The sequence below is a fragment of the Bacillus sp. AR2-1 genome (assembly GCF_008368755.1).
Taxonomy (GTDB): Bacteria; Bacillota; Bacilli; order Bacillales; family Bacillaceae_G; genus Bacillus_A; species Bacillus_A wiedmannii.
The window spans coordinates 634,388-686,735 of record NZ_QORY01000008.1 but is presented as its reverse complement, the minus strand read 5'-3'; the positions used below and the strand labels follow the sequence as shown (position 1 = coordinate 686,735).

General features: G+C 34.0%; 53 protein-coding genes and 2 pseudogenes (1 of these 55 only partly in view). 12 read left to right on the top strand and 43 right to left on the bottom strand.

The window, feature by feature from the left end; genetic code table 11:
* Positions 1-568: pseudogene (locus tag DT250_RS13275) on the top strand (Gly-Xaa-Xaa repeat protein); the annotation flags it as partial.
* Positions 569-649: 81 nt separating this feature from the next.
* Here DT250_RS13275 and hfq read toward each other — a convergent pair.
* On the bottom strand, positions 650-874 hold the full coding sequence (hfq, locus tag DT250_RS13270; RefSeq protein WP_000813896.1) for an RNA chaperone Hfq: 225 nt from the start codon (positions 872-874) through the stop codon (positions 650-652).
* Between the two features lie 21 nt (positions 875-895).
* The gene (gene miaA / locus DT250_RS13265; RefSeq protein WP_088064239.1) at positions 896-1,849 is read right to left on the bottom strand and encodes a tRNA (adenosine(37)-N6)-dimethylallyltransferase MiaA; all 954 of its coding nucleotides are present in this window, start codon (positions 1,847-1,849) and stop codon (positions 896-898) included.
* 181 nt (positions 1,850-2,030) lie between these two features.
* Between miaA and DT250_RS13260 the strand changes: the two genes are divergently transcribed.
* Positions 2,031-2,276, top strand: a complete 246-nt coding sequence (locus tag DT250_RS13260) for a hypothetical protein (protein ID WP_000814419.1) — start codon at positions 2,031-2,033, stop codon at positions 2,274-2,276.
* Between the two features lie 62 nt (positions 2,277-2,338).
* On the opposite strand, the gene entD is transcribed toward DT250_RS13260, so the two are convergent.
* From entD to gabP, 8 genes are all read right to left on the bottom strand, one after another.
* The gene (gene entD / locus DT250_RS13255) at positions 2,339-3,271 is read right to left on the bottom strand and encodes a cell wall-binding protein EntD (RefSeq protein ID WP_149213107.1); all 933 of its coding nucleotides are present in this window, start codon (positions 3,269-3,271) and stop codon (positions 2,339-2,341) included.
* Positions 3,272-3,618: 347 nt separating this feature from the next.
* Positions 3,619-5,478, bottom strand: coding sequence for a PTS fructose transporter subunit IIABC (locus DT250_RS13250; protein ID WP_097889699.1), 1,860 nt, complete (start codon positions 5,476-5,478; stop codon positions 3,619-3,621).
* 13 nt (positions 5,479-5,491) lie between these two features.
* Positions 5,492-6,403: a 1-phosphofructokinase gene (gene pfkB / locus DT250_RS13245; protein ID WP_060487493.1), complete on the bottom strand. Its 912-nt coding sequence runs from the start codon at positions 6,401-6,403 to the stop codon at positions 5,492-5,494.
* Positions 6,400-7,152, bottom strand: a complete 753-nt coding sequence (locus tag DT250_RS13240; RefSeq protein WP_000957278.1) for a DeoR/GlpR family DNA-binding transcription regulator — start codon at positions 7,150-7,152, stop codon at positions 6,400-6,402. Before DT250_RS13240 ends, pfkB begins: the two co-directional genes overlap by 4 nt.
* A gap of 158 nt (positions 7,153-7,310) precedes the next feature.
* Entirely contained in the window at positions 7,311-8,474 is a 1,164-nt protein-coding gene (locus DT250_RS13235) for an iron-containing alcohol dehydrogenase (protein WP_046956536.1), read from the bottom strand.
* Positions 8,475-8,591: 117 nt separating this feature from the next.
* Positions 8,592-9,134, bottom strand: a complete 543-nt coding sequence (locus tag DT250_RS13230; RefSeq protein WP_000228316.1) for a DUF420 domain-containing protein — start codon at positions 9,132-9,134, stop codon at positions 8,592-8,594.
* 317 nt (positions 9,135-9,451) lie between these two features.
* The gene (locus DT250_RS13225) at positions 9,452-9,790 is read right to left on the bottom strand and encodes a hypothetical protein (protein ID WP_113732328.1); all 339 of its coding nucleotides are present in this window, start codon (positions 9,788-9,790) and stop codon (positions 9,452-9,454) included.
* Positions 9,791-9,923: 133 nt separating this feature from the next.
* Entirely contained in the window at positions 9,924-11,318 is a 1,395-nt protein-coding gene (gabP, locus tag DT250_RS13220; RefSeq protein WP_106382635.1) for a GABA permease, read from the bottom strand.
* Between the two features lie 421 nt (positions 11,319-11,739).
* Here gabP and DT250_RS13210 point away from each other — a divergent pair, with 421 nt between their 5' ends.
* Entirely contained in the window at positions 11,740-12,822 is a 1,083-nt protein-coding gene (locus DT250_RS13210; RefSeq protein WP_149213105.1) for a chitinase, read from the top strand.
* Between the two features lie 208 nt (positions 12,823-13,030).
* On the opposite strand, the pseudogene DT250_RS32680 reads toward DT250_RS13210, so the two are convergent.
* Both DT250_RS32680 and DT250_RS13205 read right to left on the bottom strand, forming a co-directional pair.
* A pseudogene (locus DT250_RS32680) lies at positions 13,031-13,110 on the bottom strand (N-acyl-L-amino acid amidohydrolase); the annotation flags it as partial.
* A gap of 168 nt (positions 13,111-13,278) precedes the next feature.
* Positions 13,279-14,172, bottom strand: coding sequence for a metallophosphoesterase (locus tag DT250_RS13205; RefSeq protein ID WP_088064245.1), 894 nt, complete (start codon positions 14,170-14,172; stop codon positions 13,279-13,281).
* Positions 14,173-14,368: 196 nt separating this feature from the next.
* Between DT250_RS13205 and DT250_RS13200 the strand changes: the two genes are divergently transcribed.
* On the top strand, positions 14,369-15,184 hold the full coding sequence (locus DT250_RS13200; RefSeq protein ID WP_088122935.1) for a formate/nitrite transporter family protein: 816 nt from the start codon (positions 14,369-14,371) through the stop codon (positions 15,182-15,184).
* 141 nt (positions 15,185-15,325) lie between these two features.
* Positions 15,326-15,598, top strand: coding sequence for an HU family DNA-binding protein (locus DT250_RS13195; protein ID WP_001043902.1), 273 nt, complete (start codon positions 15,326-15,328; stop codon positions 15,596-15,598).
* Between the two features lie 20 nt (positions 15,599-15,618).
* On the opposite strand, the gene DT250_RS13190 is transcribed toward DT250_RS13195, so the two are convergent.
* From DT250_RS13190 to DT250_RS13140, 11 genes are all read right to left on the bottom strand, one after another.
* On the bottom strand, positions 15,619-16,098 hold the full coding sequence (locus DT250_RS13190; protein WP_088609493.1) for a GNAT family N-acetyltransferase: 480 nt from the start codon (positions 16,096-16,098) through the stop codon (positions 15,619-15,621).
* 161 nt (positions 16,099-16,259) lie between these two features.
* Complete coding sequence (locus tag DT250_RS13185) at positions 16,260-18,680, bottom strand: heavy metal translocating P-type ATPase (protein WP_149213104.1); 2,421 nt, start codon at positions 18,678-18,680, stop codon at positions 16,260-16,262.
* Between the two features lie 95 nt (positions 18,681-18,775).
* Positions 18,776-18,982 (bottom strand): copper chaperone CopZ, encoded by a 207-nt coding sequence (gene copZ / locus DT250_RS13180; protein WP_002014669.1) that lies wholly within the window; start codon positions 18,980-18,982, stop codon positions 18,776-18,778.
* 202 nt (positions 18,983-19,184) lie between these two features.
* Positions 19,185-19,487, bottom strand: coding sequence for a metal-sensing transcriptional repressor (locus DT250_RS13175; RefSeq protein ID WP_000349636.1), 303 nt, complete (start codon positions 19,485-19,487; stop codon positions 19,185-19,187).
* A gap of 293 nt (positions 19,488-19,780) precedes the next feature.
* The gene (locus DT250_RS13170) at positions 19,781-20,008 is read right to left on the bottom strand and encodes a hypothetical protein (protein WP_000849106.1); all 228 of its coding nucleotides are present in this window, start codon (positions 20,006-20,008) and stop codon (positions 19,781-19,783) included.
* 276 nt (positions 20,009-20,284) lie between these two features.
* The gene (locus DT250_RS13165; RefSeq protein ID WP_097908465.1) at positions 20,285-21,103 is read right to left on the bottom strand and encodes an alpha/beta hydrolase; all 819 of its coding nucleotides are present in this window, start codon (positions 21,101-21,103) and stop codon (positions 20,285-20,287) included.
* 17 nt (positions 21,104-21,120) lie between these two features.
* Positions 21,121-21,942: an ABC transporter ATP-binding protein gene (locus DT250_RS13160; protein ID WP_046956533.1), complete on the bottom strand. Its 822-nt coding sequence runs from the start codon at positions 21,940-21,942 to the stop codon at positions 21,121-21,123.
* 14 nt (positions 21,943-21,956) lie between these two features.
* On the bottom strand, positions 21,957-22,979 hold the full coding sequence (locus DT250_RS13155) for a FecCD family ABC transporter permease (RefSeq protein WP_087984997.1): 1,023 nt from the start codon (positions 22,977-22,979) through the stop codon (positions 21,957-21,959).
* The gene (locus DT250_RS13150) at positions 22,972-23,979 is read right to left on the bottom strand and encodes a FecCD family ABC transporter permease (protein ID WP_088122939.1); all 1,008 of its coding nucleotides are present in this window, start codon (positions 23,977-23,979) and stop codon (positions 22,972-22,974) included. The genes DT250_RS13155 and DT250_RS13150 overlap by 8 nt, the downstream gene beginning before the upstream one ends.
* Positions 23,980-24,006: 27 nt before the next feature.
* Positions 24,007-24,972 carry an iron-hydroxamate ABC transporter substrate-binding protein gene (locus DT250_RS13145; protein WP_060487502.1) on the bottom strand — a complete coding sequence of 322 codons (966 nt, stop codon included), beginning with the start codon at positions 24,970-24,972 and terminating at the stop codon, positions 24,007-24,009.
* 298 nt (positions 24,973-25,270) lie between these two features.
* On the bottom strand, positions 25,271-26,029 hold the full coding sequence (locus tag DT250_RS13140) for an exodeoxyribonuclease III (RefSeq protein ID WP_097908467.1): 759 nt from the start codon (positions 26,027-26,029) through the stop codon (positions 25,271-25,273).
* A 154-nt stretch (positions 26,030-26,183) separates the two neighbouring features.
* Between DT250_RS13140 and DT250_RS13135 the strand changes: the two genes are divergently transcribed.
* Genes DT250_RS13135 through DT250_RS13125 form a run of 3 tightly spaced genes read left to right on the top strand, consistent with a single transcriptional unit; the run spans position 26,184 to position 28,199 of the window.
* Positions 26,184-26,756: a bifunctional transcriptional activator/DNA repair enzyme AdaA gene (locus DT250_RS13135; RefSeq protein ID WP_149213103.1), complete on the top strand. Its 573-nt coding sequence runs from the start codon at positions 26,184-26,186 to the stop codon at positions 26,754-26,756.
* Between the two features lie 4 nt (positions 26,757-26,760).
* A complete protein-coding gene (locus DT250_RS13130) occupies positions 26,761-27,291 on the top strand; it encodes a methylated-DNA--[protein]-cysteine S-methyltransferase (RefSeq protein ID WP_149213102.1) in 531 nt (176 codons plus the stop codon).
* Positions 27,288-28,199, top strand: coding sequence for a DNA-3-methyladenine glycosylase family protein (locus tag DT250_RS13125; RefSeq protein ID WP_087985002.1), 912 nt, complete (start codon positions 27,288-27,290; stop codon positions 28,197-28,199). The genes DT250_RS13130 and DT250_RS13125 overlap by 4 nt, the downstream gene beginning before the upstream one ends.
* A gap of 36 nt (positions 28,200-28,235) precedes the next feature.
* Here DT250_RS13125 and pepT read toward each other — a convergent pair whose 3' ends face one another.
* Positions 28,236-29,468: a peptidase T gene (pepT, locus tag DT250_RS13120; RefSeq protein WP_097889694.1), complete on the bottom strand. Its 1,233-nt coding sequence runs from the start codon at positions 29,466-29,468 to the stop codon at positions 28,236-28,238.
* A gap of 193 nt (positions 29,469-29,661) precedes the next feature.
* Here pepT and DT250_RS13115 point away from each other — a divergent pair, with 193 nt between their 5' ends.
* Positions 29,662-30,300, top strand: coding sequence for a YczE/YyaS/YitT family protein (locus DT250_RS13115; RefSeq protein WP_097889693.1), 639 nt, complete (start codon positions 29,662-29,664; stop codon positions 30,298-30,300).
* Positions 30,301-30,391: 91 nt separating this feature from the next.
* Here the strand turns inward: DT250_RS13115 and DT250_RS13110 are convergent, their stop codons facing one another.
* From DT250_RS13110 to DT250_RS13100, 3 genes are all read right to left on the bottom strand, one after another.
* Positions 30,392-30,709, bottom strand: a complete 318-nt coding sequence (locus DT250_RS13110; protein WP_060487508.1) for a hypothetical protein — start codon at positions 30,707-30,709, stop codon at positions 30,392-30,394.
* 317 nt (positions 30,710-31,026) lie between these two features.
* A complete protein-coding gene (locus DT250_RS13105; protein WP_088064256.1) occupies positions 31,027-31,602 on the bottom strand; it encodes a histidine phosphatase family protein in 576 nt (191 codons plus the stop codon).
* A 30-nt stretch (positions 31,603-31,632) separates the two neighbouring features.
* On the bottom strand, positions 31,633-32,448 hold the full coding sequence (locus tag DT250_RS13100) for an alpha/beta fold hydrolase (RefSeq protein ID WP_106101741.1): 816 nt from the start codon (positions 32,446-32,448) through the stop codon (positions 31,633-31,635).
* A gap of 439 nt (positions 32,449-32,887) precedes the next feature.
* On the opposite strand from DT250_RS13100, the gene DT250_RS13095 reads away from it, so the two are divergent.
* Entirely contained in the window at positions 32,888-35,608 is a 2,721-nt protein-coding gene (locus tag DT250_RS13095) for a sensor domain-containing phosphodiesterase (protein WP_137014260.1), read from the top strand.
* A gap of 96 nt (positions 35,609-35,704) precedes the next feature.
* Here DT250_RS13095 and DT250_RS13090 read toward each other — a convergent pair whose 3' ends face one another.
* The 4 genes from DT250_RS13090 to DT250_RS13075 are packed head-to-tail and all read right to left on the bottom strand — an operon-like array spanning position 35,705 to position 39,061.
* Positions 35,705-36,772 (bottom strand): undecaprenyldiphospho-muramoylpentapeptide beta-N-acetylglucosaminyltransferase, encoded by a 1,068-nt coding sequence (locus DT250_RS13090; RefSeq protein WP_087985008.1) that lies wholly within the window; start codon positions 36,770-36,772, stop codon positions 35,705-35,707.
* A 48-nt stretch (positions 36,773-36,820) separates the two neighbouring features.
* Entirely contained in the window at positions 36,821-37,141 is a 321-nt protein-coding gene (locus tag DT250_RS13085; RefSeq protein WP_060487512.1) for a DUF6572 domain-containing protein, read from the bottom strand.
* Between the two features lie 25 nt (positions 37,142-37,166).
* Positions 37,167-38,078: an SDR family oxidoreductase gene (locus tag DT250_RS13080; RefSeq protein WP_149213101.1), complete on the bottom strand. Its 912-nt coding sequence runs from the start codon at positions 38,076-38,078 to the stop codon at positions 37,167-37,169.
* Entirely contained in the window at positions 38,075-39,061 is a 987-nt protein-coding gene (locus DT250_RS13075; protein WP_149213100.1) for a UDP-N-acetylglucosamine 4,6-dehydratase family protein, read from the bottom strand. The genes DT250_RS13080 and DT250_RS13075 overlap by 4 nt, the downstream gene beginning before the upstream one ends.
* Positions 39,062-39,370: 309 nt before the next feature.
* On the opposite strand from DT250_RS13075, the gene DT250_RS13070 reads away from it, so the two are divergent.
* Together DT250_RS13070 and DT250_RS13065 are read left to right on the top strand one after the other, a co-directional pair.
* Positions 39,371-40,549 (top strand): DUF2515 domain-containing protein, encoded by a 1,179-nt coding sequence (locus DT250_RS13070; protein WP_087985011.1) that lies wholly within the window; start codon positions 39,371-39,373, stop codon positions 40,547-40,549.
* A complete protein-coding gene (locus DT250_RS13065; protein WP_141542695.1) occupies positions 40,512-40,925 on the top strand; it encodes a CBO0543 family protein in 414 nt (137 codons plus the stop codon). Before DT250_RS13070 ends, DT250_RS13065 begins: the two co-directional genes overlap by 38 nt.
* 22 nt (positions 40,926-40,947) lie before the next feature.
* On the opposite strand, the gene DT250_RS13060 is transcribed toward DT250_RS13065, so the two are convergent.
* The 12 genes from DT250_RS13060 to DT250_RS13005 form a co-directional block, all read right to left on the bottom strand.
* The gene (locus DT250_RS13060; RefSeq protein WP_088064260.1) at positions 40,948-41,373 is read right to left on the bottom strand and encodes a YfmQ family protein; all 426 of its coding nucleotides are present in this window, start codon (positions 41,371-41,373) and stop codon (positions 40,948-40,950) included.
* Positions 41,374-41,393: 20 nt separating this feature from the next.
* The gene (locus DT250_RS13055; protein ID WP_060487517.1) at positions 41,394-42,065 is read right to left on the bottom strand and encodes an LrgB family protein; all 672 of its coding nucleotides are present in this window, start codon (positions 42,063-42,065) and stop codon (positions 41,394-41,396) included.
* A 23-nt stretch (positions 42,066-42,088) separates the two neighbouring features.
* Entirely contained in the window at positions 42,089-42,445 is a 357-nt protein-coding gene (locus DT250_RS13050) for a CidA/LrgA family holin-like protein (protein WP_060487518.1), read from the bottom strand.
* A 33-nt stretch (positions 42,446-42,478) separates the two neighbouring features.
* On the bottom strand, positions 42,479-43,912 hold the full coding sequence (gene pdxR, locus DT250_RS13045) for a MocR-like pyridoxine biosynthesis transcription factor PdxR (RefSeq protein WP_048545917.1): 1,434 nt from the start codon (positions 43,910-43,912) through the stop codon (positions 42,479-42,481).
* Positions 43,913-43,980: 68 nt separating this feature from the next.
* Positions 43,981-44,754: an alpha/beta fold hydrolase gene (locus tag DT250_RS13040; protein ID WP_088609500.1), complete on the bottom strand. Its 774-nt coding sequence runs from the start codon at positions 44,752-44,754 to the stop codon at positions 43,981-43,983.
* Between the two features lie 23 nt (positions 44,755-44,777).
* The gene (gene bshB2, locus DT250_RS13035; protein ID WP_088609511.1) at positions 44,778-45,458 is read right to left on the bottom strand and encodes a bacillithiol biosynthesis deacetylase BshB2; all 681 of its coding nucleotides are present in this window, start codon (positions 45,456-45,458) and stop codon (positions 44,778-44,780) included.
* A 53-nt stretch (positions 45,459-45,511) separates the two neighbouring features.
* The gene (locus DT250_RS13030) at positions 45,512-45,703 is read right to left on the bottom strand and encodes a hypothetical protein (RefSeq protein WP_000575326.1); all 192 of its coding nucleotides are present in this window, start codon (positions 45,701-45,703) and stop codon (positions 45,512-45,514) included.
* A 215-nt stretch (positions 45,704-45,918) separates the two neighbouring features.
* Positions 45,919-46,626: a GntR family transcriptional regulator gene (locus DT250_RS13025; protein WP_149213099.1), complete on the bottom strand. Its 708-nt coding sequence runs from the start codon at positions 46,624-46,626 to the stop codon at positions 45,919-45,921.
* A 30-nt stretch (positions 46,627-46,656) separates the two neighbouring features.
* A complete protein-coding gene (locus DT250_RS13020; protein ID WP_088064263.1) occupies positions 46,657-48,066 on the bottom strand; it encodes a GH1 family beta-glucosidase in 1,410 nt (469 codons plus the stop codon).
* A 231-nt stretch (positions 48,067-48,297) separates the two neighbouring features.
* On the bottom strand, positions 48,298-50,013 hold the full coding sequence (locus DT250_RS13015; protein ID WP_149213098.1) for a methyl-accepting chemotaxis protein: 1,716 nt from the start codon (positions 50,011-50,013) through the stop codon (positions 48,298-48,300).
* A gap of 231 nt (positions 50,014-50,244) precedes the next feature.
* Positions 50,245-51,225 carry a phosphatidylinositol-specific phospholipase C gene (locus tag DT250_RS13010; RefSeq protein ID WP_088064265.1) on the bottom strand — a complete coding sequence of 327 codons (981 nt, stop codon included), beginning with the start codon at positions 51,223-51,225 and terminating at the stop codon, positions 50,245-50,247.
* 177 nt (positions 51,226-51,402) lie between these two features.
* On the bottom strand, positions 51,403-52,348 hold the 3' portion of the coding sequence (locus DT250_RS13005; RefSeq protein ID WP_149213097.1) for a S8 family peptidase. Its footprint extends 896 nt past the window's final position; the window shows 946 of its 1,842 coding nt (coding positions 897-1,842); its start codon lies off the right edge, out of view; it ends in the stop codon at positions 51,403-51,405.

The window sequence follows — 52,348 nt, the reverse complement described above, 5'->3', positions numbered from 1 at the left end:
CAAGGTAACACTGGTGCCACTGGACCTCAAGGCGTTCAAGGTAACACGGGTGCTACTGGACCTCAAGGCGTTCAAGGTAACACGGGTGCTACTGGTGCCACTGGTATAAGGAGCTACTGGACCTACTGGACCTTCTGGTGGACCTACTGGACCAACCGGGCCTACTGGACCTAGCTTCCCTGTAGCAACAATTGTTGTTACAAACAACATTCAACAAACAGTACTCCAATTTAACAACTTCATTTTTAATACTGCAATCAACGTAAACAACATTATCTTCAATGGCACAGATACAGTTACTGTTATCAACGCTGGTATTTATGTCATTAGCGTATCCATCTCTACAACTGCACCAGGATGCGCCCCACTTGGAGTAGGAATTTCAATAAATGGAGCAGTCGCAACTGACAACTTCTCTTCAAATCTAATAGGCGACTCACTTTCATTCACTACGATCGAAACATTAGCTGCCGGCGCAAACATTTCCGTCAAACCTACCCTTAGCGAAATTACAATTCCTGAAACAGGAAACACTAACATTCGCCTTACTGTATTTAGAATCGCTTAAATTTCACTATGTATCGTTTATGGCAAATAAAAAAAGAGCGAGAAATTCGCTCTTTTTTTTGTTATGTACAATAATTCATTACTACTCTAATTCAATTGAAACATTTTTTTGTGGTACAAATGTAGAAATTGCATGTTTATAAATAAGCTGTTGCTTACCTTCTGTTTCCAGTAGGACTGTAAAATTATCAAATCCTTTAATTAATCCACGAAGCTGGAAACCATTTAATAAGTACAGCGTAACAAACGTATTTTCTTTACGGAGTTGATTTAAAAACTGATCTTGAATATTGATTGATTGCTTCATGTCGAATCCTCCTCTTTTTCTCTACTTACTATTATTCGACTTTAGTTGTAACTTTCCTTCTATGTATCGTAAAATTTCTGACGTTTTTTCACCGCCTGTAACATCAAACCACGTGACATCCATCTTATTACGGAACCACGTTAATTGACGCTTTGCATAACGACGTGAATTCGTCTTTAATTGTGATACCGCTTCTTCTAAAGAGACACGATCCTCAAAATAATCATATATCTCTTTATACCCAATCGCTTGAATAGATTGACAATCTCGTATCCCTCTATTATACAATCCTTCTACTTCTTCTAATAACCCTTGGTCCATCATTATATCAACTCGTAAGTTAATGCGATCGTATAGCATTTCTCGATCCATTGTCAAGCCAATCAAGGAAACATCGTATAATAACTCGTTTTCTTGTTTTTCAAGTTGATCACTCATTTTTTCACCCGTCGTGTGGAAAATTTCTAACGCTCTAATAACACGACGTACATTATTTGCATGAATACGCTCAGCACTTTCTGGGTCTACTTCTTGTAATTTCTTATGTACATATTCCACACCACGTTCTAATGCTAACTTTTCCATTTGTTCTCGGTATATAGTATCGCCAGCATCATCCGTAAACTGATAATCGAATAAAACAGATTGTATATACAGACCAGTTCCACCAACGATAATTGGCAATTTACCACGCTCTGTAATCTCTCGAATATGCTTACGAACACGTTCTTGAAATTCGGCAACAGAAAATGAGTCTTCCGGATTTTTTATATCGACCATATAATGCGGAATTCCATCCATCTCTTCTTTTGTCACCTTTGCAGTTCCAATATCCATCGTACGATAAATCTGCATGGAATCTCCACTTATAATTTCACCATTCAACGCTTTGGCAAGATCAATACTTAACTTCGTCTTTCCAACAGCAGTTGGTCCAATGATGACAGCAACTTTTTCACGTTGCACTTCTCCCATATCATTCAACTCTCTTTATGTAATGTACTCCATCTATTGATTATATCCAATCTTACCAATTTTAACGGCATGATTGCAAGTTCTTTCATTCCGGTACATGAAATTACAAATAAAAAAGAACATAGTTTGTCCAATTCCGCATATACATGATTAAAAATACCTTCGAGAGGATGAGTTGACTATGAAACAATCCACCATCAATTTTTCATCTTTAACAAAAGACCTTATTTTAGCTACTGCTACAAAAGAACAAAATTGTTCACAAGAAGAATTATATTTCGCCTTAAATTGTTTGCTACGTTCTTTTCATTCTACTCTCCAAGAAACAACATTACATCCAGAAAATAAAAATACAGAGTATATACAAAATCAATTTTGCAGTGCATATAAAATTATTACAGGTAAAACTATTTATCCTTTTCAATAATCCATAAAAAGCGGTTGCCTACATACTTTCAAGCAACCGCCTTTTATATTAATACATATACACTATTTGATTACTTTCACTTTTACAGATTTGCGCCCCCAGCTATCGGCACTACCATCTGAACCGACTAATACATCAATACGATTTCCTTTAATCGCACCACCAGTATCTCCAGCAATCGCTTCTCCATATCCTTCTACCCATACTTTTGATCCAAGCGGAATTACTTGAGGATCAACAGCAATTACTTTCATATTCGGATTTGCTGTTAAATCATGCCCCATTGCAGTTAATACACGACCACCATACGTACCATTCTCACTTGGATGCGCTGTATACGCTGTCGCTTCTACTGTTATTTCACGTCCACCAGCAGGTGCACTTGTTTCAGTAGATTTCGTAACTTGTTTCGTAGTTGACTGCTGTTTTGCCACAGGTTTACTTGATTCTACATTTTTAACAGACTCTTTGCTTTTAACTACTTTATTATTTTTAACCGGCGTATTTACTCTTACTGGCGCCTCTTCTTGCGTTACAACTTCTTTCTTTTCAATTACAGGTGCCGTCCCTGTTAAAAATGGCATGTGAACATATCCTGTTTTTCCATTATAGTCAAATTGTAACCATTCATTTTGAACTTGATTTGTCGTTTCAATTACATCATCTTTATTCAGTTTACCAAGAATTTCAGAGTCAGTATTCGCTCCAGCACGAACATTTAACACGCCCGGCGTTACATAATATGTACTTTTTGTAAATTCAGCACTTACAAACGCTTCTTTACCATTTAATTTAATTTTTGCCCATCCGTTTTCTGTATTTATAACATCTAATTTATTTCCACTTAACATTTTACCTACAAGCTTTGACTCTACAGTTGGGTTTTCTCTAACATTTAATACGTCTGTTGTTACAATCGTTTCTGCTTTCGCAGAACCTGCAAAAATCCCAAGACCAAAAACTGCCGCCGTTGCTATACCTAATAATTTTTTCATGAATAGCCTCCATTTGCTTTGTTTTCGTATTTTCATTATAGCAACAGATTTTTAGGATTTTTAGAAATCACACAATTACAAACCATTCGTAATACACGATTAATGAGTTGTAACATAAATTTCCATATTAATGAATTCCATTTCTAATAGAATCCCCAATAGTTTTCATATATTTTCCACATACTAGCCCAGAATTTTTTTCCAAAAAAAATTACAGTATTACTTTTTTGTTACAAAAAAACCATATTTCATTACATCTTTTACCAAAATTCATCATTCTCCAATTATTAATCTCCTTTTTTGTAATAAAAAAGAGCAGCTAATAAAAGCTACTCCTTTTTCATGTGTTATTTAACTTTCTTTTTCCAAATCCCCATCATAAGAGCTGAAATAACTGTCCCTATGAATATCGAGAAAATATATAGCACCGGTTTATTTACTAATGCGATAACAAACAATCCACCATGCGGTGCTGGTAATGTAATTTGGAATAACATAGATAATGCACCCGCAATACTTGAACCAACAACACAACTTACTATTACTCGAATCGGATCTGCAGCTGCAAATGGAATCGCACCTTCTGTAATAAACGATGCTCCCATAATATAATTTGTTAAACCAGATTTACGCTCTGCTTCAGTAAATTTTGATTTAAAGAAAGTAGTTGCGAATGCAATCGCTAATGGTGGCACCATACCACCGGCCATAACAGCAGAGTGTACGCCAAAGTTCTGCGCTTCTATTGCAGCAATACCAAATGTAAATGCAGCTTTATTAATTGGACCACCCATATCAATTGCCATCATACCACCTAATATAAGACCTAGTAATATAGCATTTGTACCGTTCAAACCATTTAACCATCCTGTTAACATTTCATTCAATGCTACTACAGGCGGAATTACTACTTTTTGCATAACAACTCCTGTAATCAACAATCCAAAGACCGGATATAACAATACAGGTTTAATTCCTTCTAACTGTGCTGGTAATCCTGAAAATAATCTTTTCAATCCTAAAACAACATACCCAGCTAAGAAACCAGCAATTAATCCCCCTAAAAATCCAGCATTCGCATGTGCTGCTAAAAATCCACCGACAACACCAGGCATAAATCCTGGACGATCAGCAATAGAACTCGCAATAAATCCAGCTAAAATTGGTACGAGGAATAAAAACGCACCTGTTTTGCCTCCACCAATAGACATTAACAATTCAGCCAATGGTCCTTCTGCTTTTATACCACCAATCCAAAATGCTAGTGCAATTAAAATTCCTCCACCCACAACGAATGGAAGCATATTACTTACACCGTTCATTAAGTGCTTATAAATTCCTAACCCTTTTTCTTTCTCTGTACTTTCTGTCTTCCCATCTTCCTTTATTCCATTAAAGATTGGCGCGTCTTGTTTTACAGCTCGATTAAGAAGTGTTTCCGTTTTTCTAATCCCATCAGCGACTGGCACTTGAATAACATGCTTCCCAGCAAAACGGTTCATTTCTACTTGTTTATCTGCGGCAACAATAATAGCTGTTGCTCGTTCAATGTCCTCTTTCGTTAAAGCGTTTTTTATACCTGTTGATCCATTCGTTTCAACTTTAATCGCTATTCCTAGCTCTGCTGCTTTTGCTTTCAAGCTATCCGCTGCCATATAGGTGTGAGCGATTCCAGTTGGGCAAGCCGTAACTGCTAGTACGTATGGTTCATTTCCTTCTGGTTTTGCAACTTCAATGTCTTCTTCTTCTTTTTCATTCTCTTTTTCATCAAATAAACGAAGAAGTTCCTCTTCATCCTTCGCTTCTAACAATTGCTTACGAAATCCTTCATCCATTAATAATGTAGATAGGCGCGATAACGTTTCTAAATGAGTATTATTCGCCCCTTCGCTCGCAGCAATCATAAAGAATAAATGTGCAGACTGCCCATCAAGCGATTCATAGTTGATACCGCTTACACTTCTACCAAAACAAATCGCTGGTTGCTTAACAGCTTTTGTTTTCGCATGAGGTATTGCAATCCCTTCCCCTATTCCAGTTGTACTTTGTGACTCTCGCTTTAAAATAGCTTCTTTAAATTCAGCTTTACTATTTAAACGATTTGCTCCGTCTAATTTCTCAACTAATTCATCTATGACAGCTTCTTTATTTGAAGCTGTCAAGTTCATAATAACTGTATCCCTTTTTAATAGTTCTGTAATTTTCATATGTTACTTCCCCCTATCGCTTAGTTACAATTACTTGCGACAATAATTCTTCTACTTTTTCTTTTTCACATAAATCAGCTGAAAATGCTGTTGCACTCCCTGTTGCAACGCCATATTGAAATGCCTTTTCAATATCTTTTGTCTGTTCATATTTACCTACAAATCCTGCAACGAGAGAATCTCCGGCCCCGACCGAATTAATTACAACACCTTTTGGAACAGTTGCTTCATATATACCTTCTGCCGTAAATAATAAAGCCCCATCTCCAGCCATTGATACGATAACGTGCTCTACACCTTGTTCAACTAATTTTCTTCCAAACGGTAAAACATCTTCTACTGTTGAAATCTCTACTCCGAATAACTCACCAAGTTCATGATGATTAGGCTTTAGTAAAAATGGTTTATTTTTAATTACATGCTGCAGCGCACTTCCACTTGCATCGACTACTACGCGAATACCTTTCTCAGCTCCGAGCGCTGCGATTGATTCATAAAAAGTAGTTGAGATAGACGCCGGTACACTTCCAGCTAGTACAACACAATCTCCCTGCCTCATACTTTCAATTTGTTTCATTAATTGTTCAAATTGTTCATTTGTCACATTAGGACCTTGCCCATTTAATTCTGTCTCTTCTTGCCCTTTTATTTTCACATTAATTCGGGAATCACCGTCTACTTGGACGAAGTTTGTTGTTACACCTTCCGCCTGTAATACATCTTTAATAAATCGACCGGTAAATCCACCAGTAAATCCAAGCGCTACATTTTCAACACCTAAACGATGAAGAACACGAGAAACGTTAATGCCTTTCCCTCCAGGAAATTTCATATCTTTCTCTGCTCGATTTACTGCTCCTAAATCGAAGGAATTAACTTGTACTACATAATCAATAGATGGGTTTAAAGTAACTGTATAGATCATTGTTTATCAGCCTCAATTACATTGGTTTGTCTTTTATATTTTTCTAAATCAATTTCTAAATAGTTTGTAATAATATTTGCTTCTTCAACATTGGCAATTTTCGCAAACGCAACTTCTGAAAACTTACTTTCATCAATTAAGAAATATCCTTCGTTTGCTAATGTTAATGCCATTTGTTTTAAAAGTGCCTCTTCTGGATCTGGAGTTGTAAAACCAAGCTGTTCATGCACACCATTCGCTCCTAAGAAACATTTATCAAAACGGTACTTCTGCATGCTTTCCTGTGCCATAGCACCAATTAAAGCTTTCGTCCTGCTTTTCATCATTCCGCCTAGTAAATACGCACGAATATTATTTTCAACTAAAGCTTCAATATGCATAAGTCCATTCGTAACGACAGTAACATCTTTATTTATTAAAAATGGAATCATTTCAAATGTTGTACTTCCTGCATCTAAATAAATGCAATCACCTTGTTCAACAATGCTAGCCGCATACTTCGCAATTTGTTGTTTTATTTGAATGTTTTTGGATGATTTTTCAACCATCGTTGGCTCTTGTCCTTTTCCTGTTAAAACAGCAGCACCACCATGAACTCTTTTTAATAACCTTTGCTTTTCCAATTGCGCTAAATCACGACGAATTGTTGATTCAGAGCTTTCTGTTCTTTCCACTAATTGCTGTAATTTAACAACCTTCTGCTCTTTTACAAGTTGCAATATCATTTGATGACGTTCAGGAGTTAACATTTTATTCACCTCTTCTTTGATTACAGTATAATGAAAACGATCACAAAAATCAACCATAAACATTCACAAATAACCAGAAACAGTCACAAACAGTTATAAACAACAAAAAAGAAACCCATTTGATTGTTATATCAAATGGGTTTCTTTTTTCGATTCACTTATAAAGAAGCTTTATATATACTTAAAACATCGTCTTTATTTAATTTTTTAAAGTTACCAAATTCACCATAAGCCATCGCTTTATCAGCCATTAAATCAATTTCATTTTCCCCAATACCGTAATCCGCTAACGTTACTGGTGCCTCAATTGAAGTCCAAAATTGACGTAACGCCTCAATTCCTTCTAACGCAATTTCTCGATCAGTCTTTTCATCTGTTTCTACATCGAATACGCGAATAGCGAACTGTTTAAAACGACTTACATTTTCATCTACAACACGCTTCATCCAGTTCGGGAATAAAATCGCAAGGCCACCCCCGTGTGGTATATCATGAACCGCAGAAACTGCATGTTCAATATTATGAGTCGCCCAATCTCCTTTTACTCCCATCGCTAAAATACCGTTTAACGCCATAGTACCGCAATATAAAATAGTTTCTCTATGCTCATAATTTTCTAAATCACTTAAAAGCTTAGGAGCAGTTTCAATTACTGTTTTTAAAACAGATTCACAATAACGATCTTGTAATTCTGTATTTGTTCCATGATGGAAATATTGCTCTAATACATGTGACATAATATCTACCATACCGTAAATTGTTTGATCCCTCGGCACAGACGCAGTATGAACTGGATCTAAAATCGAAAACTGCGGGAAAGTAACTGGGCTACCCCAGCCATATTTTTCATTCGTTTCCCAGTTTGTAATTACAGAACCAGCATTCATTTCAGATCCTGTTGCCGCAAGCGTAAGTACCGTACCAAATGGTAACGCCTCACTAGCAAATGCTTTTTTCGTTACAATATCCCATACATCTCCATCATATTTGCTACCAGCAGCAATTGCTTTCGTACAGTCGATTACACTTCCTCCGCCAACCGCTAATATGAATTCGACACCATTATCTTTACAAATTTGAATCCCTTTCTTTACAGTTGATACACGAGGATTCGGTTCAACACCTGTCAATTCAAATATTTCCGCATTTATATCTTTTAAAATAGAAATTACATTATCATAAATACCGTTTCTTTTAATGCTGCCTCCCCCGTATACGAGAAGAACTTTTTTACCGAACTGTGGAATTTCAGTTTTTAACTGTTCCAATTGACCTTTACCGAAAATAAGTTTCGTTGGATTACGAAATACAAAATTTTGCATATCCCTTTACCATCCCTTCTATATGAAAAGCAACTATACTTTTGTATACCATATTTTTTTCATTTCACAAAAATATTTGCCTAACAAAAAAAATCCCAGCCTAAAGGCTGAGATTTTTTATTGATAATAAGGTGAGATCATTAAGTAAACAATAACACCAGATAAACTTACATATAACCAAATTGGCATCGTCCAACGTACAATTTTACGATGACGTGTTAATTGATTTGTAAAACCAAATACAAGTGCAAACAATGCAAGTGGTACAATAATTGCTGCCAGGATAATATGTGTAATTAAAATGATGAAATACACATATTTAATGAATCCTTCTCCGCCAAAATGTGTTGCTGGCGCCAAGTAATGATACGATAAATAAGAAACACAAAATAGCAACGTCGTTGTAAATGCTGCTAAGATGAAACCACGGTGCATTTTCACATTCTTCTTAATAATAGAGTATAAAGCTGCTAATAAGAATACGAACGTAAAGCTATTAAAAATTGCATTTAACATTGGTAAAATTGTTACATCAAAATGTACTTCTCCTTCATAGCCAACAGGTCCAAAGAACAAAAATAAAATAATCGCATTTACAATTACAGAAAGCGTTATCACAATAGGAGCATAGCTTTTCTGATTAGTTGATTGATCCACCAAAATGGTCACTCCTCTTCCTTCAAATATGTATACGTAACCTCACTATTTTAACATATTATTCACAGTGTAAATGTGACAATAGTTTGACACAGTAAGACAGCGCAAAGAAAAAAATCCTTCTTAATAAAACTTCTTAAGAAGGATTTTATCGCTTTATTATTTAAATAGCAATGTAATTAGTTTTTGTTAAAAAACGTATTGCTATATGCTTGATAAATTTCAGACACTTGATATCCCATTAAAGAAATTGCTGTTAATGAAAAGAAACCAATCATAAGAAATCGAAACCACATATAAATCTCCCCCTTGTATTTAGCTTAAAAAGCAGTCGCTATATTACAAGTTGAATGGCACTCTTCATCGTCACTTTCCTTTTTCTTTACAATTGCTGTTATAAATCGAATCATAAAGAAAATCACAAAAGGAAACTGTTCGTAATTTACCTTGGCATAGTTTGGCAACGGCTCGCGCTGCACATCGAACGGAGATGAGAAGGAATAGAACATACCTTGCTCTTCCATATATACAATTACAATTTTCATACAAAACATTATTCCTAGAAATGAAACAATATCTTGCCATTCTGTCGTATATAACAAGTTATACAGCTCTAGTACGTACTCTTCCATCGTCATCCCCCCTTCCTTTTTTACCATTTTGCTCGCCTTCATATAAAAAGTCAAGAAAAAAGTTTATATTCACTATGACAATAGTAATTACTTGTTTCTATGATTATATATGATTCTTTTATAGCAATGATTGGGTGTAACTCTCTTCTAAAACAAGAAATTAGAATCGAACAGATTCCTCATTCTTGCTTTTAGGATTCAACAATGTACTATTTTTATTTCTATTAAAAATAAAATAAGAAATTATTATAAGAACAGTAACAAGCATTGTTAAAAGCGCTTGTGAACGTAAAGATTCAATTGCGAGCATGGCAACTAAAACTGCTATAATCGCAGTAATTGTAACATATGTTACATATGGAAAAAGCCACATTTTGACTTTCAAATTTTGTTGTTCCGCTTTCCCCATTTTTTTACGTATCTTGAAATGTGAAACTGCTATAACGAGATAAACGAGTAACGCAATCCCGCCAGATGCATTCACTAAAAATAAAAATACTTTATCTGGAGATATGTAACTAAAAACAACTCCAATGTAAGCAAAGAAAGTTCCAAATAAAACCGCCCGAACTGGAACACCACTACTATTCAATTTCAAAAATGTCTTTGGCGCGTCTCCTCTTTCTGCCATTGAAAAAAGCATTCTTGAGTTCGTATATAAACCCGAATTTAAACAAGAAAGTACAGCTGTTAAAACGATAAAGTTCATAATTTGTGCTGCCGCTGGTATCCCTATATGTTCCAGCACCGCCACAAACGGGCTTTTTAGTATGTTCGCTGAATTCCACGGAAGGAGTGTAACAACTACAGCAATCGATCCAATGAAAAATACGAGAATACGCCAAATTACACTATTTGTTGCTGTTTTTACTGCTTTTACAGGTTCGGCAGACTCTCCAGCGGCTACTGCGACAATCTCTGATCCCATAAATGAAAATATAACGACGGTAATTCCAAGTAGCACCGAACTTATACCATTTGGCATAAATCCTCCTTGCCCTACTAAATTCGAAGTGCCAGGTGCTTCCGTTCCTGGTACAAATCCTAAAATAACAGCGAGTCCAAGACAAAGGAACAAAACGATACTTATTACTTTAATAAATGAAAACCAATATTCAAACTCTCCAAATGATTTCACCGAAAAAACATTCGTCAATGTTAATAAAATCGTTAATATTAAGCTCAATAACCAGAGCGGGATTTCTGGAATCCAATATTGAATAATACCAGCACCTGCTGTAGCTTCTATCGCAATAACAATTACCCAGAAAAACCAATATAGCCACCCAATTGTATAACCCGCCCATGGACCAATTGCTTCTCTTGCATATGTTGCAAATGAACCACTTGTCGGGTTAATAGCTGCCATTTCCCCTAGCATTCTCATAACGAAAATGACTAGAAGTCCTGCTAATGCATATGAAACGATAGAACCTGGCCCTGCTGAATGCACAACCGCACCGCTTCCAACAAACAAACCAGCTCCTATTACGCCACCAATGGAAATCATTGTAATGTGGCGTATTTTGAGGTCTTTCTTAAGATTTTTATCCAACTCTTGTACATCCCCTTCCAAACTTAATTTTGAAATTTACCCCGTATTAACGGACAGTAAGACCCCCACCTCAAAATTCAGCGGAAGCAAAGAAGTTAGGTGGGAATCTACTGCCCGTAAAAGCCCGATTGGTGAGGGCTGATAATCAGCGGGGGATGAACAAAGCCCCACTGATTAAAGTTTCACTTTATGTAAGAGTATTATGCGAAAAATCTTGTCCTATACTTTAAAATATATCAAAATATTCTGAATTTAACAATCATAATTCGACCTCCTCCAAAAATTATTACATTAGGTTTAATAATTTTCCATACACAATTGTTGAGAAAATTATAGTCACCTTACAAAAGTTCAAATTTTCAGATATTATGAAATAAACAAGATTATACATCTAGACAACTTTTTGTATAGGAGTGTTGATATGTTAAACAAGTTCAAATTTATTTGTTGTACTTTAGTAATTTTCTTACTGCTACCGCTAGCTCCCTTCCAAGCACAAGCTGCAAACAATTTAGGATCCAAATTACTCGTTGGATACTGGCATAACTTCGATAACGGTACTGGTATTATTAAATTAAGGGACGTTTCACCAAAATGGGATGTAATCAATGTATCTTTCGGTGAAACTGGTGGTGATCGTTCCACTGTTGAATTTTCTCCTGTGTATGGTACAGATGCAGAGTTTAAATCAGATATTTCTTATTTAAAAAGTAAAGGTAAGAAAATAGTTCTTTCAATAGGTGGACAAAATGGGGTCGTTTTACTTCCTGACAATGCGGCTAAGAAACGTTTTATTAATTCCCTACAATCTCTGATCGATAAATACGGTTTTGATGGAATAGATATTGACCTTGAATCAGGTATTTACTTAAACGGAAATGACACTAATTTTAAAAACCCAACTACTCCTCAAATCGTAAATCTTATCTCAGCTATTCGAACAATCTCAGATCATTACGGTCCAGATTTTCTATTAAGCATGGCTCCTGAAACAGCTTATGTTCAAGGTGGTTATAGCGCATACGGAAGCATCTGGGGTGCTTATTTACCGATTATTTACGGAGTAAAAGACAAACTAACATACATTCACGTTCAACACTACAACGCTGGTAGCGGGATTGGAATGGACGGTAATAACTACAATCAAGGCACTGCAGACTACGAAGTCGCTATGGCAGATATGCTCTTACATGGTTTTCCTGTAGGTGGTAATGCAACTAACATTTTCCCAGCTCTTCGTTCGGATCAAGTCATGATTGGACTTCCTGCAGCACCAGCGGCCGCTCCAAGTGGCGGATATATTTCTCCAACTGAAATGAAAAAAGCTTTAGATTATATCATTAAAGGAATTCCTTTCGGAGGAAAGTATAAACTTTCAAATCAGAGTGGCTACCCTGCATTCCGGGGCCTAATGTCTTGGTCTATTAATTGGGATGCAAAAAACAACTTTGAATTCTCTAATAACTATAGAACATATTTTGATGCTATTCCCTTGCAAAAATAATAAAAAACAACAATAGGTTACATAACCTATTGTTGTTTTTTATTTATGTAAATTACTTTTTCACTTCTACATGATGAAAAGATTCTTTTCCATCTCTACATAACACTTTGAATTCTCTAATAACTATAGAACATATTTTGATGCTATTCCCTTGCAAAAATAATAAAAAACAACAATAGAACCTATTGTTGTTTTTTATTTATGTAAATTACTTTTTCACTTCTACATGATGAAAAGATTCTTTTCCATCTCTACATAACTATTTACAATACTTAAAAGTAATTTGCCACGAAACCATTTCGTTATATAAACTTTCCAATTCTTTATGCCATGTTTCTACCATAGAAATTCCCCTTTCCTTTTTAACACTTTAAATAAAAATCACATAACATTCTGTATTTACCCAATAAAAAAAGAGAACTTTCTCTGAAAGTCCTGTTACTACTCTAAAATAGTCTAGTTGCTATTTTGCTTTAACACAAATACTGAAAGTTCAGGTACACTCCAAAATCTAACAGGCATTCGGGTTGTCCCAATACCACGATTTACGTATAAATGTAACGGCTTATTCTTCCCTTCTAATTCATACATACCTTCAACATGACTCTCAGCTAATTTTGTAGTAATTAATGGACCTATAAAAGGAATTTGAACTTGTCCCCCGTGACTATGTCCTGACATTTGAAAATCAACTGGGTAACGAGCTACTTTGTCTACAACATCCGGCTCATGTACTAAGAGCATATTAAAATCTTGTTGCCTTACTTGTTTTAAAGTCGCGTCTATTTGCGGCTTCCCTAATAAAAAATCATCCAAACCTGATATTGTAATATATTTGCCATTTTCCGCATTAATTTTATGCACTTCATTTACTAACACAGAGAAACCAGCTTCCTCCATATACTTTTTATAAAATAAACTACCTCCCCCGCCCCTATCATGATTCCCAAACACTGCATATTTCCCTAAGGGCGCATGTATTTTCTGCAAAATGCTTTGCGCTTCTTCTCTTTCTGCCTTATACGATCCAAACTTATCTATTAAATCCCCTGTAAAAACTACTATATCTGGATGTAACGTATTCATCTTCTCTACCAAATTTTCTAGTTGTTTCAATGTAAATTCTGGCCCTAAATGCACATCTGAGAATTGTAATATCTTTTTGTTATTAAACTCTTTAGGAATTGTAGAAGCTTCTATTTCATTCCACGTAACTGTTACTAGTTTTCGTTCTATTTCTGTCGCATAGAAATACAAACTTATTGAAATCATTACTATACTTATGAAACTGATTATACATATCTTGACGATTGATTTTTTTTGTTCTTTTTTTACATGATTCGTATTCATATTCTCACCTCTAGAAGTACTTTAAAGCCTTATTGTTACATTAATGTGACAACATGAACAATGTTAGCTATATCCAATTCTATCCTCATTCACTTTGACAAATTTATACAGAAGTCATAACATATTTTTATAATACATAGATTCTTAAAAATGTTCCTTCTATTCATTCTATCATTTTATTAAGGAGAGATTATTCATGTCTGTATTTACACCAGAAGAAATTACGGAACTTGCTGCGAATTCCGGAAGAAAAAAAGCTCATTTATCATTACTCCCTATGCTAATTCTCGGTTTTTTTGGTGGTGCTTTCATAGCATTAGGGTATTTACTCGATATTCATGTTATTGGAACAATGCCAAAGTCTTGGGGATCATTTACTAGTTTTCTAGGTGCCGCTGTATTCCCTATCGGTCTTATACTCGTTATTCTTGCAGGCGGTGAGTTAGTAACTGGCAATATGATGACCGTTTCAATGGCGTGGCTTCACAAAAAAATCGAATTATTTCACTTCATTCGAAATTTAGTTATTGTTACGTTTAGCAACTTCATAGGTGCTGTATTCGTTGCTTATTTTTTCGGTCATATCGTCGGATTAACAGAGGGAGCTTTTTTAGCGAAAACAGTTTCTATTGCGCAAGCTAAACTACAAGATACACCACTACAAGCCTTCATTTCTGCAATCGGATGTAATTGGCTCGTTTGTTTAGCTGTTTGGCTCAGTATGGGAAGTAAAGAATTTATCGGGAAGATTATCGGTATTTGGTTCCCAGTTATGACTTTTGTTGCGATTGGATTTCAACACGTTGTAGCCAATATGTTTGTCATCCCAGCTGCAATTTTTGCCGGTCATTTAACTTGGATTGAATATTTTCCAAACTTCATTTTTGTTTTCTTCGGAAACTTAGTAGGAGGTATGTTATTTGTAGCATTACCTTATTTCATATCCTATAATAAGAAACTCCCTTCCAATAAAGAGCAAACTGCATTAAAGAAAAAATCTGTATCCGCTTAAATTGAAAGTCTATACAGTGGCTCTAAAAAATATTACAAATTTCATTTTTTTTACGAATATATGTGCGTACACTTGTTCTCGAATGTTTTATACGTTATAATAACAACTTAAATAGCATTATTTACATATGAGGTGAAAAACATGAACAAAACAGAATTAATTAAAAACGTAGCACAAAATGCTGAGATTTCTCAAAAAGAAGCTACTGTAGTTTTACAAACTGTAGTAGAATCAATCACTAACACTTTAGCTGCTGGTGAAAAAGTACAACTTATCGGATTCGGTACATTCGAAGTACGCGAAAGAGCTGCTCGTACAGGCCGTAACCCACAAACTGGTGAAGAAATGCAAATCGCAGCTTCTAAAGTACCTGCTTTCAAAGCTGGTAAAGAACTAAAAGAAGCTGTAAAATAATGAAAAAATAGCCTTCTCGTTTATGAGAGGGCTATTTTTTTCATTACATAATTAGTAAAAATCTGACCATTATGCTGTTTCTTTTGTTCCTTTATGCAAATAAAACCTTTACTTTCAAAGAAAGGTTTTGCTGTAATACTCGCTTCTGTATATATATCCCCATGCCCCAAGTTTACTGCTTCTTTTTCTAACTTCTGTAGTATGTATGAAGCTATCCTTTTCCCTTGATAATCTTTATGTGTAAATAAACGATCTACGTAATGATCATCATTATAATCGCCAAATCCCACTATCACACTGTTATGATCCGCTACATAACTAATATTCTTCTCTAAAGAATTTAACCAATTTTCTCTATCTAGTCGCTCTGGTGCCCATGCCTGTAGCTGTAATACATTATAATCTTTTGCATTAATTGTATGAACTGTTTCATAGAACAACTGTAATACTTGTTCTAAATCCTCTTTATGGAATGTTCTAATGATCATATCTTTTAACATATATGAACCTCCTTACTAAACTATCATTTAACTTTTCTACCATCTAGTATTCAATATTTCTGCTTTATTATATCTTTTTTCTTTCTATATAAACAAAAAACAATACTTATTTCAAAGTATTGTTTTTCGTTTAAAAGCATATGCAATTACTCTCTAGATTTTTATTTTTTTAATTTCACTCTTTGCAGTCGTAATGCATTTAATACAACGGATACAGAACTAAATGCCATAGCCGCTCCTGCAACCCAAGGTGCTAAGAAACCGAACGCCGCAATCGGGATTCCTAATCCGTTATAAGCTAGTGCCCAGAATAAATTTTGCTTAATATTTCTTATCGTCATCTTACTCATAAAGATTGCATCAGCAATACTATTTAAATCCCCACGGATTAACGTAATATCTGCCGCTTCCATCGCTACATCCGTTCCTGTTCCAATTGCCATACCGATATCCGCCGTAGCAAGAGCAGGAGCATCATTTATTCCATCTCCAACCATTGCTACTTTCTTACCTTGTGCTTGGAGTTTTTTCACTTCTTCTGCTTTTCCTTCTGGTAATACTTCTGCAATTACGTGATCAATACCAACTTGCTTAGCGATCGCCTGAGCAGTTTGTGTGTTATCTCCTGTAATCATAACAACGTCTAGACCCATTTTCTTAAGTCTTGCGATAGCTGCTTTTGAAGTATCTTTTACAGTATCTGCAACGGCCACTATACCAGCATATTCTTTATTGATCGCAATAAGCATTGCTGTTTTTCCTTCTCGTTCTAGCTCTTCCATCGATTTAGCAACTTCTTCAATATCAATATCGAATTTCTTCATTAATCGACGTGTACCAATTAATAATTGTTTCCCTTCTACAACTGATTCGATACCGAATCCTGGAATCGCTTCAAACGTTTCTGAACTTGGGATATCAATTTTCTTTTCTTTAATTCCTTCTACAATCGCTTCTGCAAGTGGATGTTCAGAATTTTTTTCTGCCGCAGCGACTAAACGTAGTATTTCTTCTTCATGGAATCCATCTACTACAATTACATCTGTTAAAACAGGCTTTCCGTTTGTCACAGTACCTGTTTTATCTAGAATAACTGTATCTAATCGGTGCGTTGCTTCTAAATGCTCTCCACCTTTAAATAAAATACCATACTCAGCTGATCTTCCTGATCCAGCCATAATAGATGTAGGTGTCGCAAGACCTAATGCACATGGACAAGCGATAACAAGTACGGCTATCATTTTCTCAAGTGCTCCGCCAAAATCACCAGGTGTAACAAATAGCATCCACACTGCAAATGTGATAATAGCAATCACAACTACAACGGGTACGAAAATACCTGAAATTTGATCAGCTACTCTTTGAATAGGAGCTTTTGACCCTTGCGCCTCTTCTACTACTTTAATAATTTGAGCTAATGCAGTATCTCTTCCTACCTTAGTTGCTTTCACTTTTAAAAATCCATTTTTATTCATTGTAGAACCGATTACTACATCCCCAATTGTTTTATCAACTGGAATACTCTCACCTGTTAACATCGATTCATCTATTGCTGACTTTCCTTCTACAATTTCTCCATCTACCGGGATTTTTTCACCAGGTTTTACATAAACGATATCACCAGCTACTACTTCTTCGATTAAAATTTTCATTTCTGTTCCGTCTCGTAGAACAGTAGCGGTTTTCGCCTGTAATCCCATTAATTTTTTAATTGCTTCTGACGAGCGTCCCTTTGCCTTTGCTTCAAATAATTTACCTAAAATAATTAATGTAATAAGTACTGCACTCGTTTCAAAATACAAGTCTGTCATATGTTCCGAAGAACCAATCGACCTAATACTTAAATACACACTGTAAAAATACGCTGCCGACGTTCCAAGTGCCACGAGAACATCCATATTGGCACTTTTATTTCGTAACGCTTTATAAGCTCCAACATAAAACTGCCCACCAATGATAAACTGAACTGGAGTTGCAAGAACTAGCTGCACCCAAGGGTTCATAAGCATATCAGGTAAATAAATAAACGATGTAAATGAGAAATGACTTACCATTGCCCACAGTAACGGGAATGATAAAATAAATGAAATGATAAATTTCTTCTTTTGTCGCTCAATTTCTTGTAAGCGATGATCAGTTGATCCATCTTGCTCATCTGATTTCACTTCCAATTTATATCCTAATTTCGTAATTGCACTCTTCATTTCATTTACATTAATTTCATCAGGGTTAAAATCTACTGTAGCTGATTCCAAAGCGAAATTTACTGTCGCTCCGTTCACACCTTCTAACTTATTTAAACGCTTTTCTACTCTATTCGCACATGCTGCGCATGTCATCCCTGAAACAGTAAACTCAGCTTTATCACTTACAATTCCATATCCTAACGATTCAACTTTTTCCTTAAACTGTTGCGGATTTGTTTTTTGGGGATCATACATTATTTTTGTTTTTTCAAGTGCAAAATTTACATTTGCATCATGAACACCTTCTACTTTTTTCAGACCTTTTTCAATTCTATTCGCACATGCCGCACATGTCATTCCTGATATTTGAAGATTAGCCTCTTTCTGTTCATTCATGTCTCTCACCTCTATATACCCTCATAAGGTATAATTATTAACAAAATAAATCGTACTTCCTATAAAGTACGATTTATTTCCATATCTAAAAATAATTATTGAACATCGTATCCTTGATCTTCAATTACAGCTACGATATCTTTTAGTGTTACAGCAGACGAGTCGATAGTAACTTCAACAGTTCCTTCTGCTAATTGAACCTTCACTTGTTCAACACCGTTTAGTTCTTTCACACTGCTTTCAATAGAATTTACACAATGTCCACAAGACATACCTTCAACTTTTAATGTTAACTGTTCCATTTAAAATCCTCCTCTTGTTTCTTCATTGTTTGTTAATCACAATTACATCTTACCATACCCCCCTAAGGTAATCAATGGTTTTGTATCATGATTTTTCAATTATTTTCTAAAAGTTTATTTTACATACACTTTTTCACATCAATACCCCGAAATCTTATATGAAGGTAAACAAAAAACAAGCCAGTTACATACTAGCTTGTTTTTACGCTTTTGAAAAACGTTCAAATACAGTCATTAATTCTTCAATTGCTTCGTCACCATTGCCATCTTTAATAGCACCTGAAACACAATGACTTGTATGGTTTTTTAATACACCCATTCCTACTTTTTTCATCGCTGCATTAATCGCTGAAATTTGCACTAAAATATCCACGCAATAACGATCATTTTCAATCATATTTTGAATACCGCGGACCTGTCCTTCAATTCTCTTTAATCTATTTATAATCTGCTCTTTTTCTTTTTCTGATCTATGTGTTACCGCTTCATGCTCTTTATGATCCATAATTATCACCTTCTTAAAGTTTCTCTTCATCCAATAAAACAATTGCTTTTACGAGTATACCAATTATAGCATTAATTATCTACGTATGATACCCCATATGAGTATATTTCCGCTCTATGCTTATTCTTAACAACTTATTAGCTTCTCAGACTCAATTATTATGATACCCTTGCCTTTTTTTCAAAAAACAATAATAAGCAGGGATTATCCATCCCCGCTTATTATTCATCCACAAATATAAAAGTCTCAATTTTCACACGTGTAAATTGAGACTTTTTTCTTCCTATATATAATTATTGCTGATCACATACTTTTGTATCATTCACTACTGAAGTTCCTTCAACGGTTACCGTATGAAAACAATCATTTACACGAACTGTCACGACATTATCTTGCCGATCAATAACGTGATATTCATTAAAATTTTTATTCAGAGCACTGCGAATTTGTTCTCCTTCATAAATTGGAATGCCATGTGATAAAACCCAAATAAGCCCAGCGATAGCAAGAATAGTTTTCATACGATCTACCTCCTTGAGAATATAGTGAACTTTTAATCCATGCTGTTTCAGCTCTTCTAATCATGAATGGAATGAATCAAGCCTTTTTGGAAATAAGTTCATTTCGTCTATTTTATGTTTATGCTAATTGTGACCGAATTGTGACAACTTTTTGTCTCTTTAGACGAAAAGTTGAAACAAAACGTTCAAAAAAGACAATTCTACTTGCACAAACAAAAGGCTATGGAAAATTTACCATAGCCTTTTGTTTGCATTTTATTAGATATTCATTTCAATTTATACGTAACTAATAAACCTTAACCCTTTACTTAAAGAAGTCGGCACAACAGATGCGTGATTCTCCCCTTCAGCTTCATAAAACGTAAATCGAAACTGATCGTGTTCTACTCGGAGAAGGCGCTCTGATAATTCATTTGCCCCTATAACCATATGCTCCCGTTCTAGTGACCCAACTGTAAGGAACACTCCCGTTTGAAACTTGGCACTGTTTAATTCATTTATAAGATTCGCTTCTTTTTCAAGCACAGATTGATTATTCCACCAGATTGATGGACTACTAATAAAATAATTTTGAAAGGCATTTACGTTTGTAAATAATATATGTAAAGCAAATAAGCCACCTAACGAATGCCCAAATAATGTTTGCTTTCCTTTATCAATCTTATAATTATTTTCAATTTGAGGTTTCAGTTCTTCTTCCATAAAAGTAAAGAAGTTATGTGCTCCTCCTGTTTTAGGCCACGGTTTGCCATCTGGTTTTAAAGGCGCATCTTTTGAAATTACACTTGGCGTAAAATCATAACATCTTTCTTCTCCTGAAAATGCCTCTTCAATTGGATAACCAATACCTATTATAATGGCTGGTGAAACACCTGTTTTTTCCGCTCTAACTGATTGTATTTTAACCGCTTCATGGAATGTTTGAAAAAAGGCATTGCCATCTAATACGTATATAACAGGATATCCTGACTCTGGTGCTGGCCGCCTCGGCTTTGAAATATGAATTTGATATTCCTTACAGTCTAATTTTGAATACAGTTTCCACTGTTCTGTATTAGATGTAATAATCTGCTGTTTTTCAATAGTAGTATTCATCTTATATTCCCTCCTTCTTAACTCGTTACATATATCTCTACTTTCTCTTCTTGAAGTGCAACGCTATCGTATCCAAAACAAACAGGAGACCCATTATACGGATCAATCATGACACGCGCATCAATATGAAATACTTCTTTTAACACTTCATTTGTAATGATTTCTTCTGGGCTACCAGTTGTAACGATTTCCCCTTCCTTCATCGCAATAATTTCATCTGAAAACCTTGCTGCATGGTTAATATCATGTAGTACCATAACAACCGTACAATTATGTTCTTTATTTAACTTCTCCACAATTTGTAATACATCTAATTGATGAGACATATCGAGATATGTAGTTGGTTCATCTAGTAGTAACACTTCTGTCTCTTGTGCTAAAGCCATCGCTAGCCATACCTTTTGTCTTTGACCGCCTGATAAATTTGCAATTTGTCTCGTTCGAAATTCAGAAGTTTTCGTTATATCTAATGCCCAATCAATCATCTCTTTATCTTTTGAAGTTAACTTATTTACATTATTTCGATGTGGATAGCGTCCATAGGAAATTAATTCTTCCACTTTAAGTTCTCCTGGTGCAATTGGAGTTTGCGGGAGTAAAGCTAACTGCTTCGCAATTTCTTTTGTTGGAATCGTATTTAAATCCTGTCCTTGCAAATATACTTTACCGCTCTTTTGCTTTAAAATTCTTCCCATTGTTTTTAACAGTGTTGATTTCCCGCACCCGTTTGGCCCTATAATTGTCGTTACTTTTCCTTCTTGTATTTCCACATTTAAATCGCGAAACACTGTAAGCTTTTCATAACTCGTTTCTAAATTTTTTGCACTTAAAATACTCACTTTTATTCCTCCTCTTACGCTTTCGCCTTATAAAGTAAATATAAGAAATACGGTACACCGACAATAGAAATAACGATTCCAACAGGTAACTCTACAGGGGTGAAAACTGTTTTTGCAATAAAGTCTGAAGCTATTACAAGGAACATTCCGATTACTCCGCACGTAGGAATGATATGCTTATGCTGAATACCGACAAGCCTTTTTGCTATATGCGGTGCCATTAATCCAATGAAACCAATACTTCCTGAAACTGCAACACATGCACTTACAAGTCCGATACTACTTAATAGTAAAATAGATTTCTCTCTTTCTACTGAAACACCTAAACTTGTAATACTCGTTTCTTCCAATTGAAATAAATCTAATAAATAAGCTTTCTTTTGTATAAGCGGAATTAATATGATAAGCCACGGCAACATAGCAATAATATACTTCCAGTTTGCACTATATATACTTCCTGACACCCAAACTGCAGCCATCTCGAAATCAGTTGACTTCATTTTGAGTGATAAGTACATAGAAAATGCTCCAAATCCTGACCCAATCGCAATCCCTGTTAATAAAAGACGTTGGGAGTCTAGCTTACCGTTTTTCCATGAAAACAGATAAATGATGATAGCTGCACCTAATCCGCCGACTAAACCAAACATTGGCATCATCATAATAGACATCCAGTCTGTGCTCTTTAATTGCCCTTGAAAGAAAAACATAAAAATAACGATTGCTGTGCCGGCCCCAGCATTCACTCCTAAAATTCCCGGGTCTGCCAATCCATTTCTCGTAATCCCTTGAATAACAGCACCTGCAACGCCTAGGCCTAATCCTACTAGCCCAGCAATTACGATACGAGGAAGACGAAACTCAAAAATAACTAAATCATGGTCTGGTACTGGATCTATTCTAAAGAGTGTTTTAAATACATCTGTAATCGTAATATCAAACGTACCATTCGTTAAACTAATATAAATAGCACATAGTATTAAAAATACACTAATCCCCATCGTCATTCCGAAACGTTGACTTGAACTTTTAAGCATGTCTCTCTCCTCCTCTTGTACGAATTAAATAAAGGAAGAAAGGAATTCCAATTAAGGAGGTAACGACCCCAATAGGTGTTTCAAATGGATAGTTTACAAATCTACTTAAAACATCACATAACGCTAAGAAAACTCCACCAATAACGCCTGCACATGGCAAAATCCACTTATAATCTACCCCAATTATAAAGCGAGTAATGTGCGGAATAATTAAACCTACAAAACCAACTTTTCCTACTAAAGCAACTGCTGTTCCTGTTAAAAAGATAACTGATAAAATTGCCATCGCTTTAACTAGTTTTGTACGCTGCCCTAGATTAATAGAAACTTCTTCTCCTAAAGAAAGAATGGTAATAGATTTTGATATTAACAACGCTAAAATTATTCCGATTATCCCAAACGGTATCGTGATTTTAATGATATTAGGATCCACTTGGTCTAACTTTGCATTAAACCAAAAACTAACATTTTGAGAGATTTGGAAATATGATGCCATCGCGGCCGATACACTACTTAAAAATGTTCCAATAACTGTTCCGATAATCGCTAACCTAACTGGTGATAAGCCATTTTGAAGGAGCGAGCCAAAACCAAACACGATACCGGCTCCTAGTGCAGAACCAATCATTGAACATAAAACCATACCAATTGATGACATTCCCGGAAGAAAAATCATACAAAGTGTAATAACAAAGGCTGCCCCATCCGTCACACCCATAATAGAAGGGGATGCAAGATAGTTTCTTGTCATCCCCTGCATAAGTGCTCCTGATATGGCTAGAAATGCTCCAACTAAAAGAGCTGCAACTACCCTTGGTAAACGTGAAGTAATAATAATATTATGATTTACATCGCTTGAATCAAAATGAAATAATGCGTTCCACACTATTTCAGCATCAATACTCTTCGCCCCATACAAAATAGAAAATATAACTGTAAATAAGATGAGTATGGGTGCTATACATAATATAGTCACTGGTACTGCATTTGTTTTCTGCATATCATTCAACGCACCTTACTTATTGTATTATTTAGATAAATTTTTCACTGCTTCTTTTAAGAATGCTGTTTTACTCCAAGCAGTACCACCTTGTGCCATTGGGTCTACAACGTTTACAAATACTTTCTTTTCCTTCGCAGCATTCATACTTTGCCAAATTGGATTACTTTCAATTTCTTCTAGCACTTTCGGATTTTTATTTTCAGTTGTCTCATATTGTAAGAAAATATAATCCGGATTAAGTTCAGCAAGTTTTTCAAATGAAATTTTCTCTTGTGCTTTTACAGTTTTCAATTGTTCTGGAGCAGTTAATCCAAGATCTTTATAAATGACAGGGTTGAAGTATACTCCTTCTGGATATAGGAATAATTCGTTTGCTCTTAGTCTAATGACAAGTACTTTTTTGTCTTTTAACTTATCTCCTAGTTTTGCTTTTGCCTTTTCAGCGTCTGAATTGTAATCTTTAATAATTTTTTCTGCTTTATCTTTTTTACCAGTTAATTCTCCCATTAACTTTAAGTTATCTTCCCAATTTGTTGAAACGTGTGATACCGGGAATGTAGGAGCTACTTTCGTAAACTTTTCAGCTGTTTCTGCTGGGAATTTCGTACTTGATGTAATAACGTCTGGCTTTAATTGTAGTAATGTTTCAAAATTTGGTTGCATTTTCTCGCCAACAGATTTCGCACCCTCTAAATCTTTCTCAAGATACTTCGGTAATTTACCACCAACAGTAATGGCACCTACTGGCTTAATACCAAGTACCGCTGCATCTTCCATTGACTCTAAACTAGCTGTCGCAATTTTATCTACTTTTGCTGGTACTGTATATTCTTTACCTAAATATGTAATTTTTCTTTTTTCGTCTTTTTTCGTTTCCGTAGCTTTTGTCTGTTGCTTTTGTTCTCCTGAAGTTTTATCCGTACTATTGCATGCTGCTAGTCCTACACTTAAAACTGTAACCATCCCTAAAGTAAATAACTTCTTGTTCATCTTTATATAACTCCTCTCGAATTCTCAAACTATATTCTCAATAAAATTTAACTATATGAAACTTGTCTCACATATATATTTCATTAGATTAATAATTCTATCCAGAACTCATTCTCGTTCACTTCCCCTAAACTATAATTCTTTTACACCTCATCTATTGATAACACTTTTCATTGATAATGATTATCGTTACTAAGTATATATTTAATATGCAATTATTTCAAGAAAGATTTGAAAAATTTTAACAAACTGAATAAAAAAGAAGTATCCGCCTAATCTTAGGAAGATACTTCTTTTTTTAGAAATTTATATGTAATTCAACTGGGCAATGGTCTGATCCCATCACTTCACTATTAATTTTCGCCTCTGTTATTTTGTCTTTCATTCTTTCCGAAACAACAAAATAATCTAAACGCCATCCAATATTTTTTGCTCTCGCTCCCATACGATACGACCACCACGAATATGCACCTTCCTGATCAGGATACAGATAACGATACGTATCAATAAATCCTTCTTCTAAAATACATGTGAATTTCTCTCGTTCCTCATCAGAGAATCCAGGGTTTTTACGATTACTTTTTGGATTTTTTAAATCGATTTCTTTATGAGCAACGTTTAAATCACCGCAAAAAACAACGGGCTTTTTTTCATCTAATTGCTTAATATAAGCCCTGAAATCATCTTCCCATTTCATTCTGTAATCTAATCGTTCTAATCCTCGTTTTGAGTTTGGTGTATATAACGTTATCATGTAAAAATCTTCGAATTCTAAAGTAATAACTCGTCCTTCTTGATCATGCTCTTCAATTCCTAAACCGTATGTTACAGATAGCGGTTCTTTTTTCGAAAAAATAGCTGTTCCTGAATAACCTTTTTTCACAGCATAATTCCAGTATGTATAATATCCCTCTTGATTCAAATCAATTTGCCCATCTTGTAATTTAATCTCTTGTAAACAAAATATATCAGCATTTGATTCCTCAAGATATTCTAAAAATCCACCTTTTGCGATAACTGCTCGCAAACCATTTACATTCCACGAAATTAACTTCACCTATAGTCCTCCTCTTGATGTTCACTTTCAAATTTCATGCTATCACAAAATAGAAAAACAATCATATTTTCACCTTTGTAATCTTGCTCTTACATTTGTGAATACATACATACGCACTTTATTCAGGTTATACTAATTTCAGAGGTGATGTTCTTTGCACAATGAAGGGATTACGTTAACAAATGAGCATTGGCAAGCAATTATTCATAATGATTCTTCCTATGATAGTAAATTCTTTTATGCTGTGAAATCAACCGGAATCTTTTGCCGACCGTCATGCAAATCAAGAATACCGAATAGAAACAATGTACGAATTTTTCATCATGCAGAGCAAGCATTAAGCGAAAAATTCCGCCCTTGCAAACGTTGTAAACCAAATGGGCTCACTTTACCTAATGAAGAGTGGGTAGAACAAATTAAAGATTATATCAAAAAGCACTTTGACGAATTATTAACTCTCAACATACTTGCTGAAATATGTCATGGTAGCCCATTTCATTTGCAACGCACTTTCAAAAAAGTAACAGGAATAAGTCCAATAGAATATATACAGCAGTTTAGGATTGTTAAAGCGGCAGAACACCTTTTACACACAAATCAATCCATTAAAGAAATTAGTACTGCTGTCGGGATAAAAAACCCAGAGTATTTCGCAACTTTATTTAAAAAGAAAACCGGATTCACTCCTACTGAATATCGAAAAAAGAACGAAATGAAAGAAGGATAAAATAATGAATTCCTCCAAAAATAAATTTATATATTGGACGCTACTTACACATGAAAATTGGCAGTTTCATATTGCTGCAACTGAAAATGGACTATGCTTCATTGGATCACAAGATGAAAAATTTGAAGAACTAAATATATGGGCTAGAAAGAAATTGCCACAACATATATTGGCATGTAATCCAGATTACCTACAATCATATACGAAAGAAGTTATCGAGTATTTAGAAAGGAAACGAGAAACTTTTACATTCCCTATCGATGCTTACGGAACTGATTTTCAATTATCTGTTTGGAATACGGTACGTGAAATTCCTTATGGGGAGACATATTCTTATTCAGAAATTGCCGAAAGAATGCAAAAACCTACTGCTGTGCGTGCCGTTGCTACTGCTATTGCTGCCAACCCTCTTCTCATTACAATTCCTTGCCATCGTGTTATTGGAAAGAATGGTAAACTAACCGGTTTTAGAGGTGGATTAGAAATGAAGAAAGTGTTGCTTACATTAGAAAAGTCTCCGGTAGAATGCATATGACAGCAAAATATACTAGCACATTAACTTTAGCAGTTCCAACAGAATTTAGTTTCCAAGAAAATTTACGCTATCTATCACGTTCTAACAATGAATGTATGTTCCACATTGAAGATAACAAAATTTATAAAGTTATCCCTGTTCAGGATGTACATCCTTTAGTTGAAATTAGTATGAACTCGGATGATAATATTCAAATACGTTTTTTAGAAGAATCATATACGTCTGAAGAATCGATATGCGAAGCTGTAGCTCACTATGTAAAAGAGTGGTTTGATTTAACTACTGATTTAGCTCCCTTTTATACATTAGCTAAACATGATGTACTCCTTCAAGGACCAATTGAACAATATTATGGGCTTCGTACTTTAGGTATTCCAGACTTATTTGAAGCACTTTCCTGGGGAATTATCGGTCAGCAAATTAATCTCACATATGCTTATACACTAAAAAGAAGATTAGTCGAACACTTTGGAAATTATGTAGAATGGAACGATAGTAAACATTGGATATTCCCTTCTCCTGAAACGATTGCCAATTTACATGTAGAGGATCTCAAAAACTTAAAAATGACGACTAGAAAATGCGAATATGTAATAGGTATTGCAAAGCTTATTACAGAAGGAAAATTATCAAAAGAATCTTTACTGCAAATACAAGATGTGCAACAAGCTGAAAAACAATTAACTGCTATACATGGTATAGGACCGTGGACTGCCAACTATGTTTTAATGCGCTGCTTACGATTTCCTTCCGCTTTTCCCATTGACGATGTTGGCTTGCACAATGCAATTAAATATATAACAGGTTCTGAAAGTAAACCGACTAAACAGGAAATAAAAGATTTTGCGGCAAATTGGACCAACTGGGAGTCTTACGCAACTTTTTATTTGTGGCGAGTATTATACTAAAAAACCAAGTAGCGCATCCGCACTACTTGGTTTTTTTTAAGCTTGTTCTTCGAAGCGTCTTGCGATTTCCACAATAACTTGAACAGCTTTTTCCATCGTATCCACCGAAACATATTCAAATTTACCGTGATAGTTTTCACCACCTGTGAAAATATTCGGCGTTGGTAATCCCATATACGATAATTGTGATCCATCTGTTCCACCACGAATCGGGTGAATGTTTGGTTCGATATTTAAACTTTTCATCGCTTCATATGCAATATCAACAATTTCTCTCACTGGTTCGATTTTTTCAAGCATGTTATAGTATTGATCATTCATTTCTAAAACGACTGCATTTTGTCCATACTTCTCTTGCATTTGCTTCACAATATTTTCAACGTTATGTTTACGCGCCTCAAAATTTTCACGATCAAAATCTCGAATAATATAATACGCTTTACTTTGCTCAACATCACCATTTAATGAAAGTAAATGATAGAATCCTTCATAGCCTTCTGTATATTCTGGTGCCTCTTCTACTGGTAAGTGCCCATTAAACTCCATAGCAAGTTTAGTTGCATTACGCATTTTATTTTTCGCTGTTCCGGGATGTGTATTCGTTCCGTTAAACGTTAACTTAGCACCTGCAGCATTAAAGCTTTCATACTCTAAACCACCTAATGGACCTCCATCCATCGTATAAGCACATGATGCACCAAATGCTTCTACATCGAAATGCGCTGGCCCACGACCAATTTCTTCATCCGGCGTAAATGCTACTCTTATTTTCCCATGTTTAATTTGCGGATTATGTATTAAATAGTTCATTGCAACCATAATTTCAGTTAGACCAGCTTTATCATCTGCTCCTAGAAGTGTCGTACCATCCGTTGTAATAATCGTATGTCCTTTATATGATGGTAATTCTGGAAACTGTTCTGGCGTTAACACAACATTTAGCTCTTCATTTAACGTAATTGCATTGCCATCAAAATTTTCATGAATTTGTGGTTTTACGTTTTTCCCTGTAAAGTCTGTTGCCGTATCTAAATGTGCTAAAAAGCCGATTACTGGAACATCCTTATTCGTATTAGCAGGAAGTGTTGCCATTACATACCCATTATCATCCATTGTTACTTCTGTTAAGCCAATCTCTTTTAACTCTTCCACTAATAACTTACCAAACTCAATTTGTCCAGATGTTGTTGGTACTGTATGACTTTCTTCATTCGATTGTGTATCAATCTTTACATATCTCGTAAATCTTTCAATAAGTTCTTGTTGCAAACTCATTCACTCCCTTTTATGTTTCTCTCTCTATTATAATCCTTAAAACGAAATATTTTAACTTTTTTGACTGCGAATATATATTTCATTTGTATTTTAGCAATTTTAAATAACAACTAAAAAGTCTTAATATTTGTACATTAAAAATCTTACATGTAATATACATAATTATAAAATATAGGAGGTATTAAAGATGAGACTAACTCTCTTTCGCTATTTTCTTTTTTTCTTAGGGTTAATTTTTTTTGGCCTTGGAAATGCTCTTGCAGTCAAAGTGAAATTTCTCGGTTTACATCCTTGGGAAGTTTTAAATATGGCTCTCTACCAAAGATTTGGATGGACCATTGGTACGTGGAGTGTCATATGTGGATTATGTCTCGTTCTCATTTCTTTATTAGTAGATCGAAAATATATAAATGTGGGCACATTTTTAAATGCACTACTTATCGGTCCCATTATGGACTTTTTCTTACAATCAAACATTCTTCCAAACGCTAGTGATTATTTATGGATAAACTTACTCATTTTATTTGCTGGGATTGCAATTACAGGTATTGGGGGAGGGATGTATGTTGCGGCTGGGATTGGTGCTGGCCCTCGAGATGGATTCATGCTTACTATTTCCGACAAAACAGGGCTATCTATTAGCCGTGCTAGAATCATAGTAGAATGTGTTGTACTAGTTATTGGATTTATGCTAGGAGGTCCTGTTTTCATCGTAACTTTTCTTTACACCTTTATTCAAAGTCCGATCTTTCAGCAATCATTTAAGATGTTTCAAACCCTCTTACATACTTTACATAACAAAGAGAAAGTTAATGAACATATTTAAACTACAACTTAATACAAAGTATTCACCCTATTTACGATTCTCACCGCAAATAGGGTGTTTCTTTTTTCATCTCACAATTTCAGAATATATACTACTCATTTACAATAAAAGTATATACATCGTCATAAATACAGCCATTTACTTTAATTACATACTTCCCTGGTTTACTAAAACGAATTGTGTAATTATTTAACTGAATTGCTTCTTTATCTCCAGAAAGAATATCAATACTTCTACCACTCAATACATAAAATTCACTTTGATTCATCGTTACATCAATCGCATTGAAATTTCCTTCTTTCACCTGCTTTGTTTCCGCAGCGCTTACACTTGGTTCTAAAAACAGTAGTCCACTTAATCCAACCGTACCTGCTAAAGCTACTCCCGCAAACTTTTTAATCTTTTTCATCACATTGTCCTCCTTATAAATTTTGTATAAAGGTGATTTTCCCCTTTACACCACAAAGCCTATATGTAATGAAATGAAAAGTAAACGGGGACCGTAAGACAAAATTCTACATCTTTTTTTCCAATTGAATAGAAATCCAACGTTTGGAGTTTTGTCACATTTTAAATTGTTTCCTTAACCCAACTTCCATTTATATTATTCAGAAATTGAATAATTACTTATTGATTTAAGATTCTAAAAATAGTTGATAAAAATGCTTTCTATAAAAAAAGTATATTTTATAAGTACGAATTAAAACACACTCCATATATTCAGTTTCATTCTCCTATCCATAATTTTTTTACATTCAATAATTGTTCATCATTAAATTCCAGCTTATATATGTCAGGCTTTGATGTATGTATTAGAAATTCAAACCCGTATTGCTTATCAAAATAATTCATCATGAGTGTCATTACAAGCCCATGTGTGCCAATTACAATTTTTTGTCCTTGAAAATCCATTAATATTTCCTTTAACACTTTCACTACCCGTCTCTGACAATCCTTATATGACTCTCCTTCTGTTAGTGCAAAATCCGGATCAGAGAACATCTTCTTTACAAGCGGATATACCTCTTTATCTGATATAACTTGATCCCCACTGGAAAACATACACTCTTTAAGGTTTTCATATATTAATATTTCTTTTTCATAGAAATTGGCTGTTTTTTCTATCGTTAACACAGCCCTCTTATATGGACTTGAAATGAAAGTATCGATTCCCTCTGTTTTTAATATGTCTGTTACTCTATGAGCGTCTAAACTTCCCTTTTCAGTTAAACCACGTGTTCTTTCACTCCCTTCTAATTTTGATGATTCACCGTGCCTAACCATATAAATATATGTATTCATACTTCCTCCTTGAAAATATTCATTCGTTTTTTATAAATTTTGTTGTTTTGTTCGTGTAATCCATTCTCCTACTAAACTCTCGAATAGTTCAGGCTGTTCAATTTGCAAATTATGTCCCGCCATATCAAGCACCGCTAATGTTGCTCTTGGATAATCTTCAATAATTTCTATAATATCTCGATAACCTACCGATATATCTTGTCTTCCTGCTAATAAAAGAACGGGTTTCTCATATTTCTTTCGGTGAAACTCCATAGTAAGAGAATATTTTTTTTGCAATCTTTCAATAAATTCATAATTAGCAACATCTAACCCCGGCTTAATTTCTTCTTTAAATCGCTTATATGTATATTCATTTGCTACCACTGCTAACTCGCTAAATTCTTTTCTTTCGGTAGAAGTTAACGTATTTAAAAACTCCTTATCTTGTACAATTATCTGTTTATCCGGTAAACGTCTTTCTTTTTGCAGTGCAACAACCACAGGACATATTAATAATAATCCATTGACTCTCTCAAACATTTTTGAAAGTATCCCTCTAGCTAAATATCCGCCGAAAGACTCTCCTACTAGTAAAAAATCTTTCTTTGGAATGATTTCTTCAATAAATATAGTTAACACTTCTAATATATGATCTGAACTATTTATCCAATCTGGAGCGTTCGACTTTCCCATTCCAGGTAAATCAATATATATTCGTTGATAACCTTCATATTTTTGAAATACTGATTCCATACATTTCATCATTAACCTATGATCCGGCGCACAGCCATGTATAATAATGACTGGTTTACCCTCTCCAACAATTTCATAGTATATTTCCGCATCTTTCATTCGCCATAACATAAAAAGTCCTCCCTATTTAGTGAAAATACTATCCACTCTGTAAGAATACACGTTCTCATTTTATATCCTTTTGTAACATTTTTACAAATGTTAATTTTCAGATTAAAAATGAAAATCTTACTTAAAATAGCCTATAACAATCAAAAAATCAGCTAGAAAGAGGATTCTCATCATTTTATATGCAATTTTGCATCTCCGCTTGCAAATCACTAAAAAACCTTTACAATTCAAAGGATGACTAAATATACAATTTCTATTTAAAATCTTGATGCAATACATACTATCAAACGCAATGTTTTTTTAATTTTAAGAATTATTAAACTCTTCAATACTTTCCTTATAAACAAGATTTTTACAAGGAAATCTGATACAATTTTTAAGTAATATTATTATGTATAGATATTACGAATATAGTGCATAATTAAAGAAGGTGATTTTATTGAAATTAAATAAAAATTTACAACTATGTATATTAATCGGAACATTAATATGCTATTCAATCTATTTTATATTTTTTTATCTGTTCCCTACTCATTTTTCAAATTCGGATGTACGCTTCGCTTCACTTATTGTTGAAGCCATTACATTTGTATCACTAATTTATTCTATATATTCTAAAAAAGTCAGTTCAAATCCGTTTTGGATATGTATCACGATAGCAATTGGGAGTTTTTTATTAGGTAAAATAGTATATACATATCAAGATAGCTTCTTCGAAATTCCAATACATCGTTTTACTATTTCTGATGTATTTTACATGTTTTTTCTACTCTTTTGTCTTATTGCTTTCAGTTATAAAATTTTAAAAGAATGCGATAAATGGGAAAAAACGTTCTTTATTTGTGATATATGTATAGTACTTACTTCCATATTCACATTAGAGTGGTATTTATTTAATCAACCAAATTTAAATATATTCTCTCTTTCACTAGGCGATGTTTTCCTTTCATTTCTATATCCAATTGCAGATTTATTGTTTCTTCTACTAGGCGTTAGTCTCTTTTTCCGTCCGACAATTTTTAATTCTAAACGGAAGATTTATATCTTTATTTTTGTATTGATAAGTTCTGCAACTTTTAACTATATTTATTTTTACTTAAATAACCATTTAGCAACTGAAACGATAACATTATTACGTCTTTTATATAGAATACCTATATTATTTATTGCAATAGCTGGATCTATTTCAGCAGATCGTAATAGCCATAAAAATTATTTCATTGTTAACCCTATAATAGGAAAAAAGGCTTTAGTTGTATTTCCCTATCTTGCTGTTGCAATACTAATCGGGTTTACATTAAAAGAACAAACATCATCCTCAACTCTCATTACAGGAAATTGTATTACTTTTATTTTCGTACTCATTCGTCATTCTATTGTACGTATGCAAAACAATTCCCTAACAAAACGTTTACAGGCATTCAATGCACAACTAGAAGAAAAGGTGACTTTACGGACTTCTGATTTAGTTCATAAATCAGAGGCTCTATCTCAAAAACAACAAAAGTTTAAATCGTTATATGAATATCACCCTGATCCTATTTTTACAATTGATTTACATGGCGTATTCTTAAATGTAAATCAAGCCGGAAGTATACTACTTGGAGCACCAACAGATGAGTTACTCGGTGAAACTTGTTTTTCGATTATTTTAGATGAAGACAAACATAAACTAACATCTGCATTAGAAAAGGTGAAACAACAAGAATCGGCATACTTACAACTAAGTTCTAAATATAAAGATGGTTTTACTTATTTTTTATACGTTACCATCGTCCCTATTATAATAGATGGACAAATTTCAGGAAGTTATATTATGGTAAAAGATATTACCGCACTAAAAAAGCAACAAGAAGAAATAAAGTATTTAGCATTCCATGATACGGTAACGAAAATTGGGAACCGTGCCTTTTTCCATAAGAAATTAAAAAGAGTTATAAAAAATGCTAAAACAACAGACAGTGAGTTCGCATTATTATACTTAGATTTAGATCGCTTTAAAGCAATTAACGATACACTTGGACATTCGGCAGGAGATCACATATTAGAAGAAGTAGCGAAGCGATTCCAATCATGTCTTCCATCACATACTCATCTGTCAAGAATCGGTGGCGATGAATTTACAATCTTAATTGAAAACTATACTGACGAAGATTCCTTATTCGATTTATGCAACCAGTTATTTGAATGCATGGAAAAACCGTTTGTCATACATGAGCATACATTAACTTTATCACTTAGTATCGGCATCGCTATTTATCCACATTCCGGAATCGATACCGCTACACTTTTGAAAAACGCTAATGTTGCAATGTATGATGCAAAGGCAAAAGAGCTTAACTCTGTCTCTATTTATGACGATGTAATCGCTAAAAAAATTGAAAGACGATTACGATTAGAAAAAGATTTACCAAACGCAATACAAAATGAAGAATTGTTCCTTTTGTATCAACCTCAAGTTGATAGTGAATCTAATAAAATTATCGGTGCAGAAGCTCTAATCAGGTGGAATCATCCTGAATTAGGCGTTATTTCTCCATATGAATTTATTCCGATTGCTGAAGAAACACTACAAATTATTCCAATAGGAAAATGGACATTGCAGCAGGCTTGTGAGCAAATGAAACGTTGGCACACACTCGGATATTCTCATTTAAAAATTGGTGTAAACTTATCTGCTAAAGAATTTGAACAAGAAGATTTTGTAAAGTCTATTTCTTCTACATTAGCAACTACAGGCTTACCGGCAAGTTCTCTCGACCTTGAATTAACAGAGCGCATTGCAATGATGGATGAGCGAGAAACATTGATAAAGCTCCGCACACTAAAGGGTTTAGGAGTTCACATTTCAATCGACGACTTTGGTACAGGTTATTCTTCACTAGCGTATTTACCTTTATATCCAATAGATACGTTAAAAATCCCAAGAGAATTTATTACAATGTCTGAAACGTGTGAAGATGGAATGGAAATTATTAAAACAATTATCACATTAGCACATACATTAGAAATGTCTGTCATTGCAGAAGGTGTAGAAACGAAAGAACATGTGAATTTCCTTCAAAAAAATAAATGTCAGTTTATTCAAGGTTACTATTATAGTAAACCTATCCATACTCATGCATTTACTGAGCTATTAGAAATCGGTATTCACCTATAGTATATTGCTAATATGGATAAGTAATAATGAATTTGAACAACTATAGTAAAAAGGAAAGAAGATATCTTCTTTCCTTTTGTTTTTTTATTTAAATTTCTATTCCTTCACCACTTCATTTATTATATCTATTAATTGATGAATCCCCTCATCATTTGTTTTCTTATATCCATTCATGTTTTGAATATATCTCTCCTTATTTGTATACAACTTATTTACTGCATGTATGAATACATTCGTACTTATTCTGTCCTGGATTATAACTTCCGCATATCCTTGCCGAGAAAAATATTCAGCATTTAAAACTTGATCTCCCCTACTAGAACTGTTAGTTAACGGGATAAGCAACATCGGTTTCTTCAAAAATAGCAATTCAGAAATAGCAGTAGAACCTGCTCTAGAAACTACAACACTCGCCATATTTAGTATATGCGGCAACTCGTCCCCTATATACTCAAATTGCATATAACCTTCCATACCAATAGATGAATCCACCTTCCCTTTACCGCACATATGAACAATATTAAAATTTAATAGTAATTTTTCCAAACTTCCCCTTACCATATCATTTATCCATTGAGCACCTTGACTCCCACCCATAATTAACAATACTGGTTTATCTTGCTGAAATTTACAATAGCTTCTTCCCCGCAATACATTGCCCCTCTCAATTTCTTCCCTTACAATTGGTCCTACATAAACCTTCTTCTCATTACTTACATTTTCTCCTGTCTGAGGAAATGTTGTGCATAGTTTTGTAGTAAAAGGTAATGCTATTTTATTTGCTAATCCTAACGTACTATCTGGTTCACGTATTATTACAGGTACTTTATTCATCCACGCTCCTATTACTACAGGAACGGACACAAATCCTCCTGCCGAAAAAACAACATCTGGTTTTATTCGTTTCATCAATTTATAACTTTGTATGCAACCTTTTATTATTTTAAAAGGATCTTTAAAGTTCTCCCAATCCCAATATCTCCTAAGCTTCCCCGTTGAAATACTATTGTATTTCACATTTTGAACTAATAGTTTTTCAATTCCATTTTGAGATCCAATATACTCAATTCCCCATCCTTTTTCCATAAATTTAGGAATCAATACCATATTAATCATTACGTGTCCGGCTGTACCGCCCCCAGTAAAGAGAATCTTTTTATTCATAATTTATATCCACCTTTATCATTAAAAATCTTGTTTTATACTAATCTATTAAATGTAAGTAAACTTACTATTATTTATATAAACATTTAGCTCAAACCCTATATCTTGCAAAAAATCTTTAATAAGATCATAAAAATCATTTCCATACTCACTACATTCATACTGAGCAAAGACTTGAATTACAGGCCTAGTTCCTGTACCTATTACTGGATTTTTCCTATCACCCTTTTTACCTTCTACATAGGCTTGACATTTATTTATCGCCTCATAGATACACAAAACATGCTCTTCCTCATCTTTCCAGTCCAGCGTATCAACAATTAAAAGAAATAGCGTATTTTGATTATCCATTGTTTTATAGCCATTCATATATTTCTTACACCCTTTTCATTTTTCATTGAATGCAGATTTCACTACACTTCGCATACTCGAGTACATCTTTTAATGATTGATGGAATTGAATTTCTGGGACCCAACCTAACCTTTTTATATCCTCTATTACTAAACTCTCATTTGATTCGCTTCCACTATGCTCTGCTTCTTTTATGGAAAAACTCAGCTGTGTTAATTCTTTGTATTGTTCTATTACATCTAATAAAGACCGTTTTATCCCTGATCCAATATTATATTGTTTTCCATTTATTCCATCGCGCAATAACACATGATACGCTTTAACCGCATCACGTACATCTAGAAAATCCCTACTATCTTTCAAACTGTTTACTTCAATAATTGCTTCACTTTTATTCGACTCTATAGTTATCATTTTTTTTGCAAGAATAGAACAAATACCATTCGATACTCCTGGACCAATTAAATTCGAGGGCTTTGCAATGATAATATTTGAATTCATTAATTCACTCCACGCCTCTGCAATAATGACTTGCATCGTTTTACTTAAACTATATGGATTTGAAATTTTTATATTGCTCATACTATCTGCTTGCAAAGCAGATCCTATAACCAATGTTCTACAGTGAGGTACTTCTTGCTTAATTGCTTCTAATAAATATAACGTCCCTATTACATTAACCTCTACATATTCAAGAGCAGCTGTCCAAGACTCTATGACCGAATTCTTTCCTGCTAAATGCAATACATAATCTGGCTTTATTTGTTTCATTACCTTCATTACTTCGCTCTTATTAGTTAAATTACAAGTAATACCATTCCCAATTATTTCTCTATGTGCACGATTTTGAATCATAGGAATTACATGAAAGCCCTGCTCTAAAAAATAGTGGCAAGCATGGCGTCCTGTGAAACCATTTGCACCAGTTATTAAAAGACTCGCATTTTTTTTCATCGTAAAAACCCTCCTTTTAATAACATTTGTTTCACCTCGTGTTTTGTAAGTAAGTCTTGTTGAGAACTAAAACTCTTCACATCCACAAGCGGATAGCTAGCATAATATTCTTGCAGTCCTTCTATAGGAATAGTCGGTAGTACCACAAAATAATTTTGATCAAAACTTATACTTGTTTTACTCTCTACCTCAGATAAAAGCATTTCACTTAATTTTTCACCCGGTCTTATCCCTACTTCTTTTACCTTCACGTTTCCCTTTTTCGAATCTTCAATTAACACTTCTGCTAAATCTGTTATTTTACATGCCGGCATTTTCATAACAAAGATTTCCCCACCTCTACCTTGATATACGGCTTTAAATAACAATCCAACAGCATCTTCAATCGTTAAGAAAAATCTAGTCATACTTGCATCGGTAATCCCTACTTGTAAAGATTTTTTAATTTGTTTTTTAAAGAGTGGTACCACACTTCCGCTCGTCCCCAAAACATTTCCACCACGAACACAAATGAATTTTGTTTTCTTCGTTTGCATATTCGCATGCACCATTAACTTCTCACCAATTGCTTTTGTCATCCCATACGTATTTGATGGATCGGCTGCTTTATCCGTTGAAACATATATAACTTTCTCAACTTGCATCTGTATAGATGCTTCAATTACATTTTGTGTACCATGTATATTTGTTTTTATAGCTTCATAAGGATAATACTCACATACTGGAACATGTTTTAAAGCTGCAAGATGGAATACATAATGGACACCTTGGCATGCATAGACTAGTTGTTCTTTATCACGAATATCTCCAATAATAAATTTTAATCTATCATCATTTATAAACTGTTGCTGCATTTCAAACTGAACCGTTTCATTTCTTGAAAAAACTCTAATTTCTTTCGGTGATTTTTGTAATAATTGTTTTATAAGTTCCTGTCCCCACGAACCTGTACCACCAGTAATTAAAATTATTTTATTTAGCATTTCTTTTCCTCCTACCACACATTTCAATTAAAATTGTATTTATAAAATTTATTGAATTATTTTCAATTGATTTAAATCATAATTGTCGTTTGTTACATTTAATTGACAAAATAAAAAAACAGAAACTATTAAAAATAGTTTCTGTTTTTTATTTCACCTCACAACAGTAAGATTTTTTATACTTTTTGCATGATAACTAAACCCTTATAAAAAACACCGCTCATTTATTTCTTATACTCGTAATAAAATAAATAGAACGATTCATAGCCAATAATCATGTTTAAATTTATGAAAAATGGAGGTAACGGAATGTACCGAAGCAATTCAAATCATACATATAACGGACCTTCCAAAGCACTGCCTCTCTCCCTATTTGATGTAAAAAATGAATTAAAACAAAAAAGCAAACTCATACATTCTGGCTCGATGTATAAATTAACGAAAGAAGAGCAACTCATCATCAACAACATAAAAATACAAACTGAACAGCTAAATAAAAATAATGTGACAAGAACACGAGCATACTACCAATTTTACACTCAATATCCAGAAATACATTGGGCACTACTTGGGCATATGGTATCACGTAACGGCGGTTGGAATATGACTGATTTAAAGGGCGATTTATATACGAAAATTTTATCAGAGAAAGATCAAATCACATTTTTTTCTTTTTTAGAAAGAGGGAATTGGCTTATTTTCCAAGATGTATATCCTCAATTTCTGCTTTATGAACAAAGTGTGAAAAGAGCACAAAAGCTATTTCACCTTCTCCCTCACCTAAATGTTTCTACATTTATGGAAACGATGTGGAACGATTTTTGGAAAACAGGTAACAAAAAAACATTAGCCATTGCAACTATTATTAATGAGCAACACTACTTAGAAAAAAGAGTGATTCAAAATATACAATTTAAAAAGACTGTACTTAATAGTATTGGATTTAAACTCTTTGATTTCTTTCAATTTAATCATATTCTTTTCCCATTCTACGAAAATGATAAGAAACTCAAAGTATTACTATTTGGTGATACAATGAAACATTTCACTTCCTTACACGAACGAATCTTAATTGGAAAAAGGTTGTATTCATTATTATTTCGAGACACACATGTTTTATCTCAAATAATAAGCTGGGCCCAGCACCATCCGCATACAGGATCAAGGAAAGATTACTGGCCTCATTTATTTTCAAGTGTCAATGAATCTTTTTCCCGTGAGTTTTATAAGCGTCGAATAAAGAAATGCCAGTTGCGTAGTGGCGCTTATCGTATATACAGTCCTGCACTCATCTATGCATGGCGAGATATGAAGCATGAAGAAGTTGACAATGAAGATTGGTTTACGGACTGGCAAGTTGTAAATTACTTAGTAGATAAGGAGGAAAATATAAATGGACAAATTACAGAAGACTACTGTAAAACACTCGAAACAATTGAGTTGGCAATTCTTGCAAAGAAAAACGTCCTCCTTCGAGAAGAAGAATGATTTTCTAGCATTAGCAGTTACAATCTTACTCTCTTCTATTATCGGAACTTGCTTAGATGCTTTCTTTGTTGCGAACCAAATGTATTCCTTTCCCGTTAGACCATTCTCATCCATATTTTCAGTTAACATTGGCTTTACTTTGTTTGTACTACCGATTTTAACAGCTGTTTTTATACAAATTTCCAAAACATTATCTACAATTTCTAGAATTCTACTTATTATTTCAATAGGTATTTTTGCCAGCATTTTTGAACAAGTTGCTGAAAGATTCGGTTTCTTTATTCATAGCTTGGATTGGAATCATACATATTCTTTATTTGGCTATATGATTTTCTTTTCTTTTATTTGGAAAGTATATCATTTCATACAAAAATGAAGAGACCATAATCGATCTCTTCTTAAGCATAATCTTCGGTTATTGCTAATGGTGCAAGAGTTTGAAGACTTTTTGAACGTAAACGATAAGCAACGATTTTCTTCTTATATTGCTTGATTACATCAACATGTTCCTCATGGCTATATAGAGAAAATCTAATCTCTTTATTCCCTTTCTTCGTATCAATAACAAGTGGTGTTCCTTCTCCATGTGGCGGGAAATAATGTTTATCTAAAAATAAAGCTTCATTAAATTCATGAATAACTTGTCGTTTCATTTCTCCCTCTATATTCTTTCCATCTATCGATATAGAGGTATTCTCTTCCTCAAGTTTTTGATGCAATTCAAATCTACTAATAATTGATTCTACAACAGAAGTTGGCATACTAGAAACTAGCACTTTAACAGCGCCAAAAATAAATAAAGTAACTATAAACCATGTTGTCATTTTCTCATCTCCATTACATTTTAAAATATAAATTTCGTTCCATACGGTATGAATATACTAATGAGTATTCCCGTTACAATCATCGTTACCGAACCGATTGTCGCTTCTTTTTCGCCTTCCTTCACGAGACGGCTCACACCGATAATATGTGATGCGCAGCCCATCCCCACTCCTTTTCCAATCGTACTTGTTATTCGGAAAAACTTAAGTACTGTTGGTCCGATAATAGCACCTGTTATCCCTGCAACAACTACAAAACTAGAAGTCATAGATGGAATACCGCCAATTTGATCCGCTAATGAAATAGCAATAGGCATCGTCGCTAATTGCGGCAGTGTTGTTAATATGAGTTCCTTATCTATATTTAACATCCCGCCAATCACTACATTCATACTCGTTAAAACCACTATACCTACCGCTACACCGATAAGTATCGACAAAAAGTTTTTCATAAGTATGTTTCGCTCTTTAAATAAAGGTATCGCTAACGCTACAATTGCAGGACTTAATAAGCCGGAAAGAATATCTCCCCCATTTTCCCTATATTCATGATGAGAAATATCAAAAATTAAAAATAAGCAAATCATACTCGCTGTAACTGTTAACACCGGTAACGTAAATGGAAACGGAATTTTTTTATATAACTTTGTCGCCAATACATACATTACTACAGTAATAATAATTAAGACCATTTGCATCGTGCACCTTGTCGATTTTATTTTTTTGATGTTACTAATAATTGACTTATATATCCTGAAACAATTAAAGTTACTACCGTACTTGCAACTACTAACAGGAATATAATACTCCCCTTACCGAAAAGAAAAGACCCGAATTCCATCAGCCCTGTTGTCGAAGGAATTAGAAATAACGGTAAAAATACGAGTAACTTTTCCGCACCTTCCTCAAACCACTTTAATGGTAAAATACGAGTAGAAAGGAGCAGAAACAGCATTAACATCCCAATTAAACTTCCTGGCATTGATAAATGGAATACTTCCTGAATCCACGTACCAACTAAGCTAAATACATATAGCACGCCTACTTGCAGTAAAAGCGCCACGTACTTCATTTCTTTCCCTCATTTCAATATTACGCATCACTATTATGAGATCTCATTTAACGTTTCCGCAAACCTCGTAATTCCCAGTTGAATTTGTTCGACATCTACTCTCCCAAAAGTAAAACGAATATATTCATTTTTAGTACCTAAAACACTTCCCGGGACAAACGCTACACCATTTCGTATAGATTCGCCTAATAAATGATATTCATCAAATGTTCCTTGCACTTTGCACCATAAATGTATTCCACCCTCTGGAACAAAAAATTCAACCTGGTCCCCTAATATTTCTTCAAGCTTTCTAATTAACACATCTCTTCTGTCTTTCAATTGCTCACGAAGCATTGTAATATGTGCATGAAAATCTTCTGATTCTAAAAATTGATTTGCCACCCACTGCGTAAATACACTATGGCCAAAATCAACTTGCTGTTTTGCATCCGCTAAACGTTCTATTACACGCGTAGGGCCAATTACCCAGCCAATACGTAATCCTGATGCAACAATTTTTGATAATGAACTTATATAAAGAACATTCCCGTTTTGATCCATTGACTTTAATGTAGGATTCACTTCTCCATTAAATGAAGTTAAACTATACGGATCATCTTCTACAATCGGTATACCAAATTCAGAAGACAGCTCTAAAACCTTTTTACGCCTTGCTAATGACAACACAGTTCCCGTTGGATTTTGATAATCTGGATTCAAAAATACCATGCGAATACGATGCTTTTTATGCAAATCAATTAAGTCATCTGGATTCATTCCATGCTGATCAACAGGTAGATGGAATATTTTTAAGCCAGCAGATTTAAACATCGGCAATGAAAAACAATACGACGGATCTTCAATTGCAATCGCGTCTCCTGGTTTTAATAAGCATTGCACGATAAGGTTAAGTGCCTGTTGTGCGCCAGATGTAATAAGGATAGAATTCGAATCTGCTTCAATTTGTTTATATTGCTGAACATGTGCTGCAATTGTTTTTCTCAACATTTCATTTCCAAGCGGATGGTCATAACCGAGGTTTTCCATAAATGTTTTCTCCGACAAAATCGTTCGGAATCTATCGCTCGGAATCAATTCTGGTGACAATTCACCACTCGCTAAATTAATTAAGTCGTCTTTTTGTGTTTCCGTTCTAATTTGTTGAACGAGTGGTACGTTAGGTAAGAACGATCCATCCTCCACGTACCTACCCCAGTTCGGTATTCGTTTATGTGAGACACCCCATATATCTGTATTGACCCTTGTTCCGCTTCCCTTTTGCCGTTCTACTACTCCAAGTGATTTTAATTCTTCATACGCAGCTACTATTGTACTCCGGTTCACCTGTAATTCTTTCGCTAACGTACGCTCAGAAGGTAACTTGCTGTCAGAAGGAAACTCACCTGAAGAAATACCCCTTTCCATATAATCCGCTATTTGTTTATATACAGGCGTCTTATCTGCACGATTTGGTTTCCATTCCACCTTGTTGCCCCCTCTCAAAACGAACTATCCTTGATTCCCTAATAACAGTATTAACTTTAATAATAGTATTAATTAATTACATGATTTAAAAATCTTTCTACCGTCATATTAAAGCTAGTCGGCTGTTCTAAATAAGGTAAGTGTCCACTATTTTTAAACTCAATAAAAGTTGTATTTTTCAAACGTCTTTCAAACTCTCTTACATATTTCTCGGGAACGAAATCATCATTTTCCCCTCTTATAATTAAAGTAGGACATGAAATATTTGAAAGAAACAGTCTTTGATCATAATCTACTAATTCAGCAAATAATCTTTGAATATGCACCGAATTAATAGACTGTAAAGATTGATAAAATCCCCTAACAATTACTTCATTATCTGCTACTCCCATCGCCTTCAATAATGTATCCGCCCATGTTTTTCCATTATCGTGTAAGCTAAGTAAATCATATACTTCAATTCGTTCTTTTCGATCTTCAGGCTCCAAATAGGGAAATGCATTTACAACAATTAAACTAGAAACAAAGCCTGGATATTGAATAGCAAAATCGATACCGACTCTAGCTCCTTTTGAAAGACCACACATAACTACTTTTTGTATCTTTAAATAACTGCATAACTCATACAATACATTTGCATATTCTTTAAAAAGAATTTCCAGCCCTTCCGATTTCCCATGCCCCGGTAAATCAAGAGAAATCACCGTCCAATTCTCTTTGAAATATTGCCTTTGATATAACCAATTGTTTGCGTTCCCACCAAGACCGTGTAATAACAATATAACAGGGCCCGATCCTTCTATATTGTAAGAAATTTTCCGATTCTTATATTCAAAATACATATTCATCACCTTCAGCTATAACGTCACTTACTCTTATCTTTGAATGAATATATCCAAAATGGTTCCTTTTCTAACCACTCTACTGTTTCCGGTACACCTTCTTCATACTCTCTTTTTAGTTCCGTTACTTTCGTCGCAAATTGTGATGCATGTGCTTGCAATGCCTCTAATTTTTTGGGAACATATTCTTTCACTTCGTTTTTAAAATGCGGAGGACCTATTTCCGCTTCATGATTCTTCGAAAAAGCTACCGCATAAAATGTTGGCCTTTTATATTCCGGAATATTAGCTAACGCCTCTGCTACCGCTTCTCCTGTTGCATCATGATCTGGATGAACCGCATATCCCGGATAAAAAGAAATAACTAGCGAAGGATTCACTTCTTCTACACATTTTTGTAATACACGTCTTAACTCTCCGGGAGTTTCAAATTCAAGAGTTTTATCACGATATCCCATCATACGTAAATCTTTAATCCCTAAAATATTTGTAGCCCTCTTTAGTTCCGTCTCTCTTATAACATTTAATGATTCACGTGTTGCAAAAGGAGGATTCCCCATCGTTCTCCCCATTTCACCTAACGTTAAGCAAACATAAGTAAGAGGAACATTTCGCTGCGCATAAGCTAAAATTGTACCTGCCACGCAATATGACTCATCATCTGGATGCGGAAAAACAATTAAAACGTGGCGTTCATTTTTTATCAAAATCATACTCCTCCATCATATACAATATTAACTTTTTTCTTTCAAAACTATTAAATCACTACCGCATACCACGTTACCCCAACAAGTAGTACGAAAAGAAGAAGAATATAAATAGTTGATAAGTTTTTCACATTTCTCTTTGTAGACTTGCCGTAATTCTCCTCCACATTTCGTGCAACTAACACGGTCCCAAACAGGGATCCAATTACAATAATAACCACTAGTGAAATTGCAAAAATCATTGTATTTTCACCTCTCTAAAGACAATCTATTTTAATAAAGAACTTCCTCTTTAAAACTTTAATAACATACTACCTTTCTTCTCTTATCATAATAGATGTTTACAAAAAACGGACCAACCACTTTTGTGTTTTTTTGCTCATCCACTTTAAAAAATAAAAAGCAACTGATCACTTTGGACTCAGTTGCTTTTCACACGATAAATTATTTTCTATTTTTATTTGAAATTAATTCGATTTAAAAGTTTAGTCTTTTCATAATGAAACATCGATTGAGATAACTCGAAAATTGTCCCGTTTACAAGACATACTGTATTTTCAATAAGAAGCGCCGGATCACCTTCATTTAATTCTAACAGCTGCGCGTTTTCTTTATTTACTTTTTCACAACTAATAAATTTATCGGCAAAGCCAATATTTAATCGTAAATCTTCAATGAAATAACTGTATACAGAGCTTAATGCTATTTCTTTATTCAAATATGGAATAATATCCTTTTTGAAATAACTTACTTCAATAGAGAATGGTTTACCATCTACAATTCTTAAACGCTTCAAAAAATATATCCTAGTTCCAGCTTCGCATTGCATCCGCTTTGCTATATCTTCGTCCGCATCTATTACTTCAAGCTCTAACACTTTCGTTTCAATATTTTGCGAAACGAGATTTTTCGTTAATCCACGTAAACTTCCTAAATTAATGTAATCTGTTACAGAAGTTTCATGTAAAAACATACCACTACCTTGCACTTGAAAAATATAACCTCTATTTACAAGCTGACTAATTACTTTACGTATCGTATTACGGCTTACTTCAAACCGATTCATCAAAGCTTCTTCTGTAGGTAGTTTTTTCGTTTCATTAAAAAGCCCATCTCTAATGTTTTGCTCTAACACATCTGCAATTTGTTTATACTTTGCACTCATACACTTTCTCCTAAAATACTCTTTTATCTGTTATAACTCTTCTCCTCTCGTTTCGATCACATGTTTATACCAATGAAACGAAAGTTTTTTCTTACGTTTTAAGTTATCATTATGATCGACAAAAATAAAGCCATATTGCTTTTTATACCCATTTAACCAACTTAATAAATCAATCACTGACCATGCATAATAACCTTTTAAATTGATTCCCTCTTCAATTGCACGCTTTATTACTTTTAAATGCTCTTCAATAAATTTAATTCTCGGAACATCTACAACTTCTCCTTCAATGATTGGATCTTCATCACCAAGTCCATTTTCCGTTACATACATCTTTATGTCACCGTAACGCTCTTTCAACATATGCAATCCATCTAAGAAACCTTCGGGAGATATTTCCCATCCCCATTTTGTATATGTTTTATCATCCATTTTTACTGTGCGATAAAAACCATCAAAAGAAGGATTACCTGGAGCAAGTGTTGAGTTTTCTCGAGAATGCTCATCGCTCTTTATATCCATATCGTATCTTTCTACTCGTATTGGTTGATAATAATTCAAGCCAATAAAATCATTCTTTTCGGCATTTTGTTTAATGATTTCTAATTCTTCAACCGTCCAATTAGGAGTCCACCCTTTTTCCTTTAATTGTTGAACAACATAAGGTGGATACTCACCTTTTAAAACTGGATCATAATACCAATACGTTTCATATTCATTCGCATGATTTGCTGCTAGTATATTTTCTTTTTCATCATCCACACTATAAGCAGGTAAGAAAACATGTGTAATCCCAATCTCCCCATATTGTTTCAGCTGCTTGTACACCGCAACTGTTTTCGCATGTGCATAAAATACATAATGAGTCGCTTGAAAATACTTTGGAACATCATTTTTTATCCCTGGTGGATGTGCACCTTTTAAATAGCCTAATCCACAAAACATTACTGTTTCATTAAAAGTAATCCAATGTTTCACTCTATCACCAAATGCTTTAAAGCAAATTTCGGCATACTTTACAAAAGCATCTGCTGTTCGTTTATTCGTCCACCCACCATCCTTTTCTAACGGTAATGGTAGATCCCAATGATATAAAGTGACAAACGGTACAATCCCGTACTTTAAACATTCATCAATTAAATTGTTATAAAATTTAATGCCTTTTTCATTTACCTCTCCATCTCCATTCGGCAATATTCTCGCCCAAGAAATCGAAAAACGATACGATTCCAATCCCATCTCAGCCATTAAACGAACATCTTCCTTATATCGATGATAATGATCAACCGCTACATCACCATTTGTTCCATTGTATGTTTTGCCAGGAATTTTTGAAAACTCATCCCAATTCGTAACACCTTTTCCATCCTCATTCCATGCACCTTCTACTTGATAAGAAGCTGAAGCAGCTCCGAATAAAAAATCATGTGGAAACTTCATAGTATATACCTCCATTTCATTAGAATAAATCAAATTCATTATTACATATAAAATTTGTAGGTACAAATTTAAATGATTATTATATAACAAATTTCTGTTTTTCACTATAATTAAACATAGCATTCACACCATTTACAAAAAAAGAACCTATAAAGGTCCTTTTTCAAATTGTGCAACGCAGCACTATATTGAGTATCTTAAAGTTTATACTACTGATAAATGTTAACAAACTTATTCTTCAATAATGAATTGTGAAATTAGCATTTCTAAATTTTCGACTTTCTTTTTCATTTCATTAGATTTCGTCGTTATTTCTTGAATCAATGTGGCTTGTGCTTGAATTGATTGTACCGTTCGATTCGTTTCTTGCGAGACTTGTGTTGCAGTTTCAGAGACTATTGATAAAGAGGCATTCACTTCTTCTGTCCCAGCAGACATTTCTTCTGTGGCAGCAGACACTTCTTGAATTTGGGACGTTATTCTATTAATATCTTGCATAATAGATGAAAATGCGAGTTCTGCCTTATATGCTGCTTCTTTACCACCACTAGCCTGTTGTTGACCTTTTTTCATTACATGAACTGTATCCTGTGTATCTTGATGTATAAAATGTAATAAATTATTTATATCATTTACAGACGTTTTAGATTTCTCAGCCAGACCTCTTACTTCAGCTGCAACTACTGCAAATCCTTTTCCATTTTCTCCGGCGCGTGCCGCCTCAATTGCAGCATTTAAGGCCAGTAAATTCGTTTGTTCTGCAATATTAGTAATAATATCTAGCGCTTCTTCAATTTGTTGTGTACGTGTAACAAGTCTATCAATGACCTTAGAAGTTTCTTCGACAACTTCATTCACACTATTCATTTGACGAATAGATTGTTTTATAACTTCACTACCAGAATTTGCTTGGTCTATTGTTGCAACAGCAACTTCAGCAACCATCGCTGAAGATTCAGCTACTGTTTGAACTCCAGTTGCAATTTCTTCCATCGCAGTTGAACTTTCTTGAATACTAGTCACCTGTCCCTCTATTTCTTTATTTATTTCAGAAGTAGTTCGAACAACCTCGTTTGATATATGTGCTGCCGTTTTTGTCTCTTGTAACATATTTTCAGTTGAAATAATCACTTCTTTTGCTGTAACCTTCACCTGATCGACTAATTGTTGCAAGTTATCTAACATACTATTAAAGGATTGTACAATATGGCCTAATTCGTTCTCGGATTTATAAGAAGTTCGAATTGTTAAATCTCCAGCAGATACTCGTTCCATATCTTTTTGTAATAATACAATTGGTTTTTTTATAGTATTTTTTATTATAAAACCAATAAAAATAATTATTATGATTCCAACACATGAAATAATTACAAATGTTATTATTGTATTTTTCACACTATTGATATTCTCTTTTTGTAGTTGTTCAGCCGCGGTATTATTATATAAAATAAGTTCACGGATAGACTGAATTGTTTTTCCCATATTAGGCTCAATTTCTTTTAAATAATAGCTATAAGCTTCTTCATTATTAGTCAGTCCCAAATCCTGTGCTTTCTTCATTTGTATTCTTAAATCTTTGAATTGACTTTGAAATGCATTATACAAGCCCTTTTCTTTATGAGAACTAATTCTAGTTTCAAATTGTTTTAATAACTCATCATTTTCTTTCCTAGTCTTATCCATTTCTGTTATTAGTTCTTTCATTCTTTTTTCATCTTTCGATATCATAATCTCCATAAAATTCATATTAACATGGTAAAAATTTGATTCTACAGTTCCTATCCATTCAATTGGTAATAGCCTTTCGTCATACATACTAGAAGATGTATTTTCACCTTTTTGAAGCCCTAAAAACCCTAGAGAAGATAACATGATACAAGCCAAACTCGATATAATGACTAACACATTTAATTTCGTTCCAATTTTACTATTTTTAATAAAAGACAACAATTCCACCTCATCTGTATATTATACTTATATGTTTTATATTACAATAATATTCGACATTTATCGACATTTTTTTGTGTCGATTTTATAACTGCATTAAATTATTATATTAACTATATAAACCTATTCAAAGAACTTTGATTCTCATAATATCCAATACTAAAAAGTCTTATGGGAATTCCACAAGACTTTTAATAGCGTTACATTGTTTCTATGAAATTATGGTGAAAATTAAAGTGACTTATTAGTTCTTATAACTTCTTGATAGAGAATCGGTGACCACTTATCACTAACATAATCTTGGATCACCCAACCAACTCTTTTTGGATTCTCTTGTTTAATATATGCCGCAATTTCGGGATTTATATAAGAGGCATAATAATATGGGCTATTCCATGCTGTACCACCAGAAGACAAGCTTGTAAAATTAACATATAGATGATTTAAATCCTCACTATTGTTCATCGTTTCCTTGATCGTATCTTTAATAGATTTTACTTTCACATCATAACTCACTTTATATTTATCTTGTACTGTTACATTTACATTTTGATTTACAGTTGTCGTAAACGTCTCATTATCTGGCCAATAAAAATTATTATATCCTCCAGATTCATTACTACCACTATATCTTTTTAGTAGTACAATTTTCCCTCGAGCATCTCCAAGTTTTATATTTCCTTCTGTTTTTAAAAAGATAGGATCAACAAAATAATTTTTTTCAAACGTATTACTAAATGAACCTTCTGCCCCTTTCATATCCTCATACTCTTTTTTTAAAGACATAATAATTGTTTCACTTGGGTTATCTTTTAAAAATTGTTTCGCTTCGTTTATGAATTCATGCAGTGTTACATAAAGATATAATGGCCCATGATGAAGAACTATCGTATTATCATCTGTTAAACGGCCTCTTATATCAAAAATGCGAGCTCCATGATCCATTTGATAACGAAAATCATACTCTTGCGTCATTCCCCATACTTGCTTTATTGGATTTTGTAATTTAAACGTACCACTATCATGTGTTCCTGGAATTGAAATTCGTGCTAACGGGATGTTATCAGGTATAGGTTGCATCCATTTTGACCAATTTTCAAGTTCAATAACAGAGCTAGCTGCAACGACTTGCTTATCGTGTAAAGCAAATACAGATGTGATAAATATCATACTACATATGAATAATTTCAAAATAAACTTCTTATTGCTCATTATTATTCCTCCTTTTTCTGTTTTATATCAAACTTATTGAATATAATATAATCTGGTGAGTAAAAAATAAATAACATTTCATCAATATGAAATATTGCATAGAAGTAAAGTTAAAAAATCATTCACATATACTGAATTAGAAAAATTTAAAGGAACTTCATCTGAAGTTCCTTTCGTTTATTTTATATTCAATATATATGAACCATCTTTATTCTCATACTTATAAACATATAAATAATATTTACCTGGCTTTGCATTATAAGTTTCTTTAACTACATTCCCTTCATTTTCACCATATGCTACATAGTTGTTTAAATCTGATTCATGATGAAGTACCCATGTCATTCCAATGTTTTGTTCATTTAGTAGAGAAATATTAATATTTTCTGGTGAGTCAATTTGGAAAGTAAATACATCTACCTTATCACGATTATGTAGTGTTCCTTTCATTGGTGTATGAAAGTTAACTTTATTTGCCTGTCTACGTTCATTATTTGGTTCATTTTCTGTTACTTGTAACTCATTCCCACCGTTCAGTTCTCTTTGTTCATACCCTAAGTTTACTAGTATAGACTTCAAATCTGGTAAAACACCAATTTTATCTGCATATGGATTTTTAGATTTCGTTCCAGTGTTATGGTTACTTAATATCGTTCTTAATTCACTTGGTCTATACGGTTGTCCTAAATTTTTTTTAGCAATGCTTTGTACTAAAGTCGCTGCCCCAGCAATAATTGGCGACGCACTAGATGTTCCACTAAAGCTTGTAGTATAAAGATTTACAGCACTTCTACTTTGCTCGGCTGTAGTTGTATCTACATTTTCTCCCCACCCGTACACATCAATCCGACTTCCATAATTTGAAAACCACATACGCTCATGAGGGAAAGATGAAGAGCCCGCTCCTACCATAATTGCACCTGAATCTTTAAATTCTTTACTATTACGATTTAAGACTTGTTTGCCATTTCTATCTTTAAATTGATCTAAATCATTCCACCCATTTGCTCCAGCCTCTATAATTACAACACCTTTATCTGTACCAGCACGAATTGCATCAAAGATATCTGGTTGTACTTCAACAGGTAAATATTTATCACCATATCCATCAAAGGAAGCTTGT

What these genes read in the sequence shown, in the direction of transcription:
- hfq (WP_000813896.1), bottom strand. Translation starts at nt 874, where the DNA reads ATGAAGCAATCAATCAATATTCAAGATCAGTTTTTAAATCAACTCCGT.
- miaA (WP_088064239.1), bottom strand. Translation starts at nt 1,849, where the DNA reads ATGGGAGAAGTGCAACGTGAAAAAGTTGCTGTCATCATTGGACCAACT.
- DT250_RS13260 (WP_000814419.1), top strand. Translation starts at nt 2,031, where the DNA reads ATGAAACAATCCACCATCAATTTTTCATCTTTAACAAAAGACCTTATT.
- entD (WP_149213107.1), bottom strand. Translation starts at nt 3,271, where the DNA reads ATGAAAAAATTATTAGGTATAGCAACGGCGGCAGTTTTTGGTCTTGGG.
- DT250_RS13250 (WP_097889699.1), bottom strand. Translation starts at nt 5,478, where the DNA reads ATGAAAATTACAGAACTATTAAAAAGGGATACAGTTATTATGAACTTG.
- pfkB (WP_060487493.1), bottom strand. Translation starts at nt 6,403, where the DNA reads ATGATCTATACAGTTACTTTAAACCCATCTATTGATTATGTAGTACAA.
- DT250_RS13240 (WP_000957278.1), bottom strand. Translation starts at nt 7,152, where the DNA reads ATGTTAACTCCTGAACGTCATCAAATGATATTGCAACTTGTAAAAGAG.
- DT250_RS13235 (WP_046956536.1), bottom strand. Translation starts at nt 8,474, where the DNA reads ATGCAAAATTTTGTATTTCGTAATCCAACGAAACTTATTTTCGGTAAA.
- DT250_RS13225 (WP_113732328.1), bottom strand. Translation starts at nt 9,790, where the DNA reads ATGGTAAAAAAGGAAGGGGGGATGACGATGGAAGAGTACGTACTAGAG.
- DT250_RS13210 (WP_149213105.1), top strand. Translation starts at nt 11,740, where the DNA reads ATGTTAAACAAGTTCAAATTTATTTGTTGTACTTTAGTAATTTTCTTA.
- DT250_RS13205 (WP_088064245.1), bottom strand. Translation starts at nt 14,172, where the DNA reads ATGAATACGAATCATGTAAAAAAAGAACAAAAAAAATCAATCGTCAAG.
- DT250_RS13200 (WP_088122935.1), top strand. Translation starts at nt 14,369, where the DNA reads ATGTCTGTATTTACACCAGAAGAAATTACGGAACTTGCTGCGAATTCC.
- DT250_RS13195 (WP_001043902.1), top strand. Translation starts at nt 15,326, where the DNA reads ATGAACAAAACAGAATTAATTAAAAACGTAGCACAAAATGCTGAGATT.
- DT250_RS13190 (WP_088609493.1), bottom strand. Translation starts at nt 16,098, where the DNA reads ATGTTAAAAGATATGATCATTAGAACATTCCATAAAGAGGATTTAGAA.
- DT250_RS13185 (WP_149213104.1), bottom strand. Translation starts at nt 18,680, where the DNA reads ATGAATGAACAGAAAGAGGCTAATCTTCAAATATCAGGAATGACATGT.
- copZ (WP_002014669.1), bottom strand. Translation starts at nt 18,982, where the DNA reads ATGGAACAGTTAACATTAAAAGTTGAAGGTATGTCTTGTGGACATTGT.
- DT250_RS13175 (WP_000349636.1), bottom strand. Translation starts at nt 19,487, where the DNA reads ATGGATCATAAAGAGCATGAAGCGGTAACACATAGATCAGAAAAAGAA.
- DT250_RS13170 (WP_000849106.1), bottom strand. Translation starts at nt 20,008, where the DNA reads ATGAAAACTATTCTTGCTATCGCTGGGCTTATTTGGGTTTTATCACAT.
- DT250_RS13165 (WP_097908465.1), bottom strand. Translation starts at nt 21,103, where the DNA reads ATGAATACTACTATTGAAAAACAGCAGATTATTACATCTAATACAGAA.
- DT250_RS13155 (WP_087984997.1), bottom strand. Translation starts at nt 22,979, where the DNA reads ATGCTTAAAAGTTCAAGTCAACGTTTCGGAATGACGATGGGGATTAGT.
- DT250_RS13150 (WP_088122939.1), bottom strand. Translation starts at nt 23,979, where the DNA reads ATGCAGAAAACAAATGCAGTACCAGTGACTATATTATGTATAGCACCC.
- DT250_RS13145 (WP_060487502.1), bottom strand. Translation starts at nt 24,972, where the DNA reads ATGAACAAGAAGTTATTTACTTTAGGGATGGTTACAGTTTTAAGTGTA.
- DT250_RS13130 (WP_149213102.1), top strand. Translation starts at nt 26,761, where the DNA reads ATGAATTCCTCCAAAAATAAATTTATATATTGGACGCTACTTACACAT.
- DT250_RS13125 (WP_087985002.1), top strand. Translation starts at nt 27,288, where the DNA reads ATGACAGCAAAATATACTAGCACATTAACTTTAGCAGTTCCAACAGAA.
- DT250_RS13115 (WP_097889693.1), top strand. Translation starts at nt 29,662, where the DNA reads ATGAGACTAACTCTCTTTCGCTATTTTCTTTTTTTCTTAGGGTTAATT.
- DT250_RS13110 (WP_060487508.1), bottom strand. Translation starts at nt 30,709, where the DNA reads ATGAAAAAGATTAAAAAGTTTGCGGGAGTAGCTTTAGCAGGTACGGTT.
- DT250_RS13105 (WP_088064256.1), bottom strand. Translation starts at nt 31,602, where the DNA reads ATGAATACATATATTTATATGGTTAGGCACGGTGAATCATCAAAATTA.
- DT250_RS13100 (WP_106101741.1), bottom strand. Translation starts at nt 32,448, where the DNA reads ATGTTATGGCGAATGAAAGATGCGGAAATATACTATGAAATTGTTGGA.
- DT250_RS13090 (WP_087985008.1), bottom strand. Translation starts at nt 36,772, where the DNA reads ATGAATAAAAAGATTCTCTTTACTGGGGGCGGTACAGCCGGACACGTA.
- DT250_RS13085 (WP_060487512.1), bottom strand. Translation starts at nt 37,141, where the DNA reads ATGAATGGCTATAAAACAATGGATAATCAAAATACGCTATTTCTTTTA.
- DT250_RS13080 (WP_149213101.1), bottom strand. Translation starts at nt 38,078, where the DNA reads ATGAAAAAAAATGCGAGTCTTTTAATAACTGGTGCAAATGGTTTCACA.
- DT250_RS13075 (WP_149213100.1), bottom strand. Translation starts at nt 39,061, where the DNA reads ATGCTAAATAAAATAATTTTAATTACTGGTGGTACAGGTTCGTGGGGA.
- DT250_RS13070 (WP_087985011.1), top strand. Translation starts at nt 39,371, where the DNA reads ATGTACCGAAGCAATTCAAATCATACATATAACGGACCTTCCAAAGCA.
- DT250_RS13060 (WP_088064260.1), bottom strand. Translation starts at nt 41,373, where the DNA reads ATGACAACATGGTTTATAGTTACTTTATTTATTTTTGGCGCTGTTAAA.
- DT250_RS13055 (WP_060487517.1), bottom strand. Translation starts at nt 42,065, where the DNA reads ATGGTCTTAATTATTATTACTGTAGTAATGTATGTATTGGCGACAAAG.
- DT250_RS13050 (WP_060487518.1), bottom strand. Translation starts at nt 42,445, where the DNA reads ATGAAGTACGTGGCGCTTTTACTGCAAGTAGGCGTGCTATATGTATTT.
- DT250_RS13040 (WP_088609500.1), bottom strand. Translation starts at nt 44,754, where the DNA reads ATGTATTTTGAATATAAGAATCGGAAAATTTCTTACAATATAGAAGGA.
- DT250_RS13030 (WP_000575326.1), bottom strand. Translation starts at nt 45,703, where the DNA reads ATGATTTTTGCAATTTCACTAGTGGTTATTATTGTAATTGGATCCCTG.
- DT250_RS13025 (WP_149213099.1), bottom strand. Translation starts at nt 46,626, where the DNA reads ATGAGTGCAAAGTATAAACAAATTGCAGATGTGTTAGAGCAAAACATT.
- DT250_RS13020 (WP_088064263.1), bottom strand. Translation starts at nt 48,066, where the DNA reads ATGAAGTTTCCACATGATTTTTTATTCGGAGCTGCTTCAGCTTCTTAT.
- DT250_RS13010 (WP_088064265.1), bottom strand. Translation starts at nt 51,225, where the DNA reads ATGAGCAATAAGAAGTTTATTTTGAAATTATTCATATGTAGTATGATA.